The sequence below is a fragment of the Paracoccus sp. (in: a-proteobacteria) genome, from assembly GCF_030538755.1.
Lineage (GTDB): Bacteria > Pseudomonadota > Alphaproteobacteria > Rhodobacterales > Rhodobacteraceae > Paracoccus.
Genome location: NZ_JAUNTJ010000005.1, coordinates 1 through 56023, shown reverse-complemented (window position 1 = coordinate 56023; position 56023 = coordinate 1). Strand labels below are relative to the sequence as shown.

Sequence of the window (56023 nt, the reverse complement as noted above, 5' to 3'; positions counted from 1 at the left end):
GGCATCGCCGCCCTTGTCCCAGACCTGCGGGCTTTGCCCCCAAAAGCGGCGGGCGATCTGCCCCGCTGCCTGCGCGGCCTGTTCCAGCAGCGCCAGATCGGCGCTGTCGTCGCGCGCGCCCTCAGGCACCGGCCACCGTCATGCCCTGAACCAGCAGGCTGGGCACGCGCAGGCTGCGCCAGTCCTCGGCATCGTTGGCGGGGCGGATCGTCATCAGCATGTCGCGCAGATTGCCCGCGATGGTGCATTCGTTCACCGGATAGGCGATGCGACCGTTTTCCACCCAGAACCCGGCGGCCCCGCGCGAATAATCGCCCGTGGTCGCATTCACCGAGGCCCCCAGCATCGAGGTCACGATCAGCCCGCGCCCCATCTGCGCGATCAGGTCGTCGGGGCTGTCAGCGCCCTGCGTCAGCGCCATGTTCCCCGGCGAGGGCGACGGCGGCGAGGTCATCCCCCGCGCCGCCGATGCGGTGCTGGGCAGGCCCAGCTTGCGCCCGGTGGCCAGATCCAGCAGCCAGCCGCGCAGCACGCCATCGGCGACGATGGCCCGGCGCGCGGTCGGCAACCCCTCGGCGTCGAACAGGCGCGAGCCGGGATAGCGCGGCAGATGCGGGTTTTCGGTCAGGTCCAGACCGGCGGGCAGCACGGGTTCGTCCATGGCGCGCAGCAGCCAGCTGGCCCCGCGCGAAATGGCGGTGCCGTTGATCGCGGCCAGCAGATGCCCGATCAGCCCGCCCGCCACCCGGCGATCATAGAGGATCGGAAAGGCCCCCGTCGGCGGCTTGCGCGATCCGGCGCGGGCCAGCGTGCGCGTGGCGGCCAGATCGCCGATCCATTCCGGGTCGGGCAGATCGGCGGCCCAGACCCGGCCTTCGCCGGCGTAATCACGCTCCATCCCCAGACCTTCGCCGGTGATCGCCACCGCCGATATGCCGTGCGATGTGCGGCTGTATCCGCCGCTGAACCCGTTGGTCGCCGCCAGATGAAAATCGCGGCGCGAAAAGCTGGCATTGGCGGCCTCGACCTGGGTGATGCCGCTATGGGCCAGTGCCGCCGCTTCGGCGCGCAGGGCCAGTTCGGCCAGCGTGTCGGGGCTGGGGTCGGGGGCGGTATCGGCCAGTTCCAGCGCGCGGGCATCGCGCAGGGGGGCCAGTTGATCGGGGTCGGCCAGCCCGGCGTAATCATCGACCGGGGCCTCTTGCGCCATGGCGACGGCGCGTTCGGCCATCTGCCGGATCGTGTCATCCGACAGGTCCGAGGCCGACACGCTGGCCTGACGCCCGCCGATCAGCACCCGCAGGCCGATTTCCGTGCCCTCGGCCCGTTCGGCATGTTCCAGCGCCCCGCCGCGCACATCGACCGACACCGACTGCCCGCGCACCGCCATGGCATCGGCCTGTTCGGCCCCCGCCCGCCGCGCGGCTGTCAGCAAAGCGCCCGTCAGCCGATCCAGTTCTGCCTGATCCGTCATTCGTCCCGCCATATGCCTGCTGTCCGATACGCAAAGGGCCGGGATGCGACACCCGGCCCGGCCCGCCCGCCGCCCGCGTTCACGGGCGGCCTGTGCGGGTTTGCTTATTGCATCTGCTGCCCGTTCGCAAAGACCGAGCCATCCTCGCGCATTTCGATATGGGTTTCCAGCGCGTCATCCTGACCGGCGACGGGCTTGGCAAAGATCATCAGCATCATCCGCGCGCCCGCGACCTGTTCCTGCGGGATCAGGCCAAGGGTGGCCAGCCGGTCGATCAGCGTATTCACGCCGGTAAAGCTGCCCTCGATATTGCCGACGGGCTGGCTGAAATCGCCGTCGGGGCCTGCGGTCAGTTCGCCCTTGACGTCTGCCGTGGCGCCAATGGCGCGCAGCGCGATCTGGTTCAGCGCCAGTTTCACCGGCTGGAACGGCACGGCCTCGTCTTGCAGGGCTTCCAGTTCGGCCAGTTGTTCGGCGCTCAGTTCGGTGGCGTCGCCCTGCGGCGTGGTGGCCGCGATCATGCGCTGTTCGAATTCCGGGTCCATCAGGTCGCGCGTGACCATCAGATCGCCCGAGACATCCACCGTCAGGCTGGCCGGATCGCGCGGCAGTTGCGCGGTCGGATCGAACAGGCCCCAGATCGCATCGCCCAGGGTCAGACCTTCCAGCGCGTATTTCACGCTGAAGGGCTGCGCCGTATCCGATTGCATCACCGGCAGCGTCACGTCAAAGCTTTGCGGCCCGACAGCATAGGACATGGGGAAGGGCATGGTGCTGATCGTCAGATCCACCGCGGCGGATTCGGCATTGCCGCGATAGCTGACGGCCTGACTGTTCATGCTGACAGCCAGCGCGCCCTTGCCGGCGGTAAAGTTGATATTGCCCGACTGGTCGGCGCCGTCTTCGTCCTGACCCGAGAAATCGACCGAGCCTTCGTAGCCGGCAAAGGTCAGGTCGCCGGTCAGTTCCGCACCTGCGCGCAGCGCCGCGTTCATGGCTTTGCCCATGTCGTGATCGCCTGCGGGCATGTTCAGCGTGCCGGTGCCGGTCATTTCCTTCACCGCCAGATCGGCCTTGATATGGCCGGCCGGCTGCCCGTCGCTTTCGGGGATGGCGCTGTCGATGTTAAGCGTGGCCCCGGCGCTGGTCATGTTATAGTCGGATTGCGTGCCGGTGGCCGGGGTGCCGCTGGTGTTATAGCTGCCCCTGGTGTCGGTCACGGCGAAATTCACCGGCACTTCGTTCCCTTTCGGGTCGCGCATGGTGATGGTGCCGCTCATCTCGGGATAGTTCAGGTTGTGGTTCATCGCCTCGGGCGTGCCCGACGTCACCATCTCGTTGCCCGGCATGGTCAGGCTCAGCGTGATGGGCGTGCCCTGATTCCCCTCGGGGTCGGGGGCTTTCAGTTCGCCGGTCCAGTCGCCTTCGAAAACGGTGCGCACATTGCCGTCGCCGGTGGTGGACAGCACCACGCGCGGGATTTGCAGCGTGAATTCAGCCTGCGCCTGCCCTTCGTCCACGGGCATCGGCATCATGTTGCTGCCATCAATGGTCACATCGCTGATGGTCAGCGTGTCACCGGCCTGTTCGCGGCTGCCTTCGTTCAGGCTCAGGCCGCTTTCGCGATACTGCTGGACAAGGGCATCCCAGACCTGAACCGGGGTGACTTCGGCGAAAACGGGGGCTGCCGCAACAATCAGCGCGGCGGTCGAGGTTGAAAGAAGACGGATCATACCTGATACCTTTCCGGGACATTCGGCAAAATTCGCAAGAGTGATGGCATAATGACCGCCCAAGGAAAAGGAGCAAATCCGTGATCCACTGCACCGAAACCGAGGGTCTGGCGATTTTGACCATCGACCGGCAGGACAAGGCCAATTCGCTGACCCGCGCTATGCTGCGGGATCTGACCGGGCATCTGGTGCGCATCGCCGACCGGCCCGATCCGGTGCGGGCGGTGATCTTGACCGGGGCAGGCAAGGTGTTTTCCGCCGGGGCCGACATCGACGAGGCCCGCGCCGGGCTGGCCATCGCCCCCGAATGGGAGGCGCTGTCGGGGCAGGTGGCGGCCATGCCCTGCCTGACGATTGCAGCCCTGAACGGCACGCTGGCGGGCGGAGCCTTTGGCATGGTGCTGGCCTGCGATCTGCGCGTGGCGGTGCCGGGGGCGCGGTTCTTTTACCCGGTGATGCGGCTGGGGTTTCTGCCGCAGCCCAGCGATCCGGGGCGGATGGCGCGGCTGATCGGGCCGTCGCGCACGCGGATGATCCTGATGGCGGGCGCGCGGATCGAATCGCCCGAGGCGCTGTCCTGGGGGCTGATCGACCGCATCAGCGACGATCCGCTGGGTCAGGCGCGCGAACTGGCGGCCGATTGCCTGACCGCCAGCGCCCGCCACGTCGCCGCGATCAAGGCGATGACGGAATAGGGCGCCACGCGGCCATCCCGAGGCCGCGCCAAAGGGGCGCCCGGCCTTTGCGGCGGGTGACGCAACACCACCGCGCGCGGCATAAGGCGCGCGGCGCAACGCCGGGCGGGTTACGACCAGCATTTGCAGGGCTTCGGGCCGCACAACCCATGCACAGCCTGTGCACAGAGCGTACACAAGCTGTGCACAGCCGGGGCGGATTTTCCGGGTTTGAACCGCAGAGCGGGCTGACCCGGCGATCCTGCACGGCGACGACACACCACCACCCGCCGGACGCCGCATCAGCGCGGCAATGGCGGCGGGTGCGGTTATCAGGAACGAGACCCGCCAGCCTTCGACCCGCTTGCAGAAATTGTTGAACTTGTCATCACCACGCTGTCCGGCAGGGCGGGATAGAGCCAGCATTGGCCGGTGCAGGGGCATCGCCATGTGGCTTTGAACCGCAGCGGGTTTGTATGGTGACGGCGCATGACAGACCCGGAACCCGGCGGGCAGCCTGAATCGGCGTTTTGCCGGGGCAGGGCGCATCGCTATGTGGCTTTGGGCTGCGGCAGGACCGACCCGGTGGCGGTGTGCGCGGTTATCAGAAACAAGGCTGCCAGTATTCGATAAGCCCTTTGGAAACGGCTGAACAGATCATCGCCGCGCTGTCTGGTCGCTGTCCGGCAGGACGGAATGGCCCGGCATTTTGGCGGCGCTGCCGTGAGGCTTGGGGCTGCGCCGGGTTGCGCGGTCGCGCTGTTTGCCGCCGCATATCTGCGGGGCATCTTGCCGAAGCCGGGGCGTTATCGCATGGCTTGGCGCTGCATCGGGCCTTGCCCGGTGGCGATGTGCTGTTTGCCCCCGCATATCGGCGTGCCATGAACCGGCGTTTTCGTGAAACAGGGCGTCGTCGCCATCGCCATTCGGGTCGGTATTGTCGGGATCAGCGGCTTTGGAGGGGTGAAGCGGCTGATTGCCGGGCATCTTTTGTGAGATGGTCTATGTCGCCGGGGACAGCAGCGCGGGCAGCCGCTTGGCGGATCGCTTTCCCGCTGTGTCGTCGCGGCTGGTGGATCTGGTGATCCAGCATTGGGATGCGGCGCGATTGCCGCAACTGGATGTGCTGTATTGCCGACGAGGGCTTTGGCCGGGGTGCTGGCGGGGCCGGGGGCGGCACCCTGGGCTTTGCCGACAGCAATGGAAACGTGCAGCCTTGCAAGCCGTTGCAGCATGTCCATATGCCCGAAATCGCCACCGCCATCGCGCATCTGGCGGGCGTGGGTGGCGGCGGTGCCGGGGTGGTTTTACGCCGCATCTGATCTCGATGGTGCGCGGCGGATTTATGCAGAGCGGGGTTTTGTGCGCGTGAGCGATGCGCCGCCGCAGGCCAGAGGGGCCAGCGGCTGCAATCCTGCCTTTGTCAGCCATGCCGCCGGTCCGGCGCGATCTGGTGATTGCGATGGGGCGGCGGGGCAGAGCGCCTATCTGATCGGCGGGTGGCCGGAAACCGCCGGGCTGGATCACGCGCCGGTCTGGCCGTGACCCGGCAGGGCCGTGCGGCAGGCCCCCGGAGCCGGCGCGGCTCCGGGGGCGGGGGCATCAGCCGTAAACCGACTGTTTGCCGAAATGTTCGCACAGCAGGTAATAGACCACCGGGCGGTATTTGCTGCGGTTCGAGCGGCCGTAACGCTCGATCACGGCGTCCAGCGCGGCATCCAGTTCGGGGCCATCGGTCAGGCCCAGCTTTTTCACCAGAAAGTTCTGGCGCACGCGGGCCATTTCCTCGGGGTCGCCTGATGCGACGGTTTCGCTGTCGGGCCGATAGATCGAGGGGCCGCAGCCGATCGTGACCTTGGTCAGCAGGTCCATATCGGGTTTCATGCCCAGCTTGGCTTCCATGTCAGAGGCGTATTTGGCGATTAGTTCGTCGCGGCGGCTCATGGCATTGCTCCTGTTCGGTGGTTCGCGGCGTGATCCTAGGGGGTGGATGATAAAAAGCAATCCATTCAACGTGGAAAGCCGGTTCGCTTTTGCCCGGTCAGCGGAAAACACCCGATCCGATCGCATTCGGGTCGATCCGGCGCGGGGCCGGGGTGGCGGCGGGCGGCGCGGGGGCAGGTGCGGGCTGGCGGGCGAACGGCTGGCGGGGCTGCGCCGCGGGTGCCGTGGCGCGCGGGGCGGCGGGGGCTGGCGTGGCGCGCGGGGCGGGCTGCGCCACCGGCTGCGGCGCGGGGGGCGGGCAGCGCAGATCGGGGCGGGCGGCCAGCGCGCGGAACAGCGCGGTTTCGGGGGCCAGCGTGGGCGCGGCGGTTCCGGCCTGCGCAAAGTAACGCTGCGCCGCCGCGCGCGACCCGGCCCCCCATTGGCCATCGACCGTGCCGGTGTAACAGCCCATCCGCGCCAGTTCAGCCTGGATGGCGCTGACCTGTTCCGCCGGGGCCGGGTCAAAGGCCCCCGCGTCCAGCAGGCTGGCGAACAGCGCCGCATCGGTGCTGCGCAACCGTTCGCGTTCGTCAAAGCCGGTGGACAGGGGCTGGCCTTGAACCACGGTGACGGCAGCGGCGGTGTCGGGCGTGTCGTCCACCGGATCGCCGATGATGACCGAGGGTTCGGGCAGGCCCGGCGCTGTCGGGCGCGCGGCGCGATCCTGCGGCAGGGCCGCTGTGGGCAGAGCCATGGGCACCGGGGCGGCGGCGGGTGGCGGCGGCACGGGTTGCAGCGGCGCGGCAAGGATCAGCGTATCTGCGGGGGTGTCGGCGGGGGGGCTGGCCGGGGCGGTTGCCGGGGTTGCGGTCAGGCCGGGCCAGTCGGCCCCCTGACGCAGCGCCATGCCCGCCGCGCGCAGGGTGGCGGCGATTTCGGCCCCCGGCCGGGTCAGCGCGGTGGTCAGCGCATCGGTCAGGCGCGGCGTGGCGCTGCAATCGGCGGGCGCGGCCAGCAGGGCGCGCGGCGGCGGATCGGGCAGGGTGGCAAGCGGGGCGGTGCCGGGCGTGGCCGGGCAGCTTTCGGCGACCACGATCAGCGCCCCGGCCCCCTGCCATTGCGCGGCGATCCGCTCCAGCGGCCAGCCGCCCGGCGCGCCGCCATCGGCATCGCCGGACAGAAACACCAGCGCCACCTGCGGCGCGGTGGCGGGCGCTTCGGGCAGGGCGGTGGGATATTCCAGCCGCCGCACATCAAAGCCCGCCGCCAGCGCCGCCCGGCTGACGGCCAGCGCATCGGCGGCGCTTTGCCCCGGTTCCTGTTGCGTGCCGTGAAAGGCCATGGTCACGGCCACCCGCGCCGCTGCCCCGTCCGGCGCATCCTGCTGCGCAGCCGCCGCCACGGGTGCGGCGGTGATCGCGGCACCCAGCAGGGCAGGGGTCAGGAATGCGCAGCGTGAATCCATGCCCCGCCCTAGCCGATCCCCGCCGCAAAATCGAGTGGTTCGCGGCATGGTTGCGCCATCAGCCGATCATAAAACTGTTGCCAGCCGCGCGGCCACCCGCTAGCACTTTGGTCGGAACGACGGGAGAAGCTGGCCCAATGCGGGCCTGTGCCGAAGGAGCAACCGCCCCGGTAAACTCTCAGGCGGAAAGACCGCGTTCCCATAAACTCTGGAGAGTGGCGCTCGCGCCCGCCGAAGGGATAACGATCTCAGGCGCCCCCACGGGGCAGGGACAGAGGGGGCATCGACGCGGCTGGTCGCCTGACCGGCGGGGTAACGATGCCGCATCGGCGGCTGTGACAGGGGGACGACATGGCCGATGATTCGCGGCGAACGGGGCTTTACGATTTTCACATCGCCGAAGGGGCGCGCATGGTGCCCTTTGCCGGCTGGGATATGCCGGTGCATTACACCACCGGCGTGCTGGGGGAACATCTGCATACCCGCGCCCATGCCTCGCTGTTCGATGTGGGGCATATGGGGCAGGTGCTGGTGATCCCCGCCGATGGCGGGATCGAGGCGGCGGCGCTGGCGCTGGAAACGCTGATCCCCGCCGATCTGCTGGGGCTGGCGCCGGGGCGGCAACGCTATGGGCTGTTCACCGATGAGGAAGGCGGGATTCTGGACGATCTGATGATCGCCAACCGGGGCGATCACTTTTATCTGGTGGTCAACGCCGCCTGTGCCGCCGCCGATCTGGCGCATCTGCAAAGCCTTGAGGGCGTCGAGGTCAGGCCGGTGACGGATCGCGGGCTGATCGCGCTGCAAGGCCCCGAGGCCGAACAGGCGCTGGCCCGGCTGCTGCCCGATGTGGCGGCGATGAAATTCATGGATATGCGCGCGCTGGACTGGCAGGGCGTGGAACTGTGGGTGTCGCGATCCGGCTATACCGGCGAGGACGGGTTCGAGATTTCGGTGCCCGATACGCATGTCACCGCGCTGGCCGAGGCGCTGCTGGATCAGCCCGAGGTGGCCCCCGCCGGTCTGGGCGCGCGCGACAGTCTGCGGCTGGAGGCGGGCTTGCCGCTGTATGGGCACGACATGGACGAAACCGTCAGCCCTGCCGAGGCGTCGCTGGGCTGGTCGATCCCCAGGGTGCGCCGTCGCGGTGGCGCGCGCGAGGGCGGCTTTCCCGGTGCGGGCGGCGTGCTGATGGAGCTTGAGGAAGGTCCGTCGCGTGCCCGCCGTGGCCTGCGCCCCGAAGGCCGCGCCCCGATCCGCGAAGGGGTCGAGCTGTTCGACGCCGAAACCGAGGGCCGCAGCCTTGGGCGGGTCCGCTCGGGCGGGTTCGGGCCGTCGGTGGGCGGGCCGATCGCCGTCGCCATCCTTGACCCCGAACTGCCCGAGGGCACGCGCCTGTGGGCCGAGTTGCGCGGCAAGCGCATTCCGGTGGCCATCAGCCCGATGCCTTTCGTCAAGACCACCTATAAACGCTGAGGAGCGAACCCATGCTGAAATATACCCAGGATCACGAATGGCTGCGCGCCGAGGGCGATGAAATCGTGGTCGGCATCACCCGCCACGCCAGCGAGCAACTGGGCGATGTCGTGTTCATCGAACTGCCCGAGGTCGGGCGCGAGGTTGCGGCGGGCGAGGAGATCGTGGTGATCGAATCGGTCAAGGCGGCATCGGATATTGTCGCGCCGGTGGCGGGGGTGATTACCGCCGTGAACGCGCCTTTGGCTGACGCGCCCGGCGATGTGAATGCCGATCCGATGGCGGCGTGGTTTTTCCGCATCAAGCCTGCCGGGGGCACCGATCTGGATGGGTTCATGGACGAGGCCGGTTATCAGGCGATGATCGGCTGACGGGTTGTGCGGTTGCCCCCGAAGGCCGGGGCGCTGCCCCGGACCCCGGGATATTTAAGGACCAAAGATGCCCATTCCGGTTGCTGTGGCGGCCGGGTTTTCAGGAGTTGATGAATGACCCGCTGGACCCTTACCGACTATAACCCCGATGATTTTGCGAACCGCCGTCATATCGGTCCCAGCCCTGCCGAGATGGAGGAGATGCTGCGCGTGGTCGGGGCGGGGACTTTGGATGAGTTGATCGGGCAGACGGTGCCTGCGGCGATCCGGCAGGAAAGGCCGCTGGACTGGCCTGCCTTGTCGGAATCGGCGCTGTTGGCGCGGATGCGCGAGGTGGCGGGCAAGAACCGGGTGATGACCAGTCTGATCGGGCAGGGCTATTACGGCACCGTCACTCCGCCTGCGATTCAGCGTAATATTCTGGAAAATCCGGCGTGGTACACGGCCTATACCCCGTATCAGCCCGAGATTGCGCAGGGGCGGCTTGAGGCGCTGTTGAATTATCAGACCATGGTGGCCGATCTGACCGGGCTGCCGGTGGCCAATGCCAGCCTGCTGGACGAGGCGACGGCGGCGGCCGAGGCGATGGCCATGGCCTTGCGGTCGGCCAAGGCCAGGGCGCGGGCGTTTTTCGTCGATGAGAACCTGCATCCGCAGACGATTGCCGTGCTGCAAACGCGGGCCGCTCCGCTGGGGGTTGAGGTGATCGTGGGCGCACCCGAGGCGCTGGACCCCGGCGCGGTGTTCGGGGCGATTTTCCAGTATCCCGGCACCTATGGTCATGTGCGTGATCTGAGCGCGGATATAAAGGCGCTGCACGCGGTCGGGGCCTTGGCCGTGGTGGCCACCGATCTGCTGGCGCTGTGCATTCTGAAAGAGCCGGGGGCGATGGGGGCGGATATTGCCATCGGGTCGTCGCAGCGGTTCGGGGTGCCGATGGGCTATGGCGGGCCACATGCGGCCTTTATGGCCTGCCGCGACGATCTGAAGCGGGCCATGCCGGGGCGGATCGTCGGCGTGTCGGTCGATGCGGCGGGGCGCATGGCCTATCGCCTGTCGTTGCAGACGCGCGAACAGCATATCCGCCGCGAAAAGGCCACCAGCAATGTGTGCACGGCGCAGGCTTTGCTGGCGGTGATGGCGTCGTTCTATGCGGTGTTTCACGGGCCGGTCGGGCTGCGGGCGATTGCGCAGCGGGTGCATCTGAACGCGGTGACGGTGGCGGGTGCGCTGCGTGCCGCCGGGGCCGAGGTCGAACCCGAGGCGTTTTTCGACACCATCACCGTGCGCGTGGGTGTGGGCCAGCAGGGCATCATGGCCGCCGCTGAACAGCGCGGGCTGAACCTGCGCCGCGTGGGCCGCGACCGCGTGGGTATCAGCGTGGATGAAACCACCGACGCGGGCGTGATCGCGCGGTTGCTGGATGCGTTCGGCATCGAGGCCGCGCCCGATGCGGCGACCGAACCGGCGATTCCGGCGGAACTGCTGCGCGACAGCGATTATCTGACCCATCCGGTGTTCCACATGAACCGGGCGGAATCCGAGATGATGCGCTATATGCGGCGGCTGTCGGATCGCGATCTGGCGCTGGACCGGGCGATGATCCCGCTGGGGTCCTGCACGATGAAGCTGAACGCGGCCGCCGAGATGATGCCGATCACCTGGCCCGAATTTGGCGCGCTGCATCCTTTTGCCCCTGCCGATCAGGCGCAGGGCTATGCCGAGGCGATTGCCGATCTGACCGACAAGCTGTGCCGGATCACCGGCTATGACGCGTTTTCCATGCAGCCCAACAGTGGCGCGCAGGGGGAATATGCCGGGCTGCTGACGATTGCCGCCTATCACCGCGCGCGGGGCGAGGATCGCGACATCTGCCTGATCCCGGTTTCTGCCCATGGCACCAACCCGGCCAGTGCGCAGATGTGCGGGATGAAGGTGGTGGTGGTGAAATCCGCCCCCAATGGCGACATTGATCTGGAGGATTTCCGCGACAAGGCCGCGCAGGCGGGCGACCGGCTGGCGGCGGTGATGATTACCTATCCCTCGACCCATGGCGTGTTCGAGGACACCGTGCGCGAGGTGTGCCAGATCACCCATGACCACGGCGGGCAGGTTTATATCGACGGGGCGAATATGAACGCTCTGGTCGGGCTGGTGCAGCCGGGTCAGATCGGCGGCGATGTCAGCCACCTGAACCTGCACAAGACCTTTGCCATTCCGCATGGCGGTGGTGGGCCGGGGATGGGGCCGATCGGCGTCAAGGCGCATCTGGCCCCCTATCTGCCCGGCGATCCGCGCGATCTGGACGGGGGCGCGGTGTCGGCGGCTCCGTTCGGCAGCGCCTCGATCCTGCTGATTTCATGGGCCTATATCCTGATGATGGGCGGCGAGGGGCTGACGCAGGCGACGCGCGTGGCGATCCTGAACGCCAACTATATCGCCAGCCGTCTGGCCGGGGCCTATCCGGTGCTGTTCATGGGCAACCGGGGCCGCGTCGCGCATGAGTGCATTCTGGACACCCGCCCCTTTGCCGAACATGGCGTCACGGTGGATGACATTGCCAAGCGCCTGATCGACAACGGTTTCCACGCCCCCACGATGAGCTGGCCGGTGGCTGGCACCTTGATGGTGGAACCGACCGAAAGCGAGACCAAGGCCGAGATCGACCGCTTTATCACCGCGCTGCTGGCGATCCGTGACGAGATCACCGAGGTGGCCGAGGGGCGCATCGACGCGGCGGACAGCCCTCTGCGCCACGCGCCGCATACGGTCGAGGATCTGGTGGCGGAATGGGACCGGGCCTATTCACGCGAACAGGGCTGTTTCCCGCCGGGCGCGTTCCGGGTGGACAAATACTGGCCGCCGGTCGGGCGGGTGGACAACGCCTATGGCGACCGCAATCTGGTCTGCACCTGTCCGCCGGTCGCGGATTATGCGGAAAGCTGAGCGGGCCTTGCAACGTTGCGCCGGGCTGCGGCGTTGCAGGGCAGAGGCTGGCTGCGCTGAACGGGGGGTGCCACGTCACAGCCGAAAACGCTGATCTGTCTGGATTGCGCGCAGGCCAACCGGGTGCCGGATGATCGGCTGGCGCAGGGGCCGAAATGCGGGGTCTGCTGGGCGGCGCTGATCCCGGCCTGTTCGGTGGCGGTGGATTTCGCCACGCCGGGCAAGGCGGCGCGGGGCGATGATCTGCCGCTGCTGGTGGATTTCTGGGCACCGTGGTGCGGGCCGTGCCGGGCGATGGTGCCCGACTTTGAACAGGCCGCGGCCAGCACGGGCTGGACCTGCCCGATCAATCCACCCCCGAGATCGCCGCCTTGACCCAAGATTGGCCCGACTGGCGCCGCACCACCTTAACGCTCTGCCCTGTAATGGACGACAGCACAATCTGCCCCAGCCTGGGCTACGACGCCGAAAAGGGGTGGTGTTTGTCGGCGAGGTATAAGGGGTCATTTATCTGGTGCTATTCGAGGTGTTGTGTTAGTTGATGATAATCAGTCGCTTATGGGAAGTCTGTTCCCCGCACACGCGGGGATGAACCGGTCTGCTCTGATCTGAAAAAACTCTGGCTGCGCTGTTCCCCGCACACGCGGGGATGAACCGGGGGCGGATTTGACGGCGGCGGCGGGTTTGCTCTGTTCCCCGCACACGCGGGGATGAACCGCCAACCTGGAGGTCAGCATCGGCCCGGAGGAACTGTTCCCCGCACACGCGGGGATGAACCGTTGGCAACGGGGCTTGGGCTGTTCCTTGGCGCCTGTTCCCCGCACACGCGGGGATGAACCGGAATGGACAGGCGCGACAGGTCACGAACCTTTCTGTTCCCCGCACACGCGGGGATGAACCGACGTGGAACCCTTTGGGGTCTTCACAGTCAATCTGTTCCCCGCACACGCGGGGATGAACCGAAGCCCTGGTGGTCGCGGACGCATCGGGGATGCTGTTCCCCGCACACGCGGGGATGAACCGGCGACGTTATACCACCCTTCGGGAATGGGTTCCTGTTCCCCGCACACGCGGGGATGAACCGGGCATGAACCTGACCGCGCTGCACCCGTGCGGTTTTGCGGCCCGCTATGTGTCGCGGATCATCAGCGATGCCGGGACGATCCGGCGGGCACATGCCGAAAGGCGGGTTCTGCCGATGATCCTGACCGAAGCCGAACAGAACCGGATGCATCTGGCCTTTAACGACCGGCTGGCGCAGATGGCGGCGCGGCTGGGGTGCCGCTATTTCGATGTGGTCGAACAGACGCGGGGCCGTGATGCGGACAAGGGTGTGCCCTGTCTGGCCGATGAATGCCGCACGGCGCGGTTCGACCATCATCTGGCCGATACCGTCGCGGTGCGGCGCATCCACTATATGGCTGCCGGGCGTTGTTTCGGGCTGATTTAAGCTATTGATACCATGATTTTTTATTGCAGCGGGGCATCGCGGGCGATTTGCCTGAGATGCCCCGTTGCAACCGCTAACCCGCCAGCAGCGCCGCGTTGCCGCCTGCGGCGGTGGTATCGACGCAGAGATGCCGTTCGTGCAGCACCTGCGCCGGGGTCGGGGCGGTGGTCAGCAGTTGCGTGATGGCACCCTGACGCGCGGCCAGTGCCTGCGCATAGGCGCGGGCTTGCGCGGTGTCGCCCCACCAGATCGCCGCCGACAGGCCGGGCAGATCGCGCAGCGCCTGCGGCGGGATCGCGCCATCCGCCGTCACCGCCTGCCCGCCCAGATCGCGCACCGCCTGCGCCTGCGCCGCTGCCATCTGCGGGCCGGGGCCAAGGCACAGCACCGGCGGGCGGGCATAGGTGGCCAGCCGGTTCAGCTCGCCCGTGGGGCCGGGCATCAGGGTTTCGGACAGGCGCGGCGGGTCGCCGCCGGTCAGGCGGGCGGCCAGTGCGCCCAGGTCGGCATCTGTTGTCCAGCCGCCTGTCGTGGTCGCATCGGGGGCGGGGGTCGGGTCAAGGGCGGGGGCCGTATCGGGGGCGCTGAACTGCGGCAGATACAGCGGCCCGCCCGCCTTTGGCCCGGTCCCCGACAGCCCCTCGCCGCCAAAGGGCTGGCTGCCGACCACCGCGCCGATCTGGTTGCGGTTGACGTAGATATTGCCGCAATGCACCGCCTCGGCGATCTGCTGCACGCGGGTGTCGATGCGGCTGTGCAGCCCGAAGGTCAGCCCATAGCCGCGCGCGTTGATCGCGGCGATCACGCGCGGCAGATCACCGGCGCGAAAGCGGGCGACATGCAGGACCGGGCCAAAGACTTCGCGGGTCAGATCGTCGATGCCATCCACGCGCAGCAGGGTGGGGGCGATGAAATGGCCCTGTTCCTGCGCGGGCGCGGTGATCTGGTGCAGCACCCGGCCCGATTGCGCGCTCAGATAGGCGGCGATGTCGGCCTGCGCGGCCGCGTCGATCACCGGGCCGACATCGGTGGCCAGATCGCGCGGATCGCCGAGGCGCAGTTCCTCCATCGCGCCGCGGATCATGTCGATCAACTGCGGGGCGATGTCGTCCTGCACATACAGGCAGCGCAGGGCCGAGCAGCGTTGCCCGGCAGAGCGGAAGGCCGAGGCCACCACATCGCGCACCGCCTGTTCGGGCAGGGCGGTGCTGTCCACGATCATCGCGTTCAGCCCGCCGGTTTCCGCGATCAGCGGCGTGCCGGGGGCCATGTGGTCGGCCATGCTGCGGGCGATGGTCTGCGCCGTTTCGGTCGAGCCGGTGAACACCACGCCCCCGATCCGCGCATCGCCGGTCAGCGCCGCGCCCACCGTCGCGCCCTCGCCGGGCAACAGTTGCAGCGCGGGGGCGGGCACTCCGGCCTGATGCAGCAGCCGCACGGCGATGGCGGCGATCAGCGGGGTTTGCTCGGCCGGTTTGGCCAGCACGGCATTGCCCGCCATCAGCGCCGCCGCGATCTGGCCGGTGAAGATCGCCAGAGGAAAGTTCCACGGGCTGATCGCCGTGATGATGCCGCGCGGCGTGCCGGTGCCGCCCGCGGTGCCTTGGGCGGCGTAATAGCGCAGGAAATCCACCGCCTCGCGCAGCTCGCCCACGGCGTCGGGCAGGGTCTTGCCCGCCTCGGCGGTCAGGGCGGCGAAGATCGGGCCAAAGTTTTCCTGATACAGATCGGCGGCGCGGCGCAGAACGGCGGCGCGATCGGCGGGGGCGGCATCCCACGGGCGGGCGTCGGCGATGGCCTGCGCCGCCTGATCCGCCGTCGCATCCTGCACCTGCGCCACCACCGCGCCGGTGGCGGGGTTCACGACCGGGCGCGGCTGGCCCTGCGCCGGCGTCACCGTGACCGGCGCGGCATCGGGGATGGCCACGTCGCAGGCGGCGTTGATCCGCGCCAGCGTGTCGGCGTCGGTCAGGTCAAAGCCCGCCGAATTGCACCGCTCTGCGCCAAAGATCGCATCGGGCGCGCGCAGGCTGGCGGGGGGGCGGGCATCCGCCAGCGCGGCAAAGGGATCGGCGGCGATGGTGTCGGGGCTGACCGTTTCATCGACGATCTGATGCACGAAACTGCTGTTCGCGCCGTTTTCCAGCAGGCGGCGCACCAGATAGGCCAGCAGATCGCGATGCGCCCCCACCGGCGCATAGATGCGGCAGCGCCCGCCGGTTTCCGCCAGCACGATGTCATGCAGCCGTTCGCCCATGCCATGCAGGCGCTGAAATTCGAACGCCGTGTCGCCCGCCATTTCCAGCACGGCGGCGACGGTATGGGCGTTATGGGTGGCGAATTGCGGATAGATGCGGTCGGCATAGCCCAGCAGCCGTTTCGCCAGCGCGATATAGCTGACATCGGTGGCGGTCTTGCTGGTGAACAGGGCAAAGCCCGGCAGGCCCTCGACCTGGGCGCGCTTGATTTCGGTGTCCCAATAGGCGCCCTTGACCAGCCGCACCATGATGCGGCGGTCCAGCCGGGTGGCGGTGGCGTGCAGCCAGTCGATCACCTGCCCGGCGCGCTTGCCATAGGCCTGCACCACGACGCCGAACCCGTCCCAGCCCGCCAGCGAGGGGTCGGCCAGCACCGCCCGGATCACCCGCAGCGACAGCACCAGCCGGTCCTGTTCCTCGGCGTCGATGTTCAGGCCCATGCCCGCCGCCCTGGCCTGCTGCGCCAGCCTCAGCACCACCGGCACCAGCTCGGCCATGACGCGGGGTTCCTGCGCCACCTCGTATCGGGGATGCAGGGCCGACAGCTTGATCGAGATGCCGGGGTTGGCCTGAACCGAGCCTTTGTCGCAGGCCCGCGCGATGGCGGCGATGGCATCGGCGTAATCGCGGGCATAGCGGGCGGCGTCATCGGCGGTCATCGCCGCCTCGCCCAGCATGTCGTAGCTGTAGGTAAAGCCCTGCGCCTCGCGCGATCGGGCGCGGGTCAGCGCGTCGGTGATGGTCTGGCCCAGCACGAACTGCCGCCCCATTTCCCGCATGGCGCGGCCGACGGCGGTGCGGATCACGGGTTCGCCCAGCCGCCGGATCGCGCCGCGCAGCGTGCCCGCGATGCCGGGCTGGTCGTCGTCCAGCACCTTGCCGGTCAGCATCAAGGCCCATGTCGAGGCATTCACCAGCGACGATGACGCGCTGCCCAGATGGCGGCCCCAGTCAGAGGGGGCGATCTTGTCCTCGATCAGCGCGTCGATGGTGCTGGCGTCGGGGACGCGCAGCATCGCCTCGGCCAGGCACATCAGCGCCACGCCTTCGCGGGTGGACAGGCCGTATTCGGCCAGGAAATGTTCCATCAGCGTCGGTTTTGCCTCGGCCCGGATGCGGCGGACCAGATCGGCGCCGCGGGCCGATATGCGGGCGCGCAGATCGGCGGGCAGGGCGGCGCGGGCGATCAGATCATCCAGCAGCGCCGGTTCGTCGCGGAATTTGGCATCAAGAGTAAAGGCGGCAAGATCGGTCATGGCAGGTTCCCCGTTTGCGACACAATAGCGCGGCATGGCTGGACGATGTGACCAAAGCGGGCCATTATTGCAGTCGAACCAACCATAATTACGGGCATTTTCAGCCATGACCGACCAGCTTGACCCGACCAACCGCAAGATTCTGGCCGAACTGGTCGCCAATGCCCGCATCCCGATCAGCGAGCTGGCGCGCAAGGTCGGCCTGTCGAAAACCCCCGTCGCCCTGCGCATCCGCCAGCTAGAGGAGATGGGCCTGATAACCGGCTATCGCGCCATGCTGTCGCCGCTGAAGCTGGGGCTGACCCATGTCACCTTTATGCAGGTCCGGCTAAGCGACACCCGCGAAAAGGCGCTGGCGCAGTTCAACGAACAGGTGCGCCGGATCGCGGAAATCGAGGAATGTTACATGATCGCGGGCGGCTTTGATTACCTGCTGAAGGTGCGGTCGCACGATATGGCGCAATTCCGGCAGGTGATGGCCGAAAAGATCTCGGCCCTGCCGCATGTCGCCGCCAGTTCCAGTTTCGTCGCGATGGAGGCGGTGGTGGAACAGGGCTGGACCAGCGCCTGACGCGCGGGAACGTGGCCCGCCTGCTTGCCCGGATGGCACTTTGGGCCTAGCATGACGGTTGCGTAAACAAACAACAGGGAAAACAGGAAATGATGACCATATCCGCGCGCATGGCCGCATCGACGGCGGTCGCTCTGGCGCTGACGCTGGGGGCCGCGCAGGCCGAAACGCTGCGCTGGGCGCGCAGCGCCGATGCGCTGACCATGGACCCGCACGCCCAGAACGAAGGCCCGACGCTGACCCTGCTGCACAATGTCTATGAAACGCTGCTGGGCCGCGATGTGGACGGCACGCTGACCCCGCGTCTGGCGACGGAATGGTCGGTGGACCCGGAAGACCCGTCGATCTGGGTGTTCAAGCTGCGCGAGGGGGTGAAATTCCACGATGGCGCCGATTTCACCGCCGAGGATGTGGTGTTTTCGCTGAACCGGGCCAAGGCTGAAACCTCTGACTTCAAGGCGCTGCACGCTGCCGTGGAAAGCGTCGAGGCGGATGGCGATTACACCGTTCGCATCAGGATGAACGGCCCCGCGCCGATCTATCCGCAGAACCTGACCAACACCTTCATGGTGGATCAGGGCTGGACCGAGGCAAACAACGTCGTCGCGCCGCAGAACTTTGCCGCCGGCGAGGATAACTTTGCCGTCCGCAACACCAACGGCACCGGCCCCTACAGGCTGGTCAGCCGCGACCCCGAGGTGCGCACCGTCCTGGCCCATTTCGACGGTCACTGGGACGAAACGCCCGCGGTGACGGAAATCGTCTATACCCCGATCAAAGAGGCCGCGACCCGCGTCGCCGCCCTGCTGTCGGGCGAGATCGACTTTGTGCAGGATGTGCCGGTGCAGGACATCCAGCGTCTGGAACAGACCGACAGCGTGACCGTGACCACCGGGCCGGAAAACCGTTCGATCTATTTCAGCTATGACATGGGGTCGGACAAGCTGCGTTCGGGCGATACCACGGAAAACCCGTTCAAAAAGCCCGAGGTGCGCGAAGCCTTTTGGCTGGCGCTGGATCGTGATGCGATCAGGCAGGTGGTGATGCGCGGGCAAAGCGATCCTTCGGGCGTTGCCGTGCCGCCCTTTGCCAACGGCTGGACCGAGGAACTGAACGCCTATGCGGCACCGGATTACGACCGCGCCAAGCAGTTGCTGGCCGATGCGGGCTATCCCAACGGGTTCAGCCTTGATCTGCATTGCCCCAACGACCGCTATCTGAACGACGAGGCGATCTGTCAGGCCTATGTCGGCATGTTGGGCCGCATCGGCGTGCGCGCCAATCTGGTTGCCCAAAACCGCAGCCTGCATTTCCCCGTCGTCCAGAATGGCGAGGCCGATTTCTTCATGATGGGCTGGGGTGTGCCGCCGTTCGACAGCCAATATGTGTTCGACTTCCTGATCCACAGCAAGACCGACCAACTGGGTGGCTGGAACGCCTCGAACTATTCCGATGCGGATGTGGATGCAAAGATCGACAGCCTGTCCTCGGACGTGGACGAGGCGCACCGCAACAACACCATCAACGAGATCTGGAACAAGGTTCAGGAAGACCGGGTGTTGCTGAATGTGCATAATCAGGTGCTGGCCTATGCGACCCGCAAGGGCGTCAATATCGCCGTTCATCCTGAAAACCAGCCGCGGATTCCAGCGGTTTCCTTTGACTAAGACCTGATACCCAGGCGAACGGGGCCACCGCCGCGTGGCCCCCTTTCTGATCCGAGGCATCCATGCTTGCATTTACCCTCCGGCGGCTGGCGCAATCCGTTCTGGTCATGCTGGCCGTCGCGCTGGTGGCCTTTGCGCTGTTCCGCTTTGTCGGCGATCCGGTCGCCACCATGCTGGGACAAGAGGCATCCGCCGCCGACCGTGCCGCGCTGCGCGACCAGCTGGGGCTGAACGATCCGTTTGTCGTGCAGTTCTGGCACTTTATCACCCGCGCCGTGCAGGGGGATTTCGGCATTTCCTATCGGCTGCGCGAACCGGTGCTGCCGCTGATCCTGTCGCGCCTGCCCGCCACGCTGGAACTGGCGCTGGTGTCAGGCACGGCGGCGTTTCTTGGCGGGGTGGGGTTTGGCATCTATACGGCGCTGCGCCGCAAGGGCTGGCTGTCGAACCTGATTATGACGGTTTCGCTGATCGGGGTGTCGCTGCCGACATTTCTGATCGGGGTGCTGCTGATCTGGGTCTTTGCGGTGGAACTGCAATGGCTGCCCAGCTTTGGCCGGGGTGAAACCGTGCGGCTGGGCTGGTGGACGACCGGCTTTCTGACGCCATCCGGGCGGGCCTCGCTGATTTTGCCGGCGATTACGCTGGGCCTGTATCAGATGACGTTAATCATGCGGCTTGTGCGCGCCGAAATGCTGGAGGTGCTGCGCACCGATTACGTCAAATTCGCCCGCGCGCGCGGCTTGTCGCAGCGCGCGATCCATTTCGGCCATGCGCTGAAGAACACGCTGGTGCCGGTCATCACCATCACCGGGCTGCAACTGGGGTCGATCATCGCCTTTTCCATCATCACCGAAACCGTGTTCCAATGGCCGGGGGTGGGGGCGCTGTTCATCAACTCGGTTCAGGCGGTGGATGTGCCGGTGATGGCGGCCTATCTGATGATGATTGCGCTGGTGTTCGTCGTCATCAACCTGATCGTTGACATGCTGTATTACGCCGTCGATCCGCGCCTGCGCGTGGATCGCGCGTCAGCGCATTAAGGGGGCAAGATGTCCGAACAATCCCGACTTGCCCGCATGTGGGACAGCGATGTGATGTGGTCGTTCCGGCATTCGCCGGTGGCGATCATGGCGGCGCTGGTGGCGGTGGCGATCATTCTGGCCGCCGTGCTGGCGCCGTGGATCGCGCCGCATGACCCGTTCAACCCCGCCAGCCTGAACCTGATGGACGGGTTCAGCCGCCCGATGCAACCGAACGAGTTCACCGGCAACACCTATATCATGGGCACCGACAATCAGGGCCGCGACATCCTGTCCACTATCCTTTACGGCGCGCGGATTTCGCTGTTCGTCGGCTTTGCGGCGGTGCTGTTTGCCATGGTGCTGGGCATCGGGCTGGGGCTGATCGCGGGTTTTCGCGGCGGCTGGGTGGATAACCTGCTGATGCGGATCGCCGATGTGCAATTGTCTTTCCCCTCGATCCTGATTGCGCTGCTGATCTTTGGCGTGGCGCGCGGCTTTATTCCGCCTGCGATGCGCGATCAGATGGCGATCTGGGTGCTGATCGTGTCCATCGGCCTGTCCGACTGGGTGCAGTTCGCCCGCGTCGTGCGTGGCGCGACCATGGTGGAAAAGAACAAGGAATATATTCAGGCCGCCCGCGTCATCGGCGTGCATCCCGCCCGCATCGCGGTGACGCATATCCTGCCCAATGTCATGGGCCCGGTGCTGGTGATCGCCACCATCGGCCTTGCGCTGGCCATCATCGCCGAGGCCACGCTGTCCTTCCTTGGCGTCGGCGTGCCGCCCACGCAGCCCAGCCTTGGGACGCTGATCCGGGTCGGGCAGGGCTATCTGTTCTCGGGCGAGTGGTGGATTCTGCTGTTCCCGGCGCTGGCCTTGCTGGCGCTGTCGCTGTCGGTCAACCTGCTGGGCGACTGGCTGCGCGATGCCCTGAACCCGAGGTTGCGCTGATGTCTGAGTCCGCAAAAACCACGCCGCTGTTGTCGGTCCGTGATCTGGTGGTGGAATTCCCGACCCGCCGCGGTATCCTGCGCGCCATCGACGGCGTGTCCTTTGATATTGCCGCGGGCGAGGTGCTGGGCGTCGTCGGCGAATCCGGGGCGGGCAAATCGCTGACCGGCGCGGCCATCATCGGCCTGCTGGAGCCGCCGGGCCGTGTCGCGGGCGGCGAAATCCACTTGCAAGGCGAGCGCATCGACAACCTGCCGCCCGAGGCGATGCGCCGCCTGCGTGGCCGCCGCATCGGCATGGTGTTTCAAGACCCGCTGACCAGCCTGAACCCGCTTTATACCGTGGCGCGGCAGTTGACGGAAACCATCCGCACCCATCTGCCCGTCTCGGCGTCCGAGGCGCGGCAGCGTGCCATTGCGCTGCTGGATCGCGTCGGCATCCCGGCGGCGGCGCGGCGGATCGACGATTACCCGCATCACTTTTCCGGCGGGATGCGGCAGCGGGTGGTGATCGCGCTGGCGCTGGCCGCCGAACCGGAGCTGGTGATCGCCGACGAACCCACCACCGCGCTGGACGTGTCGGTTCAGGCGCAGATCATCGACCTGCTGAAAGAGGTGACAGCCGAACGCGGTGCAGGCGTGATGCTGATTACCCATGACATGGGGGTGATCGCCGAAACCGCCGACCGGGTGGCGGTGCTGTATGCGGGCCGGATCGCGGAAATCGGCCCGGTCCATGACGTGATCGAGCGGCCCGAACATCCCTATACGCGCGGGCTGATGGGCTCGATCCCGACCTTGGCGCAGGAATCCGACCGGCTGGTGCAGATCCCCGGCGCGATGCCGCGCCTGAACGCGATCCCGCCCGGCTGCGCCTTTAACCCGCGCTGCGACCGGGTGTTCGACCGCTGCCGCGTCGAACGCCCCGACCCGATCGAGCGGGGCCATGGCCGCCGCGTGGCCTGCTGGCTTTATGACGAGGTGCGCAATGGATAAGCCGCTTTTGCAGGTGCAGGGGCTGACCCGCCGCTTTGACGTGTCGAAACCGTGGCTGAACCGGGTGCTGGAACGGCAGGACCGCGCCTTTCTGACCGCCGCCGCCGATGTGTCGTTCGAGATCAACAAGGGCGAAACATTCGCGCTGGTGGGCGAATCCGGCTCGGGCAAATCGACGATTGCCAAGATGCTGGTCGGTCTGGTCAAGGCCAGCGAAGGGCGGATCGTCTTTGACGGCAACGACCTGACCGCCGCCAGCCCCGCGCAGATGCGCCGCTTGCGCCGCCGGTTCCAGATGATCTTCCAAGACCCGTTTGCCAGCCTGAACCCGCGCTGGCGCGTGGGCCGGATCATCGCCGAACCCATGCGCACCTTTGGCACCGCCCACGGCGCCGAAATCGGGCGCGAAGTTGCCCGCCTGCTGGAAACCGTCGGCCTGTCGGCAGCGGATGCCGCCAAATTCCCGCATGAATTCAGCGGCGGCCAGCGGCAGCGGATCGCCATTGCCCGCGCGCTGTCGTCAAAGCCGGAATTCATCGTCTGCGACGAACCCACCAGCGCGCTGGACGTGTCGGTTCAGGCGCAGATCCTGAACCTGATGCGCGATTTGCAGGATGAACTGGGGCTGACCTATCTGTTCATCAGCCACGATCTGTCGGTGGTGCGCCACATGGCCAGCCGCATCGGCGTGCTGTATCTGGGCCGTCTGGTCGAGGTGTCGGGCGGCAAGGAACTGTTCCGCGCGCCGCAGCACCCCTATACGCGGATGCTGCTGGATGCGGTGCCCGATCTGGCCATGTCGGGCAAGCGGCGCACGCCTGTCACCGGCGAGATCCCCAACCCCATCGACCCGCCGCCGGGCTGCGCCTTTCACCCGCGCTGCCCCTTGGTCATGGACCGCTGCCGGGTGGACCTGCCGCCGCCGGTCGCGACGCCGGGCGGGGTGTCGGCCTGCTTTGCCGCGCCGCTTGGCCCGGTGGGGGATGCGGCGGCGCGGGTTGTGGCGGTCTGAAGGGCGGGGGCGCGATGATCGGGCGCGCGGGCCGTGCCATGGTCTGGCCCGCCGCGCCCGATCCGGTTAAGCGGCGATTTTTGCGGTGATGCCGTTTACTGCGGGCGCCACGGGTTCGACCATGCCCGCCGCCCGGCGGCGTCGATCACCGTTACCCGCAGCCAGCCCGATCCGCGCAGCCGTGACAGCGGCACCGTGGCGCGGGTCAGGCTGTCGCCATGCACGGCGGCGGCGGTGCTGCCCTGCCCCTGCACGATGACGCTGCGCACCGCGCTGCATTCCACGGTGACGCCCTGATCCGACAGGCTGATCCCGCGCAGTTCCGGCCCTTGCGAGGCATAGAAATGCCCGGCTTTCAGCGCCGCCAGCAGCGCCTCGGGGGTGTTTTCGGCGGCCTTGACCATGACCCAGCCGCCGAAATGGTCGGGTTCGGTGAAATGGCTGTCATCGGTGGCGATCAGCATGACATCGCGCCCCTCGGACAGCAGCAGATCGGCGATGCCGCCGCCATCGCCGCGATCCAGACAATTGCCGCAGCCGTGGTTGTAGATTTCCACGGCATGAGCCGATTCCAGACTGCGCGCATCCGCCAGCGTCATCCCCGACCATTGCGGATGGGCGATGGCGACAAAGGCCCCCGCCTCGCGCGCGCGGCGCGCAATCTGCGGGCCGGTTTCCATCCCCGGATGGGCGGAAAAATCCGGTGCCTCGGGCGGGGGGAAGTCGGGCGGCAGGCCGACGGCCAGAATGTGCCACAGCTCGCCGTTTTCCATCGCGCCGGAATGCAGCTCGGCCCCGATCAGGGTGGTAAAGCCGTCGTGGCGAAACCCGGTGGTGTCGGTCATCGGATAGCCGAAAAAGCCGATGAAATGGTCGGTCACGCAGGTGAAATCATAGCCCTGCGCGGCATAGCGGCGGCAGACCTCGGCCGGGGACAGCAGCCCGTCGGACCTGTCGGAATGCCCATGCAGATTGCCACGCCAGAACCGGCCCGGAGCATCGAAAAAGGAAAACATATTGACCCTTTATTTGCCATCCGCGCTGGATACACCCCGCCGCGCGGTCAGGCAACGATCCTGAAACGCCGCCCGGCTGGCCGGGGCGGGGATTGGCGCGGCGGCGATTGCTCTTTGCGCGCCATTACGCCACAGTCGCCCCCGCTTGGAACGGGCGGGGGAGCCGCCGGACAGAACGGGGGATGGCATGGATATTCTTTTGGTGGGCGCGGGCCTGTCGGGCGCGGTGATCGGGCGCACGCTGGCCGAGGCGGGGCACAACTGCCGCATCATCGACAGCCGCAGCCATATCGGCGGCAATTGCCACACCGAACGCGATGCGCAAACCGGCGTGATGATGCATGTCTATGGCCCGCATATCTTTCACACCGACGATGCCGAGGTGTGGGATTATGTGAACCGCTTTGCCGCCTTTATGCCGTTCCAGAACCGGGTCAAATCCACCACGCAGGGCGCGGTCTATTCGCTGCCGGTGAACCTGCTGACGATCAACCAGTTCTTCAACCGCACCATGCGCCCCGACGAGGCGCGCGATTTCATCGAAAACGAACAGGCCGACCGTTCGATCACCGATCCGCAAACCTTCGAGGATCAGGCGCTGCGCTTTGTCGGCCCGGCGCTGTATGAGGCGTTCTTCAAGGGCTATACCGAAAAGCAATGGGGCTGTTCGCCGCGCGACCTGCCCGCCAGCATCCTGAAGCGCCTGCCGCTGCGGTTCAATTACGACGACAATTACTTCTTTCACAAATATCAGGGGATGCCGCGCGACGGTTATACCGACATGATCGCGGGGATTCTGGATCACCCCGGCATCACCGTCGATCTGGATACGCCCTTTGCCCCCGATATGCGCGACGGCGTGGATCATGTGTTCTGGTCAGGGGCGCTGGACGGGTTTTTCGATTTCAGGCTGGGGCGGCTGGGCTATCGCACGCTGGATTTCGAACGGTTCGATCATGACGGCGATTATCAGGGCTGCGCGGTGATGAATTACGGCGACCGCGAGGTGCCCTTTACCCGCATCACCGAACACAAACACTTCAGCCCGTGGGAAAGCCATCAGGGCAGCGTCTGTTACCGCGAATTCAGCCGGGCGGCGGGGCCGGATGACATTCCTTATTACCCGATCCGTCTGGTTCAGGAAAAAGCCTTGCTGGACGATTACATTGCCCTCGCCGAAACCACGCCGGGCGTGACCTTTGTGGGCCGGCTGGGCACCTATCGCTATCTGGATATGGATGTCACCATCCGCGAGGCGCTGGATTGCGCGCGCGGCTTTTTGGCGGCGGTTGCGGCGGGCAAGGCGATGCCGGCATTCGCGGTGTCGCCGCGCTGATTGTGGCGCGGCCTGCGACGGATCGCATCTTTGCGGCTTGTCGCCGGGGCTGCTATCGGGAATGCTGCCTGCTGGCGAACGCGCCGCAAAGAGGGAGGAAAACCACATGAACATGACCCGGATCAGTCTGGCCGCGCTGGCGGCCTGGACCCTGATGGCCTTGGGCGCGCAGGCTGAAACGCTGCGCCTGTCGCATAACGTCGGTGATACGACGACATGGCAAAGGGGGGCCGAGAAATTCGGCGAGCTGCTGTCGGAAAAGACCGGCGGGGCCTATGACGTGCGGGTGTTCCCCAATGCGCAACTGTCGGGTGGCGACCAGATGCGGCAGGCTGAAATGGTCGGGCGCGGCGCGCTGGATCTGGTGGTGACATCGGCCATCAACGTCACCCCGCTGGCCCCGGAACTGGCGGTGTTTTCGCTGCCCTATCTGTATGCGAACTACGATCAGGTCGATGCCACCACCCAGGGCGAGGCGATCAGGCCGATCGAGGAAATCCTGCTGTCCAAGGGCATCAAGGTGCTGGCATGGGGCGAAAACGGCTTTCGTGAACTGACCAACAACACGCGGCCCGTCCGCTCGCCCGAGGATATGCGCGGCCTGAACCTGCGCGTGGCCGGGCCGATGTATATCGACGTGATGAACGCGCTGGGGGCCAATCCGCAGCAGATGCAATGGTCGGAAACGCTGACCGCCTTGCAGCAGGGCGTGGTGGACGGGCAGGAAAACCCCATCGGCGCGGTCATCATCCCGCAGCAGGTCTATGAGATGCAGAAATATCTGACGACCTGGCATTATTCCTATGACCCGCTGTTCCTGGGCATTTCCATCGCCAAATGGGATTCGCTGGACGCCGAAACGCAGGCGCAGATGCAAGAGGCCGCGACCGAGGCGATGGCATGGCAGCGCAAGATCAGCCGCGAGGGCACGGCCGAAGGCGTGGCCTTTTTGCGCGAACAGGGGGTCGAGGTGTATGAACCCACGCCCGAGGAACTGGCCGCCTTTCGCACCGCGACCCAGCCTGCCTTTGACACATGGGCCGAACGGGTCGGGCCGGAACTGGTGAAATCGTTTCAGGATGCGGTTGCCGCCGTCAACTGAGCCGGTCTGATGCGGGCGGGCCGCGCTGGCCCGCCGCTCGTGGGGACAGAACCAACCATGCGTTTCCTGCTGAACGAGGCGGAAAAGATCATCTGTGCGCTGCTGTTTCTGGGCATGACCGCCGTCGGTTTTGCCAATGTGGTGGTGCGCTATCTGACCAATTATTCGCTGGCCGCCAGCGAGGAATTGCTGACCAACGGCTTTCTGCTGCTGACCATCTTTGGCGCCGCCATTGCCGCGCGCCGGGGTGAGCATCTGGCGGTGACGCTGTTGGCCGGGCTGCTGCCGCGGCGGCTGCGGCAGGTTGTGCTGGTGCTGGCGATGGCGCTGTCCTGCCTGCTGCTGGCGCTGTCGGCGTGGTTTTCGTGGCAGGTGCTGGCGAATTTGCTGCGCAATGGCATGACCTCTTATGCGCTGGGGGTTCCGGCGTGGTATTATCAGGCGGCGGTGCCCTTTGGGTTCGGGCTGATCCTGCTGCGCTATGTCCAGCATGCGGTGCAGGCGCTGCGCGACCCCGACCACGCCCGGCGCGAGGTGCCCGATGTTTGATCTGCTGGGCCATATCCCCGCCGGAACGCAGATGGTTCTGGCCTTTTTCCTGCTGCTGGCCATCGGCCTGCCGGTGGCCTTTGCGCTGGGGCTGTCGGCGATCTGGGCGATGTGGGTCATCGGTTTCGGCTTTGATCTGGCGGGTGATCTGATCGCTACCGGGATCGCGCGCTATTCGCTGCTGGCCATTCCGTTCTTTATCCTTGCCGGCGCGCTGATGGGCAGTCTGGGCATTGCGGAACGGATGATCCGCTTTTTCCGGGTGCTGATCGGCAATCTGCCGGGCGGGATGGGCGTGGTCGGCACCATCGTCTGCCTGTTCTGGGGCGCGGTCAGCGGGTCTGGCCCGGCATCGGTCGCGGCCATCGGCCCGATGCTGATCCGCGCGATGGAGGAAGACGGCTATGACCGCGCCTTCGCCGCCGGGCTGGTCTGCACGGGGGCGGCGTTTTCCATCGTCATCCCGCCCTCGATCGGGCTGGTGATCTATGGGGTGATCGCGGAAACCTCGATTTCGCGGCTGTTCATCGCGGCGATCATTCCGGGCATCTTCATGGGGCTGATGATGCTGGCGGTGCTGCCGTTCGCGCGCCGCCATGGCGGGCAGGGGCGGGCGGCGCTGGACCGGCTCAGCCCCGACCCATGGGCCGGGCTGCCCTATGGCGCGCGGCTGTGGCGGTCGTTTTGCGGCAGTTTCTGGGGGCTGATGACGCCTGCGGTGATTCTGGGCGGCATCTATTCCGGCGTCTTTACCCCGACCGAGGCGGCGCTGGTCGCCACCGTCTATGCGCTGCTGATCGGGGGGCTGGTCTATCGCACGCTGACGCTGCGGGGGCTGTATCAGTCGCTGAGCGATGCGGCGGCCTCATCTGCGGTGGTGATGCTGGTGGTGGCCTATGCCAGCCTGTTCGGCTGGGTGGTCACGGTCGAGGATCTGGTCGGCAGCTATTCCGGTGCGCTGCTGGGGCTGTCGGATAACCAATGGGTGATCCTGCTGGTCATCATGCTGATCTTGCTGGTTGCGGGCATGTTCATGGATGCGGTGACGGTGATGTTCATCTCGTTGCCGATCTTTTTGCCCATCGTGCGGCAGATGGGCTGGGACCCGGTCTGGTTCGGAGTGCTGCTGATGGTCAATCTGGCCATCGGGCTGATTACACCGCCGGTCGGCATCAACCTGTATGTGGCCGCCAATGTCACCCGGCTGCCGATTGAAAGGGTGGCGCGCGGCACGCTGCCGTTCTTGCTGGCCAGCCTGATCGGGCTGATCGGCGTGGCCCTGGTGCCGCAGATGTCGCAGATTTTGCTAAGATGGACAGGGGGCTGACATGTCGCTGACGGCTATTGTCACGGGGGCCGCGCGCGGGATCGGGCTGGCAACCGCAAGGCTGTTTCTGGAACAGGGGCGGCGCGTGGCCATGATCGACCGCGACGCCCCGGCGCTGGAACAGGCGGCAGCGGGGCTGGATGGCGCGCTGCCCATCCTGTGCGACGTATCGCAGCCCGATCAGGTGGCGGCGATGGTGGCGCAGGTCGTGGCGGCCTTCGGGCGCATCGACGCGCTGGTGAACAATGCCGGAGTGGCCGATTTCCGGCCCATGGCGCAGACCGATTTCCAGATCTGGCGCAGCGTGATGCAGACCAATCTGGACGGCGTGTTCCTGACCTCGCAGGCTGTGATCCCGCACCTTAACGACGGGCGCGGGGCCATCGTCAACATCGCCTCGATCAGCGGGCTGCGGGCATCGACGCTGCGGGTGGCCTATGGCACCTCCAAGGCGGCGGTGATCCACCTGACCCGCCAGCAGGCGGCCGAGCTGGGCGAGCGTGGCATCCGCGCCAATTGCGTCGCGCCGGGGCCGGTGGATACCAAGCTGGCGCTGGCGGTGCATACCCCGGCCATCCGCGCCGCCTATCACGATGCGATCCCGCTGAACCGTTACGGCTCCGAACGCGAAATTGCGGCGGTGATCGGGTTTCTGTGTTCCGATGCCGCCGCCTATGTCACCGGGCAGGTGATCGCGGCGGATGGCGGGTTCGAAGCCACCGGCGTCGGCCTGCCCGCCCTGCGCGACGGCTGATCGCACGGGTTGCCCTGTGGACGGCGCTTGACTCGGGCGCCGGGGCGGCGCAGAAAATGCGGGCGCATGACCTGTCGCAGACAGGTGGAAAGGGAACAGGCGCGGGGTTTCCCCGCAGCCGGGCCGCCCCCGCGACCGTGACCGGAGAGGATCTTCGGGCCACTGGCCATCCGGCTGGGAAGGCGACGATCCGCTGGGGCAGATGCGCCCCTGAATCCGCAAGCCGGGAAACCTGCCAGCGCAAGACGCAAACCGGACGGGGTGTGCCGGTGACGGGTCGTTCCCTGTGCGGCGCCCGCCATCGTTCCCCTTGTCCCCCGACCCCGAGGGCCGCATGTCCGGCGTTGAAATTCTGGTCTGTGCCACCTGCAAGACCCCCGGCTTTGCCGGTGAAACCCGTCCGGGTGCCGATCTGCTGGCGGCGCTGGCCGATGCGCCGCCGCCCGGTGTGCGCGTGACCGCCGTGGACTGCCTGTCCAACTGCAACCGGGGCTGCACCATTGCGCTGCGCGGGCCGGGGCGCTGGACCTATGTTTACGGCGACATCGACCCGGCGCGGGATCTGCCCGATCTGCTGGCCGGTGCCGCCGCCTATGCCGATACGCCTGACGGGCTGGTGCCATGGCGTGCCCGCCCGGTTCTGTTTCGCAAACACTGCATCGCCCGTATCCCACCAGAGGTTTGACATGTCCGATCTGTCCAAAGTCCCCGTTACCGTCGTCACCGGCTTTCTTGGTTCAGGCAAGACGACGCTTATCAGCAATCTGATCCGCAATTCCGGCGGGCGGCGGCTGGCTGTCGTGGTGAATGAATTCGGCACGCTGGGCGTCGACGGCGAAATCCTGAAGGGCTGCGCCATCCCCGATTGCCCGGCGGAAAACATCGTCGAGCTGGCCAATGGCTGTATCTGCTGCACCGTCGCCGATGACTTTATCCCCACGGTCGAGGCGCTGCTGGCGCTGGACCCGCGTCCCGACCACATCCTGATCGAGACATCCGGTCTGGCCCTGCCCAAGCCGCTGCTGCGCGCCTTTGACTGGCCCGCGATCCGGTCGCGCATCACCGTGGACGGTGTGGTGGCGCTGGCCGATGCCGAGGCGGTGGCGGCGGGCCGCTTTGCCCCCGATGTGGCGGCGGTGGATGCGCAGCGCGCCGCCGATGACAGCATCGACCACGAAACCCCGCTGTCCGAGGTGTTCGAGGATCAGATCGCCTGCGCCGACCTGATCCTGCTGACGAAACCCGATCTGGCCGGGCCTGACGGCGTGGCAGCGGCGCGCGCCGTGATCGAGGCCGAAATGCAGCGCAAGGTTCCGGTGATCGAGGTGGCCGAGGGTGCCGCCGATCCGCGCGTTCTGCTGGGCCTTGGTGCCGCGGCCGAAGATGATCTGGACGCCCGGCCCAGCCATCACGACGGCCATGACGATCACGAACACGACGATTTCGACACCGTGGTGGTCGAGATGGGTGAAATCGCCGATCCCGCCGATCTGACCCGCCGCATCGAGGATCTGGCCCGCGCCCGCGATATTTTGCGGGTCAAGGGCTATGCCGCCGTCACCGGCAAGCCGATGCGGCTGTTGGTGCAGGCGGTCGGATCGCGCATCCGCTATCAGTTTGACCGGCCCTGGGCGGCCGATGAACCGCGCCGCACCCGGCTGGTGGTGATCGCCGAACATGACCGCGTGGACGAGGCCGCGATCCGCGCCGGGCTGGGGGCCTGACCCGCCCATGCATGTCGTCTTTCGCGAAAGCCACGGGCTTGAGGAAACGGCGGTTCCCACCGATCCGGGGCAAACCCCCGCCGATCTGGTGGTGCTGTCCTATTCCGACAGCGATCTGGGGGCTTTCGCGGCAGGCTGGCAGGGGTCGGGGCTGCCGTCCACGCGGCTGCTGAACCTGTCGGTGCTGGCGCATCCGCTGTCGGTCGATACCTATGCCGATACGGTGCTGGCCCATGCGCGGGCGATCCTGATCCGGCTGATCGGCGGGCAATCCTATTGGGCCTATGGGTTGCAGGTGGTGCGGACCCTGGCCAAGGAACGCGGCATCGCGCTGGCGGTGCTGCCTGCGGACGGGCGGCCCGATGCCCAGCTTGATGCGGCCTCGACGCTGCCGGTGCCCATGCTGCGCGCGCTGTCGCGGCTGTGCGAGGCAGGCGGCGCCGAATCCGCCCGCGCCGCACTGCACCTGCTGGCCGGGGATCAGGTGCCATCGCCGCCTGCGCTGGCCGATGTGGGCGGCTGGCATCCGGCCAGCGGCGTCATCTGCCCAAGCCAAGGCGTGTCAGACGGCAAGCCGCTGATCCTGCTGGTGTTTTACCGCGCCTATCTGGCCGCTGCCGACACCGCCCCCTTTGCCGCCCTGACCAACGAGCTGGAATCGCGCGGCTATGCCGTGTTGTCGCTGTTCGTGCCGTCGCTGAAACAGCCGCAGGCGCGTGGCTGGCTGGCGGATTGGGTGGCGCGGCTGCGCCCGGCGGCGATCATCAACGCCACCGCCTTTTCCGCCCGCGACGATGCCGGCACCACGCCGCTGGACGGGGCCGGGGTGCCGGTGTTCCAGATCGCGCTGGCCACCAACGACCGCGCCCGCTGGCACGGCGCGGCGCGCGGCCTGTCGCCCGCCGATCTGGCCATGCATGTCGTCCTGCCCGAGGTGGATGGCCGTATCTTTGCCGGGGTGGCCAGCTTCAAGGGGCTGGCCCCGCGCGATGCCGCGCTGGAGTTTGCCCGCGCCGAACACCGCCCCGATCCGGCCTGCATCACCGCGATTGCCGATCGCGTCACCGGCTGGCTGCGGCTGGCGGCCCCGCCGGTGCAGCGGCGTCCGGCGCTGATCCTGTCCACCTATCCCGGCAAGGGCTGGAACATGGCCCATGCGGTGGGGCTGGACGCGCCGGAATCCGCCCGCGCGATCCTGCGCGATCTGGCCGGGCAGGGCTATGATGTGGCCGACCCCGGCGATCTGTCGGGGCTGGCCTCGGCCCGCATCGCATGGCCGCTGGCCGATTATCGCGCCGCGCTGGCGGGGTTGCCGCAGGCGCTGCGCGATGATCTGGCGCAGATCTGGGGCGCGCCCGAGGATGACCCGGATTGCGACGGGGCGGCGTTTCACTTTGCCGCCATCCCTGCCGGGCGCGCGATGGTGGCGCTGCAACCCGAACGCGGCCGCCCGCAGGCGCGCGATGCCGAATATCACGACCTGACCCGCGCGCCGCGCCATGCCTATGTCGCCTTTTACCTGTGGCTGCGGGCGCGGGGCGTGGATGCGATCATCCATATCGGCGCGCATGGCACGCTGGAATGGCTGCCGGGGAAATCGGTCGCGCTGTCCGGTGATTGCTGGCCGCAGGCGCTGACTGGCGATCTGCCGGTGATCTATCCTTTCATCGTCAACGACCCCGGCGAGGCGGCGCAGGCGAAACGCCGCATCGGCGCGGTGACCTTGGGCCATATCCCGCCGCCGCAGGTCACGGCGGGGCAGGGCGCGGGCCTGTGGCGGCTGGAATCGCTGCTGGACGAGTTCTCGAACGCCGACGGGCTGGACCCGGCGCGCCGCGACCGGCTGCAAGCCGACATCCGCGCCGAGGCCGAGGCCGTGGGCCTTGCCACCGATCTGGCGCTGGACGCGGCCACCGATCTGACCGATGCCATCACCCGGATCGACCGTTTCGTCTGCGACGTCAAGGACAGCCAGTTCGGGCAGGGCCTGCATATCTATGGCACCGCCCAAGGCGAGGCCGAAGGCCTGCGCGCCGCGCTGGCGGGGCGGCGGGTGGCTCCGGGGCCGTCGGGTTCTCCGCACCGGGGGCGGAGGGATGTGGTGCCGACCGGGCGCAACCTGTTTTCCGTCGATCCGCGCGGCGTGCCCAGCCGGTCGGCCCATGCGCAGGGCGTGCGGCTGGCTGATGAGCTGGTGCGGCGGCATTTGCAGGATCACGGCGACTGGCCGCGCAGGCTGATCGTCGATCTGTGGGGCAGCGCCACCATGCGCACCGCGGGCGAGGAATTCGCCATGGCCCTGCATCTGATCGGCGCGCGCCCGGTCTGGGATGCGGGGTCGGAACGGGTCTCGGGCGTGGAAATCCTGCCGGTTGCGGAACTGGACCGGCCCCGGCTGGATGTAACGCTGCGGGTGTCGGGCCTGTTCCGTGACGTTTTTCCCCAGCTTGCGGCGCTGTTCGAACAGGCGGTGCGCGCTTTGGCCGCGCGGGACGAAGCGCCCGACTGGAACCCCTATGCCCGCGCCCCCGGCCCGCGCGTCTATGGCCCGGCACCGGGGGCCTATGGCCTGGGCATGGCCGATGCCGCCGAGGATTATTCCGATGCGGGCCGGGCGCAGGCGGGGGCGGCGTGGCTGGCGGCGTCAAGCTGGCCGGTGGATGCGCCCGCGCCCGACCCCGATGGCATTGCCGCACGGGTGGCGGCGGCGCAAGCCTTTGTTCATATTCAGGATTTGCCCGAAACCGACCTGCTGCTGGCCGCCGATTACGCCGGTCACGAGGCGGGCTTTGCCGCCGCTCAGGCGCTGACCGGCGGGCAGGCGGCGCTGTATCACATGGATGCGCGCGACCCCGCCAACCCCCGCGCCCGCACCCTGACCGAGGAAATCGCCCGCGTCACCCGCGCCCGCGCCGCCAATCCGGCATGGCTGCGCGGCATGATCCCGCACGGGTTTCGCGGCGCGGCGGAAATTGCGGCGACGCTTGAACATCTTGCGGCTTTTGCGCATTTGGCAGGGGCGGTTCCGCCGCATCTGTTCGATCTGTATCACGAGGCTACCTTGGGCGATCCCGATATCCTTGCCTTTCTGGAACAGGCCAACCCGCAGGCTCTGGCCGCGATGCGCGCGCGGTTTGCGGCGCTGCATCAGGCCGGGCTGTGGCAGACGCGCCGCAACTCGATCATTGCGGGGCTGTCGGGATGAACGGCGTGGTCAAGGGCTGGTGCCCCGGCGCGCTGCGGCCCATGGCATCGGGCGACGGGCTGGTGGTGCGGGTGCGCCCGCGTCTGGCGCGGCTGTCGCGGCGGCAGGCGCGCTGGCTGGCGGTGGCGGCGCGGACGCATGGCGTCGGGCTGATCGACCTGACCAGCCGCGCCAATTTGCAGATCCGCGGCGTTCAGCCCGACCGGCTGGCGCAATTGCAGGAAACCCTGGCCGAGCTGGACCTGCTGGACCCGGATGTCGAAACCGAGATGCGCCGCAATATCCTGACCGCGCCCGACTGGGTGCCGGGCGACGACAGCGAACGCATCTCGGTTGAGCTGATGGCGCGGCTGGCGGAACTGCCGCGCCTGCCCGCCAAGGTGGGCTTTGCCATCGACGCCGGCTCCGCGCCGATTCTGGCGCAGGATTCCGCCGATTTCCGCATCGAGCGCGGCGAAACCGGCGATCTGATCCTGCGGGCCGAGGGGCGGGCCACCGGCTGCACCCTGACAAAAGGCGCCGAGGTGGATGCCCTGATCGCGCTGGCCCGCTGGTTCGTGGACAGCGGCGGCGAGGCGGCCGGGCGCATGGCGCGCCACCGCGCCGCGCTGCCCGTCTGGGCTGATACCGGCGCGCGGCCCCGCCCCTCGCGGCCGGTGATGGTTCCGGGGCTGACGCCTGCCGGGCTGGCCATCGGCGCGGCCTTTGGCCAGATCGAGGCCGAATTGCTGAACCCGATGATGTCGCGCAGCGTCTGCATGGGGCTGCGGGTCACGCCGTGGCGGATCATGGTGCTGGAATCGGCGGTCAATGCCGGGCCGATGCCCTTTGGCCTGTTCGCCAGCCCCGGCGCGGCCGCGCTGCGCGTCGATGCCTGCGCGGGCGCGCCCTTTTGCCCGCAGGCCAGCGTGGAAACGCGCGGCATGGCGCTGGCGCTGGCGCCGCATATTCAGGGGCGGCTGCATGTGTCGGGCTGCGCCAAGGGCTGCGCCCGCACCCGCGCCGCCGATGTCGTTTTAACGGGCCGCGACGGCGCGTTCGATCTGGCCTTCAACGCCCGCCCATGCGATCCGCCCGTGGAAACGGGTCTGACGCCCGACCAAGTGCTTGCCCGTTTCGGAGATGACTGATGCCTTACACCTACGAAACCGATGGCGCGGCCATCTATCGCCAGTCCTTTGCCACCATCCGGGCCGAGGCCGATCTGGCCCGCTTTGACCCCGATCAGGAACAGGTCGTGGTGCGGATGATCCATGCCGCCGGTCTGGTCGGGCTGGAACAGGATGTGTTCATGTCGCCGGATTTCGTGGCGGCGGCGCGCGGGGCGCTGAATGCGGGCGCGCCGATCCTGTGCGACGCGCGCATGGTGTCCGAAGGGGTGACGCGGCCGCGCCTGCCTGCCGATAACCGCGTCATCTGCACGCTGCATGATCCGGTGGTGCCCGGACTGGCGGCGGATATGGGCAACACCCGCTCGGCTGCGGCGCTGGAGCTGTGGCGCCCGCATCTGGCCGGTGCCGTGGTCGCCATCGGCAATGCGCCCACCGCGCTGTTTCACCTGCTGAACATGCTGGAAGACCCGGCCTGCCCGCGCCCCGCCGCCATCATCGGCTGTCCGGTGGGCTTTATCGGCGCGGCGGAATCCAAGGATGCGCTGTGGGCGGCGCAGCCGGTGCCCTGCTGCATCGTGCGCGGACGGCTGGGCGGCAGCGCCATCACCGTCGCCGCCGTCAACGCCCTGGCGAGCCGCGCGGAATGAGCGCGCAAGACCCAACCGTGACCCCCGCCCCGACAGCCAGCCCGGCCCCCGCCCCGGCGGCGGGCACCATTCACGGCGTCGGCCTTGGCCCCGGTGCCGCCGATCTGATGAGCGTGCGCGCCGACCGCCTGATCCGGGGCGCGCGCCATGTCGCCTATTTCCGCAAGGCGGGTGCCTTGGGGCAGGCGCGGCGCATCGTGGACGGGATGCTGGATGCGGGCGTGACCGAACATCCGATGGAATACCCCGTCACCACTGAAATCCCGGTCAGCGATCCGCGCTATAACGCCGCTTTGGCCGGGTTCTATGCCGATTGCGCGCAGCGGCTGGCCGGGCTGGCGCGGGCGGGTGCGGATGTGGTGGTGCTGTGCGAGGGTGATCCGTTCTTTTACGGTTCCTTCATGCATCTTTACACCCGGCTGCGCGATCTGGTGCCGGTGCAGGTGGTGCCGGGCATTACCGGCATGTCGGGCGCATGGACGGCGACCGGCCAGCCGATCACCTGGGGCGACGATGTGCTGACCGTCGCCATGGGCACCATGCCGGAAGCGGAACTGACCCGCCGCATCGCCGATACCGACGCGCTGGTGGTGATGAAGATCGGCCGCAACCTGCCCAAGCTGCGCCGCGCCATTGCGGCGGCGGGGCGGACAGATCAGGCTTGGCTGATCGAATACGCCCAGATGCCCGGCCAGACCGTGCGCCCGCTGGCGCAGGTCGATGGCGCGGCGCCCTATTTCTCGATCCTGCTGATCCACGGTCAGGGGCGGCGACCATGAGCGGGGCAGGCTGGGTCGCCATCGCGGGCCTTGGGCCGGGGGATGATGCGCTGGTCACGCCGCAGGTGGCCGATGCGCTGGCGCAGGCAACCGATGTGATCGGCTATATCCCCTATGTCGCCCGCGTCGCCCCTCGCGCGGGGCTGCGCCTGCACCCGACCGACAACCGGGTCGAGCTGGACCGCGCCGCCCATGCCCTGCAACTGGCGGCCGAGGGCGCGCGGGTGGTGGTGGTGTCCTCGGGCGATCCGGGGGTCTTCGCCATGGCCTCGGCCGTGTTCGAGGCGGTCGAGGGCGGTCCGCCGCAATGGCGCGATCTGGATGTGCGGGTGCTGCCCGGCATCACCGCAATGCTGGCGGCGGCGGCGCGGGCCGGTGCGCCCTTGGGCCATGATTTCTGCGCCATCAACCTGTCGGACAACCTGAAACCATGGGCGCTGATCGAGCGCCGCCTGCGGCTGGCCGCGCAGGCAGATTTCGCCATGGCCTTTTACAACCCCCGGTCGAAATCCCGGCCTGAGGGGTTCGCCCGCACGCTGGATGTTCTGCGGCAGGAATGCGCCGATGCCCGCCCGGTGCTGTTCGCCCGCGCGGTGACGACACCCGACGAAGAATTGCGCGTCGTCCCCCTGACCGATGCCCGGCCCGAGATGGCGGATATGCGCACTATGGTCATCGTCGGATCGTCGCAGACGCGGATGGTGGGCCGCTGGCTTTACACCCCAAGGTCGGCGGGATGATCCAGCCAGGCCAGCACCTCGGCCACGCTGAACGCCTGCCGGCGCGGCGGCAGGGCGGGGCGGTCGATCAGGATCACCGGCAGGCGCAGCGCGCGGGCGGCGGCCAGCTTGGCATCCGCGCCTGTGCCGCCTGCGTTCTTGGCCACGATGATCCGGGTGCCATGGTCGCGCATCAGCGCCATGTCGCCCGCAGTCGTAAAGGGGCCGCGATCCACGATCACCTGATGGCGGGGCAGAGGCGGCGGCTGATCCGGCGGATCGACCAGACGCAGCAGGTAATGATGCTGCGGCTGCGCGGCGAATTCGGGCAGTTGCATCCGCCCCAGGGCCAGCATGACGCGCTGCGCCGGGCCGCTCAGCGCGGTGACGGCGGCGGCGATGTCGGGGACATGGTGCCAGTCGTCACCGGGGCCGGGCTGCCACGGCGGGCGGGTCAGCGCGATCAGCGGTGTGCCGGTGATCTGCGCCGCTGCCACCGCATTGCGGCTGATCGTGGCGGCAAAGGGGTGGGTGGCGTCGATCAGATGCGTGATCCCGTGGCCGCGCAGGTAATCGGCCAGCCCCTGCACCCCGCCAAAGCCGCCGATGCGCACCGGCACCGGCTGCGCGCGCGGCGCGCGGGTGCGCCCGGCATAGGACAGCACGACATCGGCCCCGCGCCCGGCCAGTGCGGCGGCCAGTGCGCTGGCTTCGGTTGTGCCGCCCAGAACGAGGATACGTTGCATGGCTGATCCGTGGCTGACCATCATCGGTATCGGTGAAGATGCACCGGGCGGCCTGCCCCCCGCAAGCCGCGCCGCCATCGAAAGCGCCGAAATCATCGCCGGGGCGCCGCGTCATCTGGATCTGATCGCCGGGATCGGCGCGGGCGAACGGCTGGTCTGGCCGGTGCCCTTTGCCGATGGCATCCCGCGCCTGCTGGCGCATCGGGGGCGGCGGGTGGTGATGCTGGCATCCGGCGATCCGTTCTGGTTCGGCGCGGGCGCGGTGCTGGCGCGGCATCTGCCCGCTGGCGAATGGCGGGCGCTGCCTGCGGTGTCCAGCTTGTCGCTGGCGGCGGCGCGGATGGGCTGGGGGTTGGAAAGCGTTACCTGCCTTGGCCTGCACGCCGCGCCTCTGGCACGGGTGCGCCCGCATCTGGCCCCCGGCGCGCGGCTGATCCTGCTGCTGCGTGACGGCGCGGCGGTGGGTGATCTGGCGGCGCTGCTGGTGGCGCGGGGCTTTGGCGACAGTGACCTGACGGTGATGGAGGCTCTGGGCGGTCCGCGCGAACGGCTGCGGCACGCCCGCGCGGCGGATTACGCGCTGGATGCGGCGCATCCGGTGGCCGTGGCGGTGCAGGTGGCGGGCGGCGGGGCGGTCATCCCGTGCGCCAGCGGCCTGCCGGATGATCTGTTCGATCACGATGGCCAGATCAGCAAACGCCCCGTCCGCGCGCTGGCCTTGTCTGCGCTGGCCCCCCGCGCGGGCGAGCTGTTGTGGGACATCGGTGCCGGGTCTGGCTCAATCGGGATCGAGTGGCTGCTGGCCCATCCGGCCAACCGCGCCATCGGGTTCGAGGCCGACCCCGCCCGCGCCGCCCGTGCCCGCGCCAATGCCGATGCCTTGGGTGCCGACCGGCTGGAGATCCGGCAGGGCCGCGCGCCGCAGGTGCTGGACGGCGCGCCCGACCCCGATGCGGTATTCGTCGGCGGCGGGCTGTCGGCGGCTTTGCTGGACCGGCTGGCGGCGCTGCGCCCCGGCACCCGGATCGTGGCCCATGCGGTGACGCTGGAATCCGAGGCGCTGCTGGCGCAGGCGCAGGCCGCGCATGGCGGCAGCCTGCTGCGGGTGGAACTGGCCGAGGCCGCGCCCTTGGGCCGGTTGCGCGGCTGGCGCGCGGCCTATCCCATTGTGCAATGGTCGGTGCTGCTGTGATCGTGGCGGGGTTCGGCTTTACCTCAACCGCCGGCGTGGCGTCCTTGCGCGGGGCGTTGCAGGCCGCCACCGCCGCCACCGGCCTGACGCCCACCCATGCCGCCACCGCGCCTGACAAGGCCGCCGCGCTGGCTGTTCTTGGTCTGCCGGTGATCGCCGTGACCGACCTGCCCGCCGATACGCCCACGCAATCCGCCGCCAGCCTGCGCGCCCGCGCCACCGGATCGCTGGCCGAGGCCGCAGCCCTTGCCGCCGCCGGTCCCGGCGCACGGCTGGCGGCAGTGCGCGTCGTCTCGCCCGACCGCCGCGCCACCTGCGCCATAGCCCTGAAGGACAGCCCATGACCGTGCATTTCATCGGCGCCGGACCCGGCGCGCCCGACCTGCTGACCCTGCGCGGGCGCGATCTGATCGCCGCCTGCCCGGTCTGCCTTTACGCCGGATCGCTGGTGCCGCCGGGGGTGCTGACCCATTGCCCCCCCGGCGCGCGGATCGTGAACACCGCGCCCCTGTCGCTGGACCAGATCATCGCGGAAATCAGCGCCGCGCATCAGGCCGGGCAGGATGTGGCGCGGCTGCATTCGGGCGATCTGTCGGTGTGGTCGGCCATGGGCGAACAGTTGCGCCGCCTGCGCGATCTGGGCATTCCTTATACGGTGACGCCGGGCGTGCCGTCTTTCGCGGCGGCGGCGGCGGCCCTGGGGGCGGAACTGACCCTGCCAGAGGTGGCGCAATCGGTGGTGCTGACCCGCACGCCGGGCCGGGCCAGCGCCATGCCGTCGGGGGAAACGCTGGCCGCCTTTGGCGCGACCGGGGCGACGCTGGCGGTGCATCTGTCGATCCAGAATCTGGCACAGGTCGCCGCCGATCTGATCCCGCATTACGGTGCCGATTGCCCCGTCGCCGTGGTCTGGCGCGCAAGCTGGCCCGACCAGCGCATCATCCGCAGCACCCTGGCCGGGGCGGAACAGGCGGTGGCGGGCAGCATGGAACGCACCGCGCTGATTCTGGTCGGCCCGGCACTGGCGGCCGAGGGCTTTGCCGAAAGCAGCCTTTACGCCCCCGATTACGACCGCCGCTTTCGCCCGCAAACCGCCGATTCCATCTATAAGGACAGCCGCGAATGATACCGGGCCTGATGATTTCCGCCCCCGCATCCGGCACCGGCAAAACCACGGTGATGCTAGGTCTTTTGCGCGCGCTGGCCGATGACGGTGCCACGGTGCAACCATTCAAAAGCGGCCCCGATTACATCGACCCGGCCTTTCACCGCGCCGCCTGCGGGCGCGAATCGTTCAATCTGGACACATGGGCGATGGGGCCGGGCCTGCTGGGCGCGGTGGCGGCGCAGGCGGCTGGGGCCGATGTGATCGTGGCCGAAGGCTCGATGGGGCTTTACGACGGTGTGGCGCGCGCCGGTCAGGCCGGGCGCGGCTCCAGCGCGGAACTGGCCGCGATGATGGGCTGGCCGGTGGTGCTGGTGATCGACGTGTCGGGGCAGGCGCAATCGGCGGCGGCGGTGGCGATGGGCTTTGCCGCCTATGGCCGCGACCTGCCCTTTGCGGGCGTGATCCTGAACCGCGTCGCCAGCCCGCGCCACGAACGGCTGGTGCGGCTGGGGATGGAGCGGGCGGGCCTGCCGGTTCTGGGCGCGCTGCCCCGGCGCGGAGACCTGACCCTGCCGGAACGTCACCTTGGGCTGGTGCAGGCGGTGGAACACCCCGATCTGGATGCCGCCATCGCCGGCTATGCCGCATTTTTGCGCGAACATGTCGATCTGGCGGCGATCCGGGCGGCGGCACGGTCCAGCGCGCCGCCTGTGCCGGGCGCGCTGCCGACGCCTCCGGCGCAGCGCATCGCCATGGCACAGGATGCGGCGTTTTCCTTTGCCTATCCGCATCTGCTGGCGGGCTGGCGGGCAGCGGGGGCCGAGATCATCCCGTTTTCGCCGCTGGCCGATCAGCCGCCCCCCGATGCCGATCTGGTCTGGCTGCCCGGAGGATACCCGGAACTGCACGCCGGACGACTGGCCGCGGCGGCGCGGTTCCGCGCCGGGCTGGCCCGGCACGCCGAAACCCGCCCGGTGCATGGCGAATGCGGCGGCTATATGGCCTTGGGGCAGGGGCTGATCGACGCGGGCGGCACGCGGCACCAGATGGCGGGGCTGCTGGGCCTTGTCACCAGTTACGAGCGGCGGCGGATGCATCTGGGCTATCGCCGGGCGGCGCTGATCGCGCCGATGCCGGGCCATGCGGCGGGCGCGCATCTGGCGGGGCACGAGTTCCACTATTCCACCATCATCGACCAGCCCGACCCGCCGCTGGCCCGCGTCACCGATGCCGAGGGCGCAATGGTGCCTGAAACCGGATCGTATCGTGGCAGCGTGACCGGGACATTCTTTCACCTGATCGCGCCTGTCACGGCGGCTTGATCGGGCGGGGCCTTTCTGGCAAGGCTGGTGTGTCAGGTGCCCGCAAGGGCTAAACGGGAATGGGGTCAAGGCATCCGCCGAATCCCCAGCCGCCCCCGCGACTGTATGCGGACAGCGGGCTGCCATTATGCCACTGCCTTATCGGGTGGGAAGGCGGCAGTCAGCCATGACCCGCAAGCCAGGAGACCGGCCCGACGCCCGAAACACCAGCCGCCGTCGGAGGGACGGCAAGGAGAGCGTGATGCATATCGAACCCGGCGTCGTTGATGGCGCGAAAATGGCCCTGGCTTACGGCACTGCCGCCGCCGCTGCGGGCGTGTCGCTGAAACTGATCGCGGATGATCTGAAAACCCACAGCCTGCCGTCCTTTGCGGCGCGCTCGGTTCTGGCGCTGATCGGCACCTTTGTCTGCTTTGAAGTGCTGCCGCATTTCGCCGTCGGCGTGTCCGAGGTTCACCTGATCCTTGGCACCACCCTGCTGCTGATCCTTGGCGCGGGGCCTGCGGCTGTCGGTCTGGCCGCCGGTCTGCTGGTGCAGGGGCTGTTCTTTGCGCCCACCGATCTGCCGATGTATTTCGTCAACGTCACCACGCTGCTGTTCCCGCTGTTCGCGATCCACATGATCGCCCGCCGTATCATCCCGGCACATAAACCCTATGTCGATCTGGGCTATGGCGATGTGCTGAAACTGTCGGCGGCCTATCAGGGCGGTATCGTGGCCTGGGTCGCCTTCTGGGCGCTGTATGGTCAGGGTGCGGGCGTGATGTCAGAGGTGCTGTCCTTTGGCGCGGCCTATATGCTGGTTATCCTGATCGAGCCGCTGGCCGATCTGGCCGCGCTGGCTATCGCCAAGACCCTGCACCGCCACAAGGATTCGGGTCTGTTCGTGGACCGTCTGCACCGCGCCGCCTGATCCGGGCTGAAACGATTGAACGGCGGTCCGCAGGGGCCGCCGTTTTGCTTTTGTGGGGTGGCTGTCGGTTTTCAACCTTATCAGTGGCCGTCCAAAGTTGCGTATTTAGACAAACAGGAAGCGGCCGCATCTTTGGTCTGCAAATATCCCACGGGGTGAGGAGGATAAGGAAAAGGTCCAGTGGCCCTTTTCCCCGACGAACGCCGGGTCTTATCTTTGGTCCCTAAATATCCCACGGGGGTCCGGGGGTGTGAAACCCCCGGCCTTTGGGCGGTCGTTGTGGCATCAGGCCGTGCTTAAACCTGTTTCCACACCGTTGCCGCGTTTTCCTGCCAGCCGACACGGTGCAGCAGGGGTGTGTCATCCTGCCGCTCGGGATAGCCGAGGCAGAGATAGGCGGTAAAGCGCCATTCCCTGGGCGCGTTCAGGATCGCCGTAATCCGCGCGGGATCGAGGGCCGAGACCCAGCCCAGGCCGATGTTTTCCGCCCGCGCTGCCAGCCACAGGGTATGGATCGCCATCACCGTGGAATAGGCCAGCGTTTCGGGCATGGTTTGCCGGCCAAGGCCGCGCCCGGCGCTTGGGTCGGTTTCGGTGAAGATGGCAAGATGCTCGGGCGCTTCGACCAGACCGGCCAGTTTCAGGCGCAGGTATTCGGCGCGCGTCGCATCGTCATAGCGGGCCGCTGCCTGATCGTTGCAGCGGGTGAACTCGTCGGTCACGGCGGTGCGCAGGGCCGGGCTGCGCACCCGCATCACCCGCCAGGGGCGCGCATTGCCTACCGATGGCGCCATGTCCATTGCCGCCCGCAGCCGGTCCAGCACGGGTTCCGGCACCGGGTCGCGGTGGAAATGGCGCATGTCGCGGCGCCAGCGCAGGATGTCGGACAGGGTGTTGCGGTCGGCGTCGGTGAACTGCATAGCGGGGACGGTAGGACCGCGCAGCACAAGGGGCAAGTCATGATCGAACTGGCGCTGATTGGGATCGGCATGGGCACCCCCGATCATCTGACCGGCGCGGCGATTGCCGCCATCAACGGCGCCGATCTGATCCTGATCCCGCGCAAGGCGGACAAGCGGGGCGATCTGGCCGATCTGCGCCATCAGGTGCTGGCTGCGGTGCAGACCGCGCCGGTGCCGGTGGCCGAGTTCGACATGCCCGAGCGCGATGCCCGCGCCGATTATCTGGGTGCGGTGGATGACTGGCACGACCAGATCGCCGCATGCTGGCTGGCGGCGCTGCGCGCACATTTGCCGCAGGGCGGGCGCGCGGCGCTGTTGGTCTGGGGCGATCCGTCGCTGTATGACAGCACGCTGCGGATCGCGGCGCGGCTGGATGATCTGCGCGTCAGTGTGGTGCCCGGCATCACCAGCCTGCAACTGTTGACGGCGGCGCATTGCGTGCCGCTGAACGGGCTGGCCGGCGCGGTGACGATCACCACCGGGCGGCGGCTGCGCGATCACGGCTGGCCCGAAGGCGCGGGCAGCGTGGCGGTGATGCTGGATGCGGGCGGGGCGTTTTCGGCACTGGACCCGGCGGGCATTCAGATCTGGTGGGGGGCCTATGTCGGCATGGCGCAGGAAAGCCTGATCGCCGGACCGCTGGCCGAAGTCGGGCCGCAGATCATCGCCACCCGCGCTGACCTGCGCGCCCGCCATGGCTGGATCATGGATATTTACCTGATGCGGCGCGGGCCGGGCTGAGGCCCCTTGCACTTTGCTGCCGTTCGGCCAAGCATATGCCCGGATCAGCAAAGGGGGGGACCATGATCTACGGTGAAGCTCCACGTCCGGGCGGCGAGGCAAGGGTCAAGGGCGCGACCGATCAGCCGCTGCTGCGCGACACTATCCCCGACATTCTGGCCCGCACCGTCGCCGCCAACCCCGATGGCGAGGCGCTGGTCTTTACCGACCGCGACCTGCGCATGACCTGGCGCGAATTTTCCGACGCGGTGGACCGGCTGGCCACCGGGTTGCTGAACCTTGGCATCGCGCGGGGCGACCGCGTGGGCATCTGGTCGCCCAACCGCCCCGAATGGGTGCTGACGCAATTCGCCACCGCCCGCATCGGCGCGATTCTGGTGAATGTGAACCCGGCCTATCGCATCGGCGAGCTGGAATTCGCGCTGCGCCATGTCGGGGTGCGCTGTCTGATTACGGCCGACAAGTTCAAGGCGTCTTACTATGTCGGTATCCTTCAGGATCTGTGCCCGGAACTGGCGCAATCGGCACCCGGCGCGCTGGTCTCGGCCAAGCTGCCCGATCTGCGCATGGTGGTGCGCATGGGGGATACGAAAACGCCGGGGATGCTGAACTTTCCCGATCTGGCCGCAACCCCCGCCGATACCGCGCGGCTGGACACGCTGACCGCGATGCTGAACCGCGAGGATTCGATCAATATCCAGTTCACCTCGGGCACCACCGGCCTGCCCAAAGGCGCAGTGCTGACCCATGCCAATATCGTCAACAACGCCAATTTCGTCTCGGCCCGGATCAAGTTCACCCAGGATGACCGGCTGTGCATTCCGGTGCCGCTGTATCACTGTTTCGGCATGGTGATGGGGGTGCTGGGCTGCGTCACCAAGGGCGCGACCATGGTGTTCCCCGGCGAAGGCTTTGACCCCGATTCGACGCTGGCGACGGTGGCCGATGAACGCTGCACCGGACTGTATGGTGTGCCGACGATGTTTTCCACCATGCTGGATGCCGAAAGCTTTGTGCGCCACGATCTGTCGTCGCTGCGCACCGGCATCATGGCCGGCGCGCCCTGCCCGATCGAGGTGATGAAGCGCGTTCAGCGCGACATGCACATGCAAGAGGTGACGATCGCCTATGGCATGACCGAAACCAGCCCGGTGTCGTTCCAGTCGCATACCGACGATCCGGTGGACAAGCGCGTGTCCACCGTGGGCCGCATCCATCCGCATCTTGAGGTCAAGCTGGTCAACGAACGTGGCGGCACCGTCGGTATTGGCGAAACCGGCGAATTGTGCACCCGTGGCTATTCCGTCATGCGCGGTTACTGGGGCGAGCCGGGCAAAACCGCCGAGGCGGTGGATGACGACGGCTGGATGCACACCGGCGATCTGGCCACCATTGACGCCGAGGGCTATTGCGCCATCGTCGGCCGGGTCAAGGATATGCTGATCCGCGGCGGCGAGAATATCTACCCGCGCGAGATCGAGGAATATATCTTCCGCCACCCCGCCGTGCAGACCGTTCAGGTCTTTGGCGTGCCGGACGCGAAATTCGGCGAAGAAGTCTGCGCCTGGATCGTGCTGAAACCCGGTCAAAGCGCCACCGAGGATGACATCCGCGATTTTTGCAAAACCCTGATGTCGCATTACAAGGTGCCGCGCTATATCCGCTTCAAGGCGGAACTGCCGATGACCGTAACCGGCAAGGCGCAGAAATTCGTCATGCGCGACCAGATGGCGGCGGAACTGCGGGGCTAGGTTCAGGCCGTATCACAACGGGGCGCGGGCGGATTGTCTGCGCCCTTGGGGTGGTTGGGGGCAAATGGTCCTGCGCGGGCGGGTCCATATGGCTTGGTTTCTTATGCGCCGCCGGTGGCAGCCATATTCATTCCTGTCACTGTCACGATTGTAACAACGAACAGCGCCGTGCGGAAAAGACGAATATCTTTTTCCCCTAGGTCATGTTGACAAATGGCGGAGCCACAGGCGGATAGAGGCTATGACTCCGACAAGGTCCGCAAAACAATGGAGGTGCGTAACGTCGTCCCGGTGATCCCGATGCACAAGTCCCGCAGGCTGCGCATCGCCGTGGACCGCACCCTCTACCGGCTGCGGAACCTCGTCGAAAGGTGCTTCAACAAGCTCAAGAATGCCCGCCGCGTCGCTACCCGCTACGACAAGACAGCAGAAAGCTTCCTGGCCTTCATCGACATCTCTTCCATCCGCCTCTGGCTCCGCCATTTGTCAACATGACCTGGATTTATATCTTATTTGTTTCGGTTTAATAGATTTTTGTCCGCGAGGTGCTGGAGATACTTACCTCCATTTGGGTGAAATATGTCTGCGCCCTCTGCCATATAGGCGCGAAGCAAGTGTTCGGTTGCTGCATCCTTCTGTCCGAGGTCGTATAAAGTCATGCCAAGGCCGATTTGGACAAATGGATGTGCGTAGCCGTCATCCGATATTTCTGCTGAACGGAAGGATGAGAGAGCTTCCTCTAGCAAACCTAACTCTCTTTGGGCATCCCCAATGGACGCATATAGCCAAAGCGCGGCTTCCCATGTGTGGGCTGGTTGGGGAAGCAGATCGAGAGCGTCGCGCCAGTAGGCAATGGCGCGATCTGCGTTTCCTGCATCCATTTCAATATTTCCAAGTTCCGAAAGCCGTTCGATTTCTTCGTATATTTTTTCGGGAAGGTCACCGGGCATTAAACTTCCCTTTTTCGCTTTGATAAATTTTCAGCCACTTTTGGCGCTCTGGTGCTCGAAGGGGCTGCTCCCCATATATCTCCACTATCCTGTTGATAATGTATAGGAGCCTTTCGGTGTTGCCAAATGAAGATGTTACCTCAGCCTCTATGGTTAATACTTCAAGGTCTTCGTGATTTGGATCGTTGAACATAATTGCCGTAATCTCTACCCATTTTGTTGCGGCAGCCTCGTCCCGGAAATTTATGTAGTCTTCAACAAAGCTTCTTGATAGGCTTTGGGGGTAGTAGTCCCATCGCTCTTTAGGTTCTGGAATGAGATCCCATGCCATTAGCGCGATCTCATGTGATTTTCTAAGGTCTCCCTCTCTAAAGGCGTCGCTGGATGCTGCTAAAATCTCGTCAATCTTGCTTTTTATAGGTTCGGGTATCTCAGGTTTTCTGTTCATCTTGTCCTATCTTTCTACTGGTGGAAGGTATCTGGAACTTGTGGCGCCACCCCTTGCTGAATTCAAAGGTCCATACTCGAACCTATAGTTGTTTGAATCCAACATCCAGGCACGAACCTCTCTTGATTTTGCACCGTAAAATCGCCCTGTTTCGTTCCAATAGTCAACCGCGTCAACCGGATGATGGCCCATGTGGGTGTCGCTGGAGTCGACAAATCGCCATGTGCCGGTCTCATCTAAAAATTGGTCCCTTCCATGACGGTCAGTTCTAAGTGTGCCCTCTTGCCGCATTCTTTCTCGAACTTCTCGACCGGTTCGAGAGTTTTTACCCGGTGTGCGTCCAAGATATTGCTCACGCAAGCTGATCCGGCGCGTACTCCTCGCCCCATCCCTACCATCCTCTTCCTCCCGAACCTCATCCCTGCGCCGCCGCCTGGTGGCCCCGCCTGCGCGGGTGGCATCGCCGATGTCTCCCAAGGCGTCGGCGGCCTCTCCTGCCGCTTTTGCCTTACGGAACGGATTGAGAAGGTCAACTCCAAGCCCGGCCACAACACCGGCAGCACCGGCTAAGCCATTGTCTTCCTGCGAGTCCTTGTGGAAGCTCTATATGTGGTGGGGTTGGTTTGGCCTCTTTGAGATGTTAATCGTCGAGGCTTAATTCAACTTCCTTAAGCAAAAACTCGCCAAAGGAATCCGCAACCTTTTCAAGGCCGACCGGATATCCAGCTGCGGGGACCAGATAAACAGGGGATTCTCCGTTCGGCTGGCGTTCTGCACATTCTATACAGAACTCCGGTCCGTATCCTGAACTCATTATGCACACCATCGTCTGGCTTATCTGTCCACGGGCGCGTGCAACTTCGGTCTGAAACCAGACACCAGAGCCGCCCTCTCCTTTTACTCCGTTAAGGCCGATGCCGTAAATTATTTCACCCCCTCGATAAATCAATATTCCAAAATCCTGAAGCATAGCTCTGTAGGATGGAGGGAGCTTAACCTGGAGGGCAACTTCTAAAAGATCTATTGTATCACTGGTTTGCGGAGATTGGAGCCTATCCAAGCGCCCCCACTTTTCCAGTAGTGATATTGCTCTGCGGTAGTGTTCCATGGGCGCGGCTTGCTTCCTTGGGGGTTTAAGTCTTTGATCCGTAAATATTCCTCCTGCTAATTTGGGAGGCTCCTCACGCATCCTGAAATTTTTAATTTGTGTGCACTAAGAATTCATCCGTTGAGTATTTGTATCATTTCCTCGTCCCCTTTGATTTTTGCCATAATTATTGGGGTTTTCCCCGAGGTATTTACTTTTGAGGCGTCGCCTCCGTGATGTAAAATGGATTTAATAATATTATAATTTGGGTTTGGCTGCATGACGGCTGTCCAAAGTGCTGCATTTCCGTATCTATCAGAGATGTTGACATCTCCACCGGACTGTATAATAGCTGTGGCTATGTCCTCGTAGTCCCTGGAAATTGCATACTGCAATGCTGTCTGGCCATTGTTGTCCTGATGGTCGAGCGGGGTGCCGAGTTCCATGAGTGCTATTGCATATTGAGGTGCCCATACAATTGCTTCTTGAAGGAGTGTATGGTTGTCATCACTGATTTGGCTTGGGTTTTTTATACCTTGTAGGTTTAAAGATTTGTTCGTTCTAATCTCTTGGAACCAGTCAGTCATAGTCATTCCTCTTCGAATCGATGGCTTCTATTCCAGATACGCTTTCTGGCTGATAGTTTTTGGGGTTCCGATACTCGTCAAGGGATTTTTCCTTTGATATCTTCCCGTCTATATAGTCTTTGTGCAGTTTTCGATACTCATGTCCTGGCTTGTGTCCCATGTCCCACTGCCCCGAGCGGCTTCTGCTTCTATCCCATTCTAATTTTTCGCCTGTATTTGGGTCATAAACGTTGCCGCGGCGATCCTTGGCATTTTCCCATACGGAGTCCACTTGCCCTGGTGCATATTTAGGCCGGCTAGTTGTATCTCTGTAGGGCTTCTCTCTCGTACTCCTCGCCCCATCCCTACCATCCTCTTCCTCCCGATCCTCGCCCCTGCGCCGCCGCCTGGTGGCCCCGCCTGTGCGGGTGGCATCGCCGATGTCTCCCAGAGCGTCGGCGGCCTCTCCTGCCGCTTTTGCCTTGCGGAACGGATTGAGAAGGTCAACCCCAAGCCCGGCCACAACACCGGCAGCACCGGCTAAGCCATTGTCTTCCCACGCGCCTTCGACCCCGTTCCACGCGTCGGAAAGCCCTTCTGCACCCCAGTTCCATACCGCCCCGACCGAGCCGCGGGGGGCGTCGACCACCTGCCGCCCGACCGCCGCCGCGCCCGAGGCGATATTCTGCGCGCCGTCCTGAATATCGCTCCAGCTTGGCCGCGCGTCCCACAGACCCTGCGCATCGCGCCCGATCTGTGACGGATCATCCCAATATTCCCGAGATTATCTAACCAATTTTTCGGACGGGCTGAATACCGCCGGGGACGAGGCGCATCAGGTAGCGGTCGCCCATTTGGGCAAGGATCGACAGATGTTCCGGGGCGGAAACGCGTTTGATATTTTCGACGCGTTGGAAAATGGAACCCACCCCGGCAATGCTAAGTGCGGGCACAAAGCCATAGATTTCGCCGGGGGCGGGCATGCCGTAGGCTTCGATGCAGCGGTCGAGCATCGGCTGGTCGAGGTAATCGTAAAATTCGTAAGAATCGCGATGTGGGATCATGCCCGACGCAAGTTGAGCAGGTGAAACTTTTGGGTTAAGGGTCTGCTCTGGCCGTGTTAATCTTCGACTGAATACTCTGCCCAAAGCCATTTCCACATTGAAATCGTGGAGTTGATCAGACCAGAAATAACAGTCGCCAAATGCGGAATAGCCAATCATATGGCAGGTGCGATGATCAAGATCAGGATCGGCACCAAATATCTGCGCGGATACGGGGCGCATTTCGATGGGGTTGACCATGGTAAAGCTGCCGCCGTGGAAACGACAATAGCCTTTGTCTCGGATCAGCTCATAAAGTGAGGCTGGCAGTATCTTCTCTAGATCACGAAGCTCATCCGGTGTAGCGTTACGCATATGCTCAACGGGGCCATCGTGCTCGAAAGTATCAGCGATGTCTGGCCAGCGTTCGAAAAGATCATCCGACATGTTTTTAGCACCTCCTCAGTTCAACTTGCATTTTTTCACCAGCACGTCCTGATCTACGCATTCTTTCTGCTTCCTGCCCAAGGGAATCGGCGCGACCACCGTGTGTCCACTGGTTGCCGATATGCGAATTTTCTGGACCGCCACCCAAAACAGGATTACCTTGCGCATCATGCGAAAAATACCGTGGATCGCCGCCGGCAACCATGTCAAGGAAATGAGTTGCATGTAGCCCTCGCATGCGGCTTCGTGCTTTGGAACGAGATATTCCTTCTTTATCCTGCAGATGTCGTCTGTAGTCTTTCCGATGCCTGCTCTGCGCCGTTTTATCCCTTAACGCATCCGTCGTCAGCCCCTCTTCCCGCATCCGGTTCAAGACCCAATGCGCATATCCCATGTCATCGGCGGTCATGTTGTTAATAACGCTCATCCGTTCCGCCAATTGCCGGTCATATTCTACCGCATCAAGCCCCGGCGGCATATCGAAACAGCGCACCCGAAGCACCCGCCCGGTGCTTCTCGCCCCATCCCTGCCATCCTCTTCCTCCCGATCCTCATCCCTGCGCCGCCGCCTGGTGGTCCCGCCTGCGCGGGTGGCATCGCCGATGTCTCCCAGGGCGTCGGCGGCCTCTCCTGCCGCTTTTGCCTTGCGGAACGGATTGATAAGGTCAACCCCAAGCCCGGCCACAACACCGGCAGCACCGACCAAGCCATTGGTTTCCCACGCGCTTTCGACCCCGTTCCACGCGTCGGAAAGCCCTTCAACGCGGATATGGAGTTTCGTTAAACGCCACTCATCGGGTCACGATTTCGTTGGCCGTGTGGAGTAGTTAGATTTATATCTTATTTGTTTCAGTTTAATAGATTTTTGTCCGCGAGGTGCTGGAGATACTTGCCTCCATTTGGGTGAAATATGTCTGCGCCCTCTGCCATATAGGCGCGAAGCAAGTGTTCGGTTGCTGCATCCTTCTGTCCGAGGTCGTATAAAGTCATGCCAAGGCCGATTTGGACAAATGGATGTGCGTAGCCGTCATCCGATATTTCTGCTGAACGGAAGGATGAGAGAGCTTCCTCTAGCAAACCTAACTCTCTTTGGGCATCCCCAATGGACGCATATAGCCAAAGCGCGGCTTCCCATGTGTGGGCTGGTTGGGGAAGCAGATCGAGAGCGTCGCGCCAGTAGGCAATGGCGCGATCTGCGTTTCCTGCATCCATTTCAATATTTCCAAGTTCCGAAAGTCGTTCGATTTCTTCGTGTGTTCTGTCGGGAAGTTCGCTGGCATTGTGATGCCATTCTCCCTTTTTATAAAGATCAAGCCATGAGGTTTGTTCGGGTCCGGAGAAGCCCTTTTCCCCATATATCTCTAAAATTCTCCCAATGACATAGTGGGCACGCTCTTTGTTCCCAAGTTCCATCATTGCCCATGCTTCTGTGCTCAAAACATAATGATCCTCATGATTTGGATCGTTGTACATATGGGCCATGACTTCCACCCATTTATGGGTATTTTTTTCATCTCCGAATTTGGCGAAATCTTCGACGAAGCTTCGGGAAAGGCTTTGGGGGTAGTAGTCCCATTGCTCTTTGGGTTCTGGAATGAGATCCCATGCCATTAGCGCGATCTCATGTGATTTTCTAAGGTCTCCTTCTCTAAAGGCATCGCCGGAGGCGGCTAGAATTTCGTCAATCTCGCTTTTTGTGGGTTCGGGTATCTCAGGTTTTCTGTTCATCGTGTCCTATCTTTCTACTGGTGGAAGGTATCTGGCGCTCGTAGAGCCGCCTCTTGCTGAATTTAAAGGTCCGTACTCAAATCTATAGTTACTTGAATCCAGCATCCAGTCGCGCACTTCTCGTGATTTTGCACCGTGGAATCGCCCTGTTTCGTTCCAATAGTCAACTGCGTCAACCGGATGATGGCCCATATGTGTCTGTGGGCTGTCGACAGGATACCATCTATTATCCTCGCCCAAGAACTCATCCCTTCCATGACGGTCAGTTCTAAGTGTGCCCTCTTGCCGCATTCTTTCTCGAACTTCTCGACCGGTTCGAGAGTTTTTACCCGGTGTGCGTCCAAGATATTGCTCACGCAAGCTGATCCGGCGCGTACTCCTCGCCCCATCCCTACCATCCTCTTCCTCCCGAACCTCATCCCTGCGCCGCCGCCTGGTGGCCCCGCCTGCGCGGGTGGCATCGCCGATGTCTCCCAAGGCGTCGGCGGCCTCTCCTGCCGCTTTTGCCTTGCGGAACGGATTGATAAGGTCAACTCCAAGCCCGGCCACAACACCGGCAGCACCGGCCAAGCCATTGTCTTCCCACGCTCCTTCAACCCCGTTCCACGCGTCGGAAAGCCCTTCTGCACCCCAGTTCCATACAGCCCCGGCCGAGCCGCGGGGGTCGTCGACCACCTGCCGCCCGACCGCCGCCGCGCCCGAGGCGATATTCTGCGCGCCGTCCTGAATATCGCTCCAGCTTGGCCGCGCGTCCCACAGACCCTGCGCATCGCGCCCGATCTGTGACGGATCATCCCAATATTCCCCCGCCTTGTCCAGAATCGAAGCGCCTGTCTGGGCCGTCCCCGAGGCGCCCATAAACCCGTCTCTGAATGAATCCAAACGGCTTTTTTGCGCCTGATCCCGCCCATCCGGTGCCGGATGGGTCGCCGTTGAATCAACGTGAATGAACTCACCCGGACAATTGCCAGAGTTCAGGGTGCAACTGTCGCGGTGGCGGATCAACGGCTGGCCTTCGGCAAAGACCAGCGGGGAGTGGCTGGTCGGGGCAACGATGCTGCCCCGTGTCCCCGAAATGACACCGCCGCCGGTTCCCGCCTCGTCACCATAGGTCGTGGTGAAGCGGCTGCCCCATGTCATCAGGGTCTGGCCGTTAGATCGCACGGTACTGGCATAATTCTGATCGTCATTCGCCCGGCCATAGACCGGGAAAGGACAGGGCCGACGCGGCGCACGGCACACATCCGGCGATGTCGAAACCGCGATCGCGGCAGCCGTATCGGGGATGACCTCGGGTGGCGGCGGATTTGGGGCAGTCGGGGGTGGTGGGCCATGCGCCTTTATCGCGGCATCCAGAAGTTCAGGGTCTGTGAACTGCTGCCCTTCGTCGTCTATATCGTGATGAAAAGTGAATTCCTCAGAGTTTTTATGATAGATTACCGTTCCATCCGCTGGCAGGCCGGCGCGGCGCAAAGCTGCGGCTGTTTCGGGAAGGTCGGTAATGTCAATGCCCGCCGTAATATAAATTGTCGGCAGCACGAATATATCAGGGTTTTCGGGGGAGTTAAAATCCTGTCCCATTATACCCCCTCCGGGATTGGATTTCGTGCGACGATGATAGGTTGTCCTCGTCCGTCATGCCACGGAAACCCGGCGCGCCACGTTAGAAAGACACGGCCAACGCCGGGGCGCATATCGAAATGCACACCGTCCAAGACAAAGGGTGCTATGCCTTTGCCCTCGGGGCGAGGTAAGTGGATCTCCATCTGAATATCAGGCAGGCACCCTTGAAAAGTCGGATAGCCCCGCAACAGATTTCTTAATTCAAAATGTTCGTTGCCCTTTAGCCAGCCATCTGCGATCAAGTCGGGATGGGCACATTGCCAGAACCTGAAGTTAAAATCCTCTGGCAGCAAGGGATGGCGTCTTGATTGCCATGCCTCGTCATAAGTTCCGGCATATTTTAATCGCTGTTCCCAAAACGGCGGAATTGGGCCTAAGCCTTGCGGTTCGTAGCACTTTTGCCAATCTGTGATCGGGTCATCGGGTGCCTCGATCTGCGGTGCAGGAAAGTTATCCGTGTCCATATCTGGTGCAATGCCGCAGCCGATAGGGTTTTTCTCATAGGGTTGCGTCTGTGCGTTATCAGGCGCCGGAATGCTTCCACCATAAGCCCTGTCCCATCCGAGTGGAACATGATTAACAGATTCAGGCTCTGTTAACTCCCATTCATTTGATGCGCGGCGCAAAATTCCCGACCGAGTTCGTTTCTTGACCCAAGACCTTGGGCCGTGGACGCGGAGATTCTTTTCTATATTGCCAACTGTCAGGCCGCATATCCAGCTTGGCTGAATTCTCCCCGTTTCTGTGTATGAGCTTCCGAGAAATGTAATATCTGTTGCGGGTTTGAATGGGGTCAGATCGCTTTGTGTAACGAGTTGTGATGCGTGTGGGTCGATGCCGTCATAGGTGTCCGAAAAACAAAGCGGTGCCTGATCGCGGGCTAATGTTAAAGGGCCGCCTCTCGTCAGAAAGAATGTGCCGCGCATCGCAACAACACCCATCATTTTTCCGGCTAAATTATACTGCCGAAATGCAATGGCCGGGAAGGGGGTGTGATTTACGGGTGACATTCGTGCAGCTTTACCAATTGATCGTTTATAATGTGACGCCGCTTAAGCAATCTGCGCGGGTGCCGAAAAATCCCAGTTCTGGAGTTGCCTCGACCAGCCAGACGGTCATTTTCTGAGCGTCATTTGGATGCGGTGGTGAAAATAACGTGGCTTCTGAGTGGATGCCGAGAATGTCTTTCGGTCTTGCGGCAAATTGGGTGTTCGAGAGCAAGATGCGTAAGCTGGGCCCGGTTGTGGCCGCCCCTTCCTTAATAGGGCGTGACAGATCAATACTTGCCATATTTAATTCTACGAATCTGGATGGAATTGTGCGGAGTTGTTCGTAGGCCCGCATTTCGTCCTGTCGCAGGAAGGTTGCGCTCAGCAGATGCTCTGTTTTGACGGGGTCGATCCCTGTTATCTTGGAAATTTTAGTGATAAGTCTTTTGATGGAAGTGGGCTGAGTCTCATTGATGGACTGCGCTCTGGTTATGGCAGGGTAAAGGTGCATAATAAGTGTAATTACAGTGAAAACCCTGCCTGCTGTGCTTTTTATTATATCCGGCGGCATGGTTAAATTTATAGTTTCACCAAATACCTTGTGCCGCTTGCCTGCGGATAGATGCCCTGTTGAAATATGATGTAGTGCTGAGAGTGTGAATTTAAGAGAGGGGGTCATGATGCATCTTCTGGCTCTGGAGCAGGCGCTGATGCTGGTTTGTTCAGGTCAACCACGCTGCCGTTGATCTGAACAGGCCCAGATGCGGTGAAGTTGAAATTTGTCCCAAGGATAATGACGCTGCCGTCATTTCGCATAATAAATTTTGATGCCCCACATTCGATCACGAACTCCTCGCCCACGGCGATCTTTTTATATTTCCCGACGC

General features: G+C 65.1%; 54 protein-coding genes, 2 pseudogenes, 1 CRISPR repeat array and 3 riboswitches (1 of these 60 cut by a window edge). Of the genes and pseudogenes, 34 read left to right on the top strand and 22 right to left on the bottom strand.

Annotated elements, in window-relative coordinates:
• The 3 genes from Q4G14_RS04565 to Q4G14_RS04555 form a co-directional block, all read right to left on the bottom strand.
• On the bottom strand, positions 1-129 hold the 5' end (the start) of the coding sequence (locus tag Q4G14_RS04565) for a 3'(2'),5'-bisphosphate nucleotidase CysQ (protein WP_303360550.1). Its footprint begins 684 nt before the window's first position; only the first 129 of its 813 coding nucleotides appear in the window; it begins with the start codon at positions 127-129; its stop codon lies beyond the left edge, outside the window.
• On the bottom strand, positions 122-1474 hold the full coding sequence (locus Q4G14_RS04560) for a TldD/PmbA family protein (protein ID WP_303360549.1): 1353 nt from the start codon (positions 1472-1474) through the stop codon (positions 122-124). Before Q4G14_RS04560 ends, Q4G14_RS04565 begins: the two co-directional genes overlap by 8 nt.
• A gap of 104 nt (positions 1475-1578) precedes the next feature.
• Positions 1579-3207, bottom strand: coding sequence for a DUF2125 domain-containing protein (locus tag Q4G14_RS04555; protein ID WP_303360548.1), 1629 nt, complete (start codon positions 3205-3207; stop codon positions 1579-1581).
• Positions 3208-3287: 80 nt separating this feature from the next.
• On the opposite strand from Q4G14_RS04555, the gene Q4G14_RS04550 reads away from it, so the two are divergent.
• The 3 genes from Q4G14_RS04550 (at position 3288) to Q4G14_RS04540 (ending at position 5426) form a co-directional block, all read left to right on the top strand.
• On the top strand, positions 3288-3902 hold the full coding sequence (locus Q4G14_RS04550; protein ID WP_303360547.1) for an enoyl-CoA hydratase/isomerase family protein: 615 nt from the start codon (positions 3288-3290) through the stop codon (positions 3900-3902).
• A 1100-nt stretch (positions 3903-5002) separates the two neighbouring features.
• A complete protein-coding gene (locus tag Q4G14_RS04545) occupies positions 5003-5203 on the top strand; it encodes a hypothetical protein (protein ID WP_303360546.1) in 201 nt (66 codons plus the stop codon).
• Between the two features lie 46 nt (positions 5204-5249).
• Positions 5250-5426 carry a hypothetical protein gene (locus Q4G14_RS04540; protein ID WP_303360545.1) on the top strand — a complete coding sequence of 59 codons (177 nt, stop codon included), beginning with the start codon at positions 5250-5252 and terminating at the stop codon, positions 5424-5426.
• Positions 5427-5483: 57 nt separating this feature from the next.
• Here Q4G14_RS04540 and Q4G14_RS04535 read toward each other — a convergent pair whose 3' ends face one another.
• Both Q4G14_RS04535 and Q4G14_RS04530 read right to left on the bottom strand, forming a co-directional pair.
• Entirely contained in the window at positions 5484-5825 is a 342-nt protein-coding gene (locus Q4G14_RS04535) for a DUF2853 family protein (RefSeq protein WP_303360544.1), read from the bottom strand.
• Between the two features lie 97 nt (positions 5826-5922).
• The gene (locus tag Q4G14_RS04530; protein ID WP_303360543.1) at positions 5923-7272 is read right to left on the bottom strand and encodes a hypothetical protein; all 1350 of its coding nucleotides are present in this window, start codon (positions 7270-7272) and stop codon (positions 5923-5925) included.
• Between the two features lie 109 nt (positions 7273-7381).
• Positions 7382-7476, top strand: a riboswitch (glycine riboswitch).
• A gap of 147 nt (positions 7477-7623) precedes the next feature.
• Between Q4G14_RS04530 and gcvT the strand changes: the two genes are divergently transcribed.
• The 5 genes and pseudogenes from gcvT (at position 7624) to Q4G14_RS04505 (ending at position 13515) form a co-directional block, all read left to right on the top strand.
• Positions 7624-8748, top strand: a complete 1125-nt coding sequence (gene gcvT / locus Q4G14_RS04525; RefSeq protein ID WP_303360542.1) for a glycine cleavage system aminomethyltransferase GcvT — start codon at positions 7624-7626, stop codon at positions 8746-8748.
• Between the two features lie 14 nt (positions 8749-8762).
• The gene (gcvH, locus tag Q4G14_RS04520) at positions 8763-9119 is read left to right on the top strand and encodes a glycine cleavage system protein GcvH (RefSeq protein WP_303360659.1); all 357 of its coding nucleotides are present in this window, start codon (positions 8763-8765) and stop codon (positions 9117-9119) included.
• Between the two features lie 114 nt (positions 9120-9233).
• Entirely contained in the window at positions 9234-12065 is a 2832-nt protein-coding gene (gcvP, locus tag Q4G14_RS04515) for an aminomethyl-transferring glycine dehydrogenase (RefSeq protein WP_303360541.1), read from the top strand.
• 90 nt (positions 12066-12155) lie between these two features.
• Positions 12156-12392 (top strand): annotated as a pseudogene (locus Q4G14_RS04510) (thioredoxin domain-containing protein); the annotation flags it as partial.
• A gap of 240 nt (positions 12393-12632) precedes the next feature.
• Positions 12633-13149: a CRISPR direct-repeat array (repeat unit 29 nt; unit sequence CTGTTCCCCGCACACGCGGGGATGAACCG).
• A 3-nt stretch (positions 13150-13152) separates the two neighbouring features.
• Positions 13153-13515, top strand: coding sequence for a hypothetical protein (locus Q4G14_RS04505; RefSeq protein WP_303360540.1), 363 nt, complete (start codon positions 13153-13155; stop codon positions 13513-13515).
• Between the two features lie 73 nt (positions 13516-13588).
• Here the strand turns inward: Q4G14_RS04505 and putA are convergent, their stop codons facing one another.
• On the bottom strand, positions 13589-17029 hold the full coding sequence (putA, locus tag Q4G14_RS04500) for a bifunctional proline dehydrogenase/L-glutamate gamma-semialdehyde dehydrogenase PutA (protein ID WP_303360539.1): 3441 nt from the start codon (positions 17027-17029) through the stop codon (positions 13589-13591).
• A gap of 106 nt (positions 17030-17135) precedes the next feature.
• Between putA and Q4G14_RS04495 the strand changes: the two genes are divergently transcribed.
• The 6 genes from Q4G14_RS04495 (at position 17136) to Q4G14_RS04470 (ending at position 23250) form a co-directional block, all read left to right on the top strand.
• A complete protein-coding gene (locus tag Q4G14_RS04495) occupies positions 17136-17600 on the top strand; it encodes an Lrp/AsnC family transcriptional regulator (RefSeq protein ID WP_303360538.1) in 465 nt (154 codons plus the stop codon).
• Positions 17601-17689: 89 nt separating this feature from the next.
• Positions 17690-19267 (top strand): ABC transporter substrate-binding protein, encoded by a 1578-nt coding sequence (locus Q4G14_RS04490; RefSeq protein WP_303360537.1) that lies wholly within the window; start codon positions 17690-17692, stop codon positions 19265-19267.
• 62 nt (positions 19268-19329) lie between these two features.
• Positions 19330-20310 (top strand): ABC transporter permease, encoded by a 981-nt coding sequence (locus Q4G14_RS04485; RefSeq protein WP_303360536.1) that lies wholly within the window; start codon positions 19330-19332, stop codon positions 20308-20310.
• A 9-nt stretch (positions 20311-20319) separates the two neighbouring features.
• Positions 20320-21243 (top strand): ABC transporter permease, encoded by a 924-nt coding sequence (locus Q4G14_RS04480; RefSeq protein ID WP_303360535.1) that lies wholly within the window; start codon positions 20320-20322, stop codon positions 21241-21243.
• Positions 21243-22238, top strand: a complete 996-nt coding sequence (locus Q4G14_RS04475) for an ABC transporter ATP-binding protein (protein ID WP_303360534.1) — start codon at positions 21243-21245, stop codon at positions 22236-22238. Before Q4G14_RS04480 ends, Q4G14_RS04475 begins: the two co-directional genes overlap by 1 nt.
• Positions 22231-23250 (top strand): ABC transporter ATP-binding protein, encoded by a 1020-nt coding sequence (locus tag Q4G14_RS04470; RefSeq protein WP_303360533.1) that lies wholly within the window; start codon positions 22231-22233, stop codon positions 23248-23250. Before Q4G14_RS04475 ends, Q4G14_RS04470 begins: the two co-directional genes overlap by 8 nt.
• Before the next feature lie 95 nt (positions 23251-23345).
• On the opposite strand, the gene Q4G14_RS04465 is transcribed toward Q4G14_RS04470, so the two are convergent.
• The gene (locus Q4G14_RS04465; protein ID WP_303360532.1) at positions 23346-24266 is read right to left on the bottom strand and encodes a PHP domain-containing protein; all 921 of its coding nucleotides are present in this window, start codon (positions 24264-24266) and stop codon (positions 23346-23348) included.
• A gap of 187 nt (positions 24267-24453) precedes the next feature.
• On the opposite strand from Q4G14_RS04465, the gene Q4G14_RS04460 reads away from it, so the two are divergent.
• The 12 genes from Q4G14_RS04460 to cobJ all read left to right on the top strand — a co-directional run bounded on the left by Q4G14_RS04460 (position 24454) and on the right by cobJ (position 37541).
• The gene (locus tag Q4G14_RS04460) at positions 24454-25602 is read left to right on the top strand and encodes a UDP-galactopyranose mutase (protein WP_303360531.1); all 1149 of its coding nucleotides are present in this window, start codon (positions 24454-24456) and stop codon (positions 25600-25602) included.
• Between the two features lie 106 nt (positions 25603-25708).
• Positions 25709-26704 carry a DctP family TRAP transporter solute-binding subunit gene (locus Q4G14_RS04455; RefSeq protein WP_303360530.1) on the top strand — a complete coding sequence of 332 codons (996 nt, stop codon included), beginning with the start codon at positions 25709-25711 and terminating at the stop codon, positions 26702-26704.
• A gap of 57 nt (positions 26705-26761) precedes the next feature.
• Positions 26762-27253, top strand: coding sequence for a TRAP transporter small permease (locus Q4G14_RS04450; RefSeq protein WP_303360529.1), 492 nt, complete (start codon positions 26762-26764; stop codon positions 27251-27253).
• Positions 27246-28580 carry a TRAP transporter large permease gene (locus Q4G14_RS04445; RefSeq protein ID WP_303360528.1) on the top strand — a complete coding sequence of 445 codons (1335 nt, stop codon included), beginning with the start codon at positions 27246-27248 and terminating at the stop codon, positions 28578-28580. The genes Q4G14_RS04450 and Q4G14_RS04445 overlap by 8 nt, the downstream gene beginning before the upstream one ends.
• 1 nt (position 28581) lies before the next feature.
• The gene (locus Q4G14_RS04440; RefSeq protein ID WP_303360527.1) at positions 28582-29334 is read left to right on the top strand and encodes an SDR family NAD(P)-dependent oxidoreductase; all 753 of its coding nucleotides are present in this window, start codon (positions 28582-28584) and stop codon (positions 29332-29334) included.
• Positions 29335-29383: 49 nt separating this feature from the next.
• Positions 29384-29589: riboswitch (cobalamin riboswitch) on the top strand.
• A gap of 79 nt (positions 29590-29668) precedes the next feature.
• The gene (locus tag Q4G14_RS04435) at positions 29669-30019 is read left to right on the top strand and encodes a DUF1636 domain-containing protein (RefSeq protein WP_303360526.1); all 351 of its coding nucleotides are present in this window, start codon (positions 29669-29671) and stop codon (positions 30017-30019) included.
• 1 nt (position 30020) lies between these two features.
• Positions 30021-31058: a cobalamin biosynthesis protein CobW gene (gene cobW / locus Q4G14_RS04430; protein WP_303360525.1), complete on the top strand. Its 1038-nt coding sequence runs from the start codon at positions 30021-30023 to the stop codon at positions 31056-31058.
• Between the two features lie 7 nt (positions 31059-31065).
• Positions 31066-34263, top strand: coding sequence for a cobaltochelatase subunit CobN (cobN, locus tag Q4G14_RS04425; protein ID WP_303360524.1), 3198 nt, complete (start codon positions 31066-31068; stop codon positions 34261-34263).
• A complete protein-coding gene (locus tag Q4G14_RS04420) occupies positions 34218-35393 on the top strand; it encodes a cobalamin biosynthesis protein CobG (RefSeq protein WP_303360523.1) in 1176 nt (391 codons plus the stop codon). The genes cobN and Q4G14_RS04420 overlap by 46 nt, the downstream gene beginning before the upstream one ends.
• Positions 35393-36022: a precorrin-8X methylmutase gene (locus Q4G14_RS04415; protein ID WP_303360522.1), complete on the top strand. Its 630-nt coding sequence runs from the start codon at positions 35393-35395 to the stop codon at positions 36020-36022. Before Q4G14_RS04420 ends, Q4G14_RS04415 begins: the two co-directional genes overlap by 1 nt.
• Positions 36019-36801, top strand: a complete 783-nt coding sequence (gene cobI / locus Q4G14_RS04410) for a precorrin-2 C(20)-methyltransferase (RefSeq protein ID WP_303360521.1) — start codon at positions 36019-36021, stop codon at positions 36799-36801. Before Q4G14_RS04415 ends, cobI begins: the two co-directional genes overlap by 4 nt.
• Positions 36798-37541 (top strand): precorrin-3B C(17)-methyltransferase, encoded by a 744-nt coding sequence (gene cobJ, locus Q4G14_RS04405; protein WP_303360520.1) that lies wholly within the window; start codon positions 36798-36800, stop codon positions 37539-37541. Before cobI ends, cobJ begins: the two co-directional genes overlap by 4 nt.
• Here the strand turns inward: cobJ and Q4G14_RS04400 are convergent.
• Positions 37517-38266 (bottom strand): cobalt-precorrin-6A reductase, encoded by a 750-nt coding sequence (locus Q4G14_RS04400; protein WP_303360519.1) that lies wholly within the window; start codon positions 38264-38266, stop codon positions 37517-37519. The genes cobJ and Q4G14_RS04400 overlap by 25 nt on opposite strands.
• Between Q4G14_RS04400 and cbiE the strand changes: the two genes are divergently transcribed.
• From cbiE to Q4G14_RS04375, 5 genes are all read left to right on the top strand, one after another.
• On the top strand, positions 38265-39458 hold the full coding sequence (cbiE, locus tag Q4G14_RS04395) for a precorrin-6y C5,15-methyltransferase (decarboxylating) subunit CbiE (RefSeq protein WP_303360518.1): 1194 nt from the start codon (positions 38265-38267) through the stop codon (positions 39456-39458). The genes Q4G14_RS04400 and cbiE overlap by 2 nt on opposite strands.
• Positions 39455-39802, top strand: a complete 348-nt coding sequence (locus tag Q4G14_RS04390) for a precorrin methylase (RefSeq protein WP_303360658.1) — start codon at positions 39455-39457, stop codon at positions 39800-39802. The genes cbiE and Q4G14_RS04390 overlap by 4 nt, the downstream gene beginning before the upstream one ends.
• A complete protein-coding gene (gene cobM, locus Q4G14_RS04385) occupies positions 39799-40584 on the top strand; it encodes a precorrin-4 C(11)-methyltransferase (RefSeq protein WP_303360517.1) in 786 nt (261 codons plus the stop codon). The genes Q4G14_RS04390 and cobM overlap by 4 nt, the downstream gene beginning before the upstream one ends.
• Complete coding sequence (locus Q4G14_RS04380; protein ID WP_303360516.1) at positions 40581-41888, top strand: cobyrinate a,c-diamide synthase; 1308 nt, start codon at positions 40581-40583, stop codon at positions 41886-41888. Before cobM ends, Q4G14_RS04380 begins: the two co-directional genes overlap by 4 nt.
• A gap of 17 nt (positions 41889-41905) precedes the next feature.
• A riboswitch (cobalamin riboswitch) is annotated at positions 41906-42098 on the top strand.
• 31 nt (positions 42099-42129) lie between these two features.
• Positions 42130-42801: an energy-coupling factor ABC transporter permease gene (locus Q4G14_RS04375; RefSeq protein WP_303360515.1), complete on the top strand. Its 672-nt coding sequence runs from the start codon at positions 42130-42132 to the stop codon at positions 42799-42801.
• A 296-nt stretch (positions 42802-43097) separates the two neighbouring features.
• On the opposite strand, the gene bluB is transcribed toward Q4G14_RS04375, so the two are convergent.
• Positions 43098-43721: a 5,6-dimethylbenzimidazole synthase gene (gene bluB, locus Q4G14_RS04370; RefSeq protein WP_303360514.1), complete on the bottom strand. Its 624-nt coding sequence runs from the start codon at positions 43719-43721 to the stop codon at positions 43098-43100.
• A gap of 39 nt (positions 43722-43760) precedes the next feature.
• Between bluB and cobF the strand changes: the two genes are divergently transcribed.
• The 3 genes and pseudogenes from cobF to Q4G14_RS04355 form a co-directional block, all read left to right on the top strand.
• Positions 43761-44504: a precorrin-6A synthase (deacetylating) gene (cobF, locus tag Q4G14_RS04365; protein ID WP_303360513.1), complete on the top strand. Its 744-nt coding sequence runs from the start codon at positions 43761-43763 to the stop codon at positions 44502-44504.
• Between the two features lie 62 nt (positions 44505-44566).
• Entirely contained in the window at positions 44567-46255 is a 1689-nt protein-coding gene (locus Q4G14_RS04360) for an AMP-binding protein (RefSeq protein ID WP_303360512.1), read from the top strand.
• Positions 46256-46483: 228 nt separating this feature from the next.
• A pseudogene (locus tag Q4G14_RS04355) lies at positions 46484-46750 on the top strand (transposase); the annotation flags it as partial.
• 14 nt (positions 46751-46764) lie between these two features.
• Here Q4G14_RS04355 and Q4G14_RS04350 read toward each other — a convergent pair.
• From Q4G14_RS04350 to Q4G14_RS04295, 13 genes are all read right to left on the bottom strand, one after another.
• Complete coding sequence (locus Q4G14_RS04350; RefSeq protein WP_303360511.1) at positions 46765-47205, bottom strand: tetratricopeptide repeat protein; 441 nt, start codon at positions 47203-47205, stop codon at positions 46765-46767.
• Positions 47195-47653 carry a hypothetical protein gene (locus Q4G14_RS04345; RefSeq protein WP_303360510.1) on the bottom strand — a complete coding sequence of 153 codons (459 nt, stop codon included), beginning with the start codon at positions 47651-47653 and terminating at the stop codon, positions 47195-47197. The genes Q4G14_RS04350 and Q4G14_RS04345 overlap by 11 nt, the downstream gene beginning before the upstream one ends.
• Before the next feature lie 6 nt (positions 47654-47659).
• Positions 47660-47845, bottom strand: coding sequence for a hypothetical protein (locus tag Q4G14_RS15050; RefSeq protein ID WP_368661310.1), 186 nt, complete (start codon positions 47843-47845; stop codon positions 47660-47662).
• Between the two features lie 448 nt (positions 47846-48293).
• Positions 48294-48761, bottom strand: coding sequence for an SMI1/KNR4 family protein (locus tag Q4G14_RS04340; protein ID WP_303360509.1), 468 nt, complete (start codon positions 48759-48761; stop codon positions 48294-48296).
• Between the two features lie 113 nt (positions 48762-48874).
• Positions 48875-49327: an ankyrin repeat domain-containing protein gene (locus tag Q4G14_RS04335; protein WP_303360508.1), complete on the bottom strand. Its 453-nt coding sequence runs from the start codon at positions 49325-49327 to the stop codon at positions 48875-48877.
• The gene (locus Q4G14_RS04330; RefSeq protein WP_303360507.1) at positions 49320-49955 is read right to left on the bottom strand and encodes an HNH/ENDO VII family nuclease; all 636 of its coding nucleotides are present in this window, start codon (positions 49953-49955) and stop codon (positions 49320-49322) included. Before Q4G14_RS04330 ends, Q4G14_RS04335 begins: the two co-directional genes overlap by 8 nt.
• A gap of 139 nt (positions 49956-50094) precedes the next feature.
• Positions 50095-50796, bottom strand: coding sequence for a GAD-like domain-containing protein (locus tag Q4G14_RS04325; protein WP_303360506.1), 702 nt, complete (start codon positions 50794-50796; stop codon positions 50095-50097).
• 4 nt (positions 50797-50800) lie between these two features.
• Entirely contained in the window at positions 50801-51502 is a 702-nt protein-coding gene (locus Q4G14_RS04320) for a polymorphic toxin type 15 domain-containing protein (RefSeq protein ID WP_303360505.1), read from the bottom strand.
• A gap of 143 nt (positions 51503-51645) precedes the next feature.
• On the bottom strand, positions 51646-52524 hold the full coding sequence (locus Q4G14_RS04315; RefSeq protein ID WP_303360504.1) for a tetratricopeptide repeat protein: 879 nt from the start codon (positions 52522-52524) through the stop codon (positions 51646-51648).
• Between the two features lie 6 nt (positions 52525-52530).
• On the bottom strand, positions 52531-54105 hold the full coding sequence (locus Q4G14_RS04310; protein WP_303360503.1) for a PAAR-like domain-containing protein: 1575 nt from the start codon (positions 54103-54105) through the stop codon (positions 52531-52533).
• On the bottom strand, positions 54105-55157 hold the full coding sequence (locus Q4G14_RS04305) for a DUF2169 domain-containing protein (RefSeq protein WP_303360502.1): 1053 nt from the start codon (positions 55155-55157) through the stop codon (positions 54105-54107). The genes Q4G14_RS04310 and Q4G14_RS04305 overlap by 1 nt, the downstream gene beginning before the upstream one ends.
• A 25-nt stretch (positions 55158-55182) precedes the next feature.
• Entirely contained in the window at positions 55183-55815 is a 633-nt protein-coding gene (locus tag Q4G14_RS04300) for a hypothetical protein (protein WP_303360501.1), read from the bottom strand.
• A partial coding sequence (locus Q4G14_RS04295; protein ID WP_303360500.1) for a hypothetical protein occupies positions 55812-56023 on the bottom strand: 212 nt, incomplete at its 5' end. The genes Q4G14_RS04295 and Q4G14_RS04300, both read right to left, overlap by 4 nt.

Bases quoted from the DNA above. Each gene is read 5' to 3' on its own strand.
- Q4G14_RS04415 (WP_303360522.1), top strand. From the start codon at position 35,393: ATGCCTTACACCTACGAAACCGATGGCGCGGCCATCTATCGCCAGTCC.
- Q4G14_RS04495 (WP_303360538.1), top strand. From the start codon at position 17,136: ATGACCGACCAGCTTGACCCGACCAACCGCAAGATTCTGGCCGAACTG.
- cobW (WP_303360525.1), top strand. From the start codon at position 30,021: ATGTCCGATCTGTCCAAAGTCCCCGTTACCGTCGTCACCGGCTTTCTT.
- cobF (WP_303360513.1), top strand. From the start codon at position 43,761: ATGATCGAACTGGCGCTGATTGGGATCGGCATGGGCACCCCCGATCAT.
- bluB (WP_303360514.1), bottom strand. From the start codon at position 43,721: ATGCAGTTCACCGACGCCGACCGCAACACCCTGTCCGACATCCTGCGC.
- Q4G14_RS04380 (WP_303360516.1), top strand. From the start codon at position 40,581: ATGATACCGGGCCTGATGATTTCCGCCCCCGCATCCGGCACCGGCAAA.
- Q4G14_RS04300 (WP_303360501.1), bottom strand. From the start codon at position 55,815: ATGACCCCCTCTCTTAAATTCACACTCTCAGCACTACATCATATTTCA.
- Q4G14_RS04315 (WP_303360504.1), bottom strand. From the start codon at position 52,524: ATGAACAGAAAACCTGAGATACCCGAACCCACAAAAAGCGAGATTGAC.
- Q4G14_RS04325 (WP_303360506.1), bottom strand. From the start codon at position 50,796: ATGTCGGATGATCTTTTCGAACGCTGGCCAGACATCGCTGATACTTTC.
- Q4G14_RS04480 (WP_303360535.1), top strand. From the start codon at position 20,320: ATGTCCGAACAATCCCGACTTGCCCGCATGTGGGACAGCGATGTGATG.
- cobM (WP_303360517.1), top strand. From the start codon at position 39,799: ATGACCGTGCATTTCATCGGCGCCGGACCCGGCGCGCCCGACCTGCTG.
- Q4G14_RS04345 (WP_303360510.1), bottom strand. From the start codon at position 47,653: ATGAACAGAAAACCTGAGATACCCGAACCTATAAAAAGCAAGATTGAC.
- Q4G14_RS04490 (WP_303360537.1), top strand. From the start codon at position 17,690: ATGATGACCATATCCGCGCGCATGGCCGCATCGACGGCGGTCGCTCTG.
- Q4G14_RS04485 (WP_303360536.1), top strand. From the start codon at position 19,330: ATGCTTGCATTTACCCTCCGGCGGCTGGCGCAATCCGTTCTGGTCATG.
- Q4G14_RS04305 (WP_303360502.1), bottom strand. From the start codon at position 55,157: ATGTCACCCGTAAATCACACCCCCTTCCCGGCCATTGCATTTCGGCAG.
- Q4G14_RS04440 (WP_303360527.1), top strand. From the start codon at position 28,582: ATGTCGCTGACGGCTATTGTCACGGGGGCCGCGCGCGGGATCGGGCTG.
- Q4G14_RS04470 (WP_303360533.1), top strand. From the start codon at position 22,231: ATGGATAAGCCGCTTTTGCAGGTGCAGGGGCTGACCCGCCGCTTTGAC.
- Q4G14_RS04545 (WP_303360546.1), top strand. From the start codon at position 5,003: ATGTGCTGTATTGCCGACGAGGGCTTTGGCCGGGGTGCTGGCGGGGCC.
- gcvT (WP_303360542.1), top strand. From the start codon at position 7,624: ATGGCCGATGATTCGCGGCGAACGGGGCTTTACGATTTTCACATCGCC.
- Q4G14_RS04435 (WP_303360526.1), top strand. From the start codon at position 29,669: ATGTCCGGCGTTGAAATTCTGGTCTGTGCCACCTGCAAGACCCCCGGC.
- Q4G14_RS04450 (WP_303360529.1), top strand. From the start codon at position 26,762: ATGCGTTTCCTGCTGAACGAGGCGGAAAAGATCATCTGTGCGCTGCTG.
- Q4G14_RS04375 (WP_303360515.1), top strand. From the start codon at position 42,130: ATGCATATCGAACCCGGCGTCGTTGATGGCGCGAAAATGGCCCTGGCT.
- Q4G14_RS04555 (WP_303360548.1), bottom strand. From the start codon at position 3,207: ATGATCCGTCTTCTTTCAACCTCGACCGCCGCGCTGATTGTTGCGGCA.
- Q4G14_RS04460 (WP_303360531.1), top strand. From the start codon at position 24,454: ATGGATATTCTTTTGGTGGGCGCGGGCCTGTCGGGCGCGGTGATCGGG.
- Q4G14_RS04400 (WP_303360519.1), bottom strand. From the start codon at position 38,266: ATGCAACGTATCCTCGTTCTGGGCGGCACAACCGAAGCCAGCGCACTG.
- Q4G14_RS04310 (WP_303360503.1), bottom strand. From the start codon at position 54,105: ATGGGACAGGATTTTAACTCCCCCGAAAACCCTGATATATTCGTGCTG.
- putA (WP_303360539.1), bottom strand. From the start codon at position 17,029: ATGACCGATCTTGCCGCCTTTACTCTTGATGCCAAATTCCGCGACGAA.
- Q4G14_RS04560 (WP_303360549.1), bottom strand. From the start codon at position 1,474: ATGACGGATCAGGCAGAACTGGATCGGCTGACGGGCGCTTTGCTGACA.
- cobJ (WP_303360520.1), top strand. From the start codon at position 36,798: ATGAGCGGGGCAGGCTGGGTCGCCATCGCGGGCCTTGGGCCGGGGGAT.
- Q4G14_RS04445 (WP_303360528.1), top strand. From the start codon at position 27,246: ATGTTTGATCTGCTGGGCCATATCCCCGCCGGAACGCAGATGGTTCTG.
- Q4G14_RS04340 (WP_303360509.1), bottom strand. From the start codon at position 48,761: ATGGAACACTACCGCAGAGCAATATCACTACTGGAAAAGTGGGGGCGC.
- Q4G14_RS04465 (WP_303360532.1), bottom strand. From the start codon at position 24,266: ATGTTTTCCTTTTTCGATGCTCCGGGCCGGTTCTGGCGTGGCAATCTG.
- cobN (WP_303360524.1), top strand. From the start codon at position 31,066: ATGCATGTCGTCTTTCGCGAAAGCCACGGGCTTGAGGAAACGGCGGTT.
- Q4G14_RS04505 (WP_303360540.1), top strand. From the start codon at position 13,153: ATGAACCTGACCGCGCTGCACCCGTGCGGTTTTGCGGCCCGCTATGTG.
- Q4G14_RS04475 (WP_303360534.1), top strand. From the start codon at position 21,243: ATGTCTGAGTCCGCAAAAACCACGCCGCTGTTGTCGGTCCGTGATCTG.
- Q4G14_RS15050 (WP_368661310.1), bottom strand. From the start codon at position 47,845: ATGGGCCATCATCCGGTTGACGCGGTTGACTATTGGAACGAAACAGGG.
- Q4G14_RS04455 (WP_303360530.1), top strand. From the start codon at position 25,709: ATGAACATGACCCGGATCAGTCTGGCCGCGCTGGCGGCCTGGACCCTG.
- cbiE (WP_303360518.1), top strand. From the start codon at position 38,265: ATGGCTGATCCGTGGCTGACCATCATCGGTATCGGTGAAGATGCACCG.
- cobI (WP_303360521.1), top strand. From the start codon at position 36,019: ATGAGCGCGCAAGACCCAACCGTGACCCCCGCCCCGACAGCCAGCCCG.
- gcvP (WP_303360541.1), top strand. From the start codon at position 9,234: ATGACCCGCTGGACCCTTACCGACTATAACCCCGATGATTTTGCGAAC.
- Q4G14_RS04360 (WP_303360512.1), top strand. From the start codon at position 44,567: ATGATCTACGGTGAAGCTCCACGTCCGGGCGGCGAGGCAAGGGTCAAG.
- Q4G14_RS04535 (WP_303360544.1), bottom strand. From the start codon at position 5,825: ATGAGCCGCCGCGACGAACTAATCGCCAAATACGCCTCTGACATGGAA.
- Q4G14_RS04335 (WP_303360508.1), bottom strand. From the start codon at position 49,327: ATGACTGACTGGTTCCAAGAGATTAGAACGAACAAATCTTTAAACCTA.
- Q4G14_RS04350 (WP_303360511.1), bottom strand. From the start codon at position 47,205: ATGCCCGGTGACCTTCCCGAAAAAATATACGAAGAAATCGAACGGCTT.
- Q4G14_RS04530 (WP_303360543.1), bottom strand. From the start codon at position 7,272: ATGGATTCACGCTGCGCATTCCTGACCCCTGCCCTGCTGGGTGCCGCG.